At 70.0% G+C, this 54,888-nt stretch carries 47 protein-coding genes and 1 pseudogene; 29 read left to right on the top strand and 19 right to left on the bottom strand.

The features are described from left to right. The first annotated feature begins 274 nt into the window (after nucleotides 1–274). On the top strand, nucleotides 275–631 hold the full coding sequence (locus ITP53_RS18110; RefSeq protein WP_195896575.1) for an STAS domain-containing protein: 357 nt from the start codon (nucleotides 275–277) through the stop codon (nucleotides 629–631). Here ITP53_RS18110 and ITP53_RS18105 read toward each other — a convergent pair. From ITP53_RS18105 to ITP53_RS57615, 5 genes and pseudogenes are all read right to left on the bottom strand, one after another. After that, nucleotides 555–2,783 carry a terpene synthase family protein gene (locus ITP53_RS18105; RefSeq protein ID WP_195896574.1) on the bottom strand — a complete coding sequence of 743 codons (2,229 nt, stop codon included), beginning with the start codon at nucleotides 2,781–2,783 and terminating at the stop codon, nucleotides 555–557. The genes ITP53_RS18110 and ITP53_RS18105 overlap by 77 nt on opposite strands. A 147-nt stretch (nucleotides 2,784–2,930) precedes the next feature. Continuing rightward, nucleotides 2,931–4,340 carry a family 2B encapsulin nanocompartment shell protein gene (locus tag ITP53_RS18100; RefSeq protein ID WP_195896573.1) on the bottom strand — a complete coding sequence of 470 codons (1,410 nt, stop codon included), beginning with the start codon at nucleotides 4,338–4,340 and terminating at the stop codon, nucleotides 2,931–2,933. A gap of 28 nt (nucleotides 4,341–4,368) precedes the next feature. Beyond that, nucleotides 4,369–5,310 carry a 4-hydroxy-3-methylbut-2-enyl diphosphate reductase gene (locus tag ITP53_RS18095; protein ID WP_195896572.1) on the bottom strand — a complete coding sequence of 314 codons (942 nt, stop codon included), beginning with the start codon at nucleotides 5,308–5,310 and terminating at the stop codon, nucleotides 4,369–4,371. A gap of 13 nt (nucleotides 5,311–5,323) precedes the next feature. Then, nucleotides 5,324–6,367, bottom strand: coding sequence for a polyprenyl synthetase family protein (locus ITP53_RS18090; protein WP_207756085.1), 1,044 nt, complete (start codon nucleotides 6,365–6,367; stop codon nucleotides 5,324–5,326). A gap of 188 nt (nucleotides 6,368–6,555) precedes the next feature. Beyond that, nucleotides 6,556–6,735, bottom strand: a pseudogene (locus tag ITP53_RS57615) (S1 family peptidase); the annotation flags it as partial. A 174-nt stretch (nucleotides 6,736–6,909) separates the two neighbouring features. On the opposite strand from ITP53_RS57615, the gene ITP53_RS18085 reads away from it, so the two are divergent. The 5 genes from ITP53_RS18085 (at nucleotide 6,910) to ITP53_RS18065 (ending at nucleotide 11,262) form a co-directional block, all read left to right on the top strand. Next, nucleotides 6,910–8,091, top strand: coding sequence for a zinc-dependent alcohol dehydrogenase (locus tag ITP53_RS18085; RefSeq protein WP_195896570.1), 1,182 nt, complete (start codon nucleotides 6,910–6,912; stop codon nucleotides 8,089–8,091). 52 nt (nucleotides 8,092–8,143) lie between these two features. Then, entirely contained in the window at nucleotides 8,144–9,193 is a 1,050-nt protein-coding gene (locus tag ITP53_RS18080) for an NAD-dependent epimerase/dehydratase family protein (protein WP_195896569.1), read from the top strand. A gap of 105 nt (nucleotides 9,194–9,298) precedes the next feature. Further along, a complete protein-coding gene (locus tag ITP53_RS18075; RefSeq protein ID WP_195896568.1) occupies nucleotides 9,299–9,748 on the top strand; it encodes an ATP-binding protein in 450 nt (149 codons plus the stop codon). Nucleotides 9,749–9,951: 203 nt separating this feature from the next. Continuing rightward, the gene (gene folP / locus ITP53_RS18070) at nucleotides 9,952–10,851 is read left to right on the top strand and encodes a dihydropteroate synthase (RefSeq protein WP_195896567.1); all 900 of its coding nucleotides are present in this window, start codon (nucleotides 9,952–9,954) and stop codon (nucleotides 10,849–10,851) included. 12 nt (nucleotides 10,852–10,863) lie between these two features. After that, complete coding sequence (locus ITP53_RS18065) at nucleotides 10,864–11,262, top strand: DnaJ family domain-containing protein (protein WP_195896566.1); 399 nt, start codon at nucleotides 10,864–10,866, stop codon at nucleotides 11,260–11,262. Between the two features lie 271 nt (nucleotides 11,263–11,533). On the opposite strand, the gene ITP53_RS60310 is transcribed toward ITP53_RS18065, so the two are convergent. After that, the gene (locus ITP53_RS60310; RefSeq protein WP_407941256.1) at nucleotides 11,534–13,882 is read right to left on the bottom strand and encodes a glycoside hydrolase family 6 protein; all 2,349 of its coding nucleotides are present in this window, start codon (nucleotides 13,880–13,882) and stop codon (nucleotides 11,534–11,536) included. Nucleotides 13,883–14,138: 256 nt separating this feature from the next. Here ITP53_RS60310 and ITP53_RS18055 point away from each other — a divergent pair, with 256 nt between their 5' ends. Both ITP53_RS18055 and ITP53_RS18050 read left to right on the top strand, forming a co-directional pair. Beyond that, nucleotides 14,139–17,105 carry a glycoside hydrolase family 48 protein gene (locus tag ITP53_RS18055; RefSeq protein WP_195896565.1) on the top strand — a complete coding sequence of 989 codons (2,967 nt, stop codon included), beginning with the start codon at nucleotides 14,139–14,141 and terminating at the stop codon, nucleotides 17,103–17,105. Then, entirely contained in the window at nucleotides 17,048–19,600 is a 2,553-nt protein-coding gene (locus ITP53_RS18050; RefSeq protein WP_195896580.1) for a glycoside hydrolase family 9 protein, read from the top strand. The genes ITP53_RS18055 and ITP53_RS18050 overlap by 58 nt, the downstream gene beginning before the upstream one ends. Nucleotides 19,601–19,816: 216 nt before the next feature. Here ITP53_RS18050 and ITP53_RS18045 read toward each other — a convergent pair whose 3' ends face one another. Next, nucleotides 19,817–20,344 (bottom strand): hypothetical protein, encoded by a 528-nt coding sequence (locus ITP53_RS18045; protein WP_195896564.1) that lies wholly within the window; start codon nucleotides 20,342–20,344, stop codon nucleotides 19,817–19,819. Then, nucleotides 20,341–21,405, bottom strand: a complete 1,065-nt coding sequence (locus tag ITP53_RS18040; protein ID WP_195896563.1) for a lytic polysaccharide monooxygenase — start codon at nucleotides 21,403–21,405, stop codon at nucleotides 20,341–20,343. The genes ITP53_RS18045 and ITP53_RS18040 overlap by 4 nt, the downstream gene beginning before the upstream one ends. 259 nt (nucleotides 21,406–21,664) lie before the next feature. Between ITP53_RS18040 and ITP53_RS18035 the strand changes: the two genes are divergently transcribed. Continuing rightward, the gene (locus ITP53_RS18035) at nucleotides 21,665–23,026 is read left to right on the top strand and encodes a GH12 family glycosyl hydrolase domain-containing protein (protein ID WP_195896562.1); all 1,362 of its coding nucleotides are present in this window, start codon (nucleotides 21,665–21,667) and stop codon (nucleotides 23,024–23,026) included. 81 nt (nucleotides 23,027–23,107) lie between these two features. Here the strand turns inward: ITP53_RS18035 and ITP53_RS18030 are convergent, their stop codons facing one another. From ITP53_RS18030 to ITP53_RS18020, 3 genes are all read right to left on the bottom strand, one after another. Continuing rightward, a complete protein-coding gene (locus tag ITP53_RS18030; RefSeq protein WP_195896561.1) occupies nucleotides 23,108–24,376 on the bottom strand; it encodes a serine/threonine-protein kinase in 1,269 nt (422 codons plus the stop codon). Then, nucleotides 24,363–25,334 (bottom strand): LacI family DNA-binding transcriptional regulator, encoded by a 972-nt coding sequence (locus ITP53_RS18025; protein WP_195896560.1) that lies wholly within the window; start codon nucleotides 25,332–25,334, stop codon nucleotides 24,363–24,365. The genes ITP53_RS18030 and ITP53_RS18025 overlap by 14 nt, the downstream gene beginning before the upstream one ends. A gap of 259 nt (nucleotides 25,335–25,593) precedes the next feature. Further along, nucleotides 25,594–27,732, bottom strand: coding sequence for a transglycosylase domain-containing protein (locus ITP53_RS18020; RefSeq protein ID WP_195896559.1), 2,139 nt, complete (start codon nucleotides 27,730–27,732; stop codon nucleotides 25,594–25,596). Nucleotides 27,733–28,014: 282 nt separating this feature from the next. On the opposite strand from ITP53_RS18020, the gene ITP53_RS18015 reads away from it, so the two are divergent. The 4 genes from ITP53_RS18015 to ITP53_RS18000 all read left to right on the top strand — a co-directional run bounded on the left by ITP53_RS18015 (nucleotide 28,015) and on the right by ITP53_RS18000 (nucleotide 31,242). Next, nucleotides 28,015–29,223 (top strand): hypothetical protein, encoded by a 1,209-nt coding sequence (locus ITP53_RS18015; protein WP_195896558.1) that lies wholly within the window; start codon nucleotides 28,015–28,017, stop codon nucleotides 29,221–29,223. Then, nucleotides 29,220–30,221 carry a hypothetical protein gene (locus ITP53_RS18010; RefSeq protein WP_195896557.1) on the top strand — a complete coding sequence of 334 codons (1,002 nt, stop codon included), beginning with the start codon at nucleotides 29,220–29,222 and terminating at the stop codon, nucleotides 30,219–30,221. Before ITP53_RS18015 ends, ITP53_RS18010 begins: the two co-directional genes overlap by 4 nt. A 28-nt stretch (nucleotides 30,222–30,249) precedes the next feature. Further along, entirely contained in the window at nucleotides 30,250–30,732 is a 483-nt protein-coding gene (locus tag ITP53_RS18005; RefSeq protein WP_195896556.1) for a MarR family winged helix-turn-helix transcriptional regulator, read from the top strand. A 96-nt stretch (nucleotides 30,733–30,828) separates the two neighbouring features. Further along, complete coding sequence (locus ITP53_RS18000) at nucleotides 30,829–31,242, top strand: STAS domain-containing protein (protein ID WP_195896555.1); 414 nt, start codon at nucleotides 30,829–30,831, stop codon at nucleotides 31,240–31,242. Here the strand turns inward: ITP53_RS18000 and ITP53_RS17995 are convergent. Next, entirely contained in the window at nucleotides 31,208–32,053 is an 846-nt protein-coding gene (locus ITP53_RS17995) for an alpha/beta fold hydrolase (protein ID WP_236050931.1), read from the bottom strand. The two genes, ITP53_RS18000 and ITP53_RS17995, sit on opposite strands and share 35 nt — an antisense overlap. Nucleotides 32,054–32,233: 180 nt before the next feature. Then, nucleotides 32,234–33,634 carry a dihydrolipoyl dehydrogenase family protein gene (locus tag ITP53_RS17990; RefSeq protein ID WP_328814889.1) on the bottom strand — a complete coding sequence of 467 codons (1,401 nt, stop codon included), beginning with the start codon at nucleotides 33,632–33,634 and terminating at the stop codon, nucleotides 32,234–32,236. A 385-nt stretch (nucleotides 33,635–34,019) separates the two neighbouring features. On the opposite strand from ITP53_RS17990, the gene ITP53_RS17985 reads away from it, so the two are divergent. From ITP53_RS17985 to ITP53_RS17975, 3 genes are all read left to right on the top strand, one after another. After that, nucleotides 34,020–34,802 carry a hypothetical protein gene (locus tag ITP53_RS17985; protein ID WP_195896552.1) on the top strand — a complete coding sequence of 261 codons (783 nt, stop codon included), beginning with the start codon at nucleotides 34,020–34,022 and terminating at the stop codon, nucleotides 34,800–34,802. A 2-nt stretch (nucleotides 34,803–34,804) separates the two neighbouring features. Then, nucleotides 34,805–35,614, top strand: coding sequence for a class F sortase (locus ITP53_RS17980; protein WP_328814887.1), 810 nt, complete (start codon nucleotides 34,805–34,807; stop codon nucleotides 35,612–35,614). A gap of 486 nt (nucleotides 35,615–36,100) precedes the next feature. Further along, nucleotides 36,101–37,201: a sialidase family protein gene (locus tag ITP53_RS17975; RefSeq protein WP_195896551.1), complete on the top strand. Its 1,101-nt coding sequence runs from the start codon at nucleotides 36,101–36,103 to the stop codon at nucleotides 37,199–37,201. 44 nt (nucleotides 37,202–37,245) lie between these two features. On the opposite strand, the gene ITP53_RS17970 is transcribed toward ITP53_RS17975, so the two are convergent. After that, nucleotides 37,246–37,719 (bottom strand): DUF6789 family protein, encoded by a 474-nt coding sequence (locus ITP53_RS17970; RefSeq protein ID WP_195896550.1) that lies wholly within the window; start codon nucleotides 37,717–37,719, stop codon nucleotides 37,246–37,248. A gap of 81 nt (nucleotides 37,720–37,800) precedes the next feature. On the opposite strand from ITP53_RS17970, the gene ITP53_RS17965 reads away from it, so the two are divergent. Next, nucleotides 37,801–38,604, top strand: a complete 804-nt coding sequence (locus ITP53_RS17965; protein ID WP_195896549.1) for a hypothetical protein — start codon at nucleotides 37,801–37,803, stop codon at nucleotides 38,602–38,604. Nucleotides 38,605–38,621: 17 nt separating this feature from the next. Here ITP53_RS17965 and rfaE2 read toward each other — a convergent pair whose 3' ends face one another. Then, complete coding sequence (rfaE2, locus tag ITP53_RS17960) at nucleotides 38,622–40,058, bottom strand: D-glycero-beta-D-manno-heptose 1-phosphate adenylyltransferase (protein WP_195896548.1); 1,437 nt, start codon at nucleotides 40,056–40,058, stop codon at nucleotides 38,622–38,624. A gap of 94 nt (nucleotides 40,059–40,152) precedes the next feature. Between rfaE2 and ITP53_RS17955 the strand changes: the two genes are divergently transcribed. The 3 genes from ITP53_RS17955 to ITP53_RS17945 all read left to right on the top strand — a co-directional run bounded on the left by ITP53_RS17955 (nucleotide 40,153) and on the right by ITP53_RS17945 (nucleotide 41,974). After that, nucleotides 40,153–41,223 carry a glycosyltransferase family 9 protein gene (locus tag ITP53_RS17955; RefSeq protein WP_195896547.1) on the top strand — a complete coding sequence of 357 codons (1,071 nt, stop codon included), beginning with the start codon at nucleotides 40,153–40,155 and terminating at the stop codon, nucleotides 41,221–41,223. After that, on the top strand, nucleotides 41,220–41,474 hold the full coding sequence (locus tag ITP53_RS17950; RefSeq protein ID WP_195896546.1) for a hypothetical protein: 255 nt from the start codon (nucleotides 41,220–41,222) through the stop codon (nucleotides 41,472–41,474). Before ITP53_RS17955 ends, ITP53_RS17950 begins: the two co-directional genes overlap by 4 nt. 161 nt (nucleotides 41,475–41,635) lie before the next feature. Beyond that, nucleotides 41,636–41,974 carry an SDR family oxidoreductase gene (locus ITP53_RS17945; RefSeq protein ID WP_236050929.1) on the top strand — a complete coding sequence of 113 codons (339 nt, stop codon included), beginning with the start codon at nucleotides 41,636–41,638 and terminating at the stop codon, nucleotides 41,972–41,974. Between the two features lie 78 nt (nucleotides 41,975–42,052). Here the strand turns inward: ITP53_RS17945 and ITP53_RS17940 are convergent, their stop codons facing one another. Next, nucleotides 42,053–43,570 carry a golvesin C-terminal-like domain-containing protein gene (locus ITP53_RS17940; RefSeq protein WP_195896545.1) on the bottom strand — a complete coding sequence of 506 codons (1,518 nt, stop codon included), beginning with the start codon at nucleotides 43,568–43,570 and terminating at the stop codon, nucleotides 42,053–42,055. Nucleotides 43,571–43,752: 182 nt separating this feature from the next. Between ITP53_RS17940 and ITP53_RS17935 the strand changes: the two genes are divergently transcribed. The 4 genes from ITP53_RS17935 (at nucleotide 43,753) to ITP53_RS17920 (ending at nucleotide 50,166) form a co-directional block, all read left to right on the top strand. After that, the gene (locus ITP53_RS17935) at nucleotides 43,753–45,699 is read left to right on the top strand and encodes a family 10 glycosylhydrolase (RefSeq protein WP_195896544.1); all 1,947 of its coding nucleotides are present in this window, start codon (nucleotides 43,753–43,755) and stop codon (nucleotides 45,697–45,699) included. 41 nt (nucleotides 45,700–45,740) lie between these two features. Then, nucleotides 45,741–46,832, top strand: coding sequence for a sensor histidine kinase (locus tag ITP53_RS57600; protein WP_195896543.1), 1,092 nt, complete (start codon nucleotides 45,741–45,743; stop codon nucleotides 46,830–46,832). A 598-nt stretch (nucleotides 46,833–47,430) separates the two neighbouring features. Beyond that, nucleotides 47,431–48,942 (top strand): SLC13 family permease, encoded by a 1,512-nt coding sequence (locus ITP53_RS17925; protein ID WP_207756083.1) that lies wholly within the window; start codon nucleotides 47,431–47,433, stop codon nucleotides 48,940–48,942. 30 nt (nucleotides 48,943–48,972) lie between these two features. Then, the gene (locus tag ITP53_RS17920) at nucleotides 48,973–50,166 is read left to right on the top strand and encodes a glycerate kinase (protein WP_195896542.1); all 1,194 of its coding nucleotides are present in this window, start codon (nucleotides 48,973–48,975) and stop codon (nucleotides 50,164–50,166) included. A 79-nt stretch (nucleotides 50,167–50,245) separates the two neighbouring features. Here ITP53_RS17920 and ITP53_RS17915 read toward each other — a convergent pair whose 3' ends face one another. After that, nucleotides 50,246–50,695, bottom strand: a complete 450-nt coding sequence (locus tag ITP53_RS17915; RefSeq protein WP_328814879.1) for a hypothetical protein — start codon at nucleotides 50,693–50,695, stop codon at nucleotides 50,246–50,248. After that, nucleotides 50,680–50,982 carry a hypothetical protein gene (locus tag ITP53_RS17910; protein WP_195896541.1) on the bottom strand — a complete coding sequence of 101 codons (303 nt, stop codon included), beginning with the start codon at nucleotides 50,980–50,982 and terminating at the stop codon, nucleotides 50,680–50,682. The genes ITP53_RS17915 and ITP53_RS17910 overlap by 16 nt, the downstream gene beginning before the upstream one ends. Before the next feature lie 73 nt (nucleotides 50,983–51,055). On the opposite strand from ITP53_RS17910, the gene ITP53_RS17905 reads away from it, so the two are divergent. From ITP53_RS17905 to ITP53_RS17890, 5 genes are all read left to right on the top strand, one after another. Continuing rightward, nucleotides 51,056–51,232 carry a hypothetical protein gene (locus ITP53_RS17905; RefSeq protein WP_195896540.1) on the top strand — a complete coding sequence of 59 codons (177 nt, stop codon included), beginning with the start codon at nucleotides 51,056–51,058 and terminating at the stop codon, nucleotides 51,230–51,232. Nucleotides 51,233–51,369: 137 nt separating this feature from the next. Next, a complete protein-coding gene (locus ITP53_RS59310) occupies nucleotides 51,370–51,498 on the top strand; it encodes a hypothetical protein (protein WP_268961067.1) in 129 nt (42 codons plus the stop codon). A gap of 6 nt (nucleotides 51,499–51,504) precedes the next feature. Next, nucleotides 51,505–52,656: a methyltransferase domain-containing protein gene (locus ITP53_RS17900; RefSeq protein WP_328814876.1), complete on the top strand. Its 1,152-nt coding sequence runs from the start codon at nucleotides 51,505–51,507 to the stop codon at nucleotides 52,654–52,656. Between the two features lie 160 nt (nucleotides 52,657–52,816). After that, nucleotides 52,817–54,127: a serine hydrolase domain-containing protein gene (locus tag ITP53_RS17895; RefSeq protein WP_195896539.1), complete on the top strand. Its 1,311-nt coding sequence runs from the start codon at nucleotides 52,817–52,819 to the stop codon at nucleotides 54,125–54,127. 87 nt (nucleotides 54,128–54,214) lie between these two features. Continuing rightward, the gene (locus tag ITP53_RS17890; RefSeq protein ID WP_195896538.1) at nucleotides 54,215–54,445 is read left to right on the top strand and encodes a DUF433 domain-containing protein; all 231 of its coding nucleotides are present in this window, start codon (nucleotides 54,215–54,217) and stop codon (nucleotides 54,443–54,445) included. Nucleotides 54,446–54,473: 28 nt separating this feature from the next. Here ITP53_RS17890 and ITP53_RS17885 read toward each other — a convergent pair. Continuing rightward, a partial coding sequence (locus tag ITP53_RS17885) for an ABC transporter permease (RefSeq protein ID WP_195896537.1) occupies nucleotides 54,474–54,888 on the bottom strand: 415 nt, incomplete at its 5' end.

Below are 54,888 nucleotides of genomic sequence, written 5' to 3'. Positions count from 1 at the left end.
GCAGGGCGCGGGCACGACGCGGGCGCGGCACACAGCATCAGGCGTCGGCGTGACACAACACCAGGCGCGGGCGCGACACAACACCGGCTATGACAGGGTGTCAGGCGTACCCCTTCATAATTTCACCGTAATTCAGTCATTTTCCGGCGAAAATTACATATCGAATGATGCGTCGTGTAGCCTAGTTTTGGGTTAATCGCTATGGCGGTGATCCCTGTCAGTGGCAGGTCCGGCTAGAACCCCCAGAATGCGCGTGTTGGGGGGTGTGAAGGCCGTGAGTGACGTCGAAGACCGGCTCCTCTACCAGGACGAGCAGCTCAAGATCACGGTGCGCGCCGCGCTCGAAGCCCCAGCCGTCACGCTGATCGGCGAGATCGACGCCACCAACAGCCCCGCCCTGGCCAGCGCCCTGGTGAGATGCCGAGAACGCGAAGGCGAAGGCGACTACATCGTGGTCGACACCGGCAGGCTCACCTTCATCGACCTCTCCGGGCTGCGCGTGCTCGTCATGCCCACGCTGCCGCCGGCACAACGCTGGATCCGCCTGCACAACGTCACGCCGTACCAGCGGCGCTTGCTGCGCATGATGGGCTGGTACGCCGAGGCTCGTACGCACGGCCTGCCCAGATAGCCGTCGCGGCCGAGGTGCCGAGCCCCGTCGGCCCGCCGAGGCACGGGCGCGGCGGTCGCTTGTGCCGGCGCAGGGTCTCCTCGTCGTAGCGCCTGCAGTGACGATGCCAGTTGAGTATGCCGGTCACCCAGTTCCGCAGCTCGGCGACATAGCCATCGAGCTCACGCCGCCCGTCCGCGTCGAGCCCGAACTCGTCGCCCAGGATCGGCAACTCGTGCTCGACGATGTGCTCGAACTGCTTCATCCGCGACGTGAGCAGGTCATTGACGATGGTGAGGGCCGCCGGGTAGTCGCAGTCGAAGAAGTTGCGTACGACCAGGATGCAGTTGTGCACCTCGCCCTCGAACTCGATCTCCTTCTGATAGGAGAAGATGTCGTTGACGAGCACGCCGCAGTCCGTCATCGCGTTCTCCAGCGCCCGCATCGGGCCGCTGCGGTAGAGCTCCTCGGAGATGCCCTTCGTGTGCCGAAGTCGGCACATGTCCATCGTCAACTCGCCGCCGAAGGTCAGCCTGCGCATCTCCATGTAGTCCACGGGGTCGGGGACATGGTGAGCCAGCTCGTTGGCCAGCTCCCACAGCCACGCCGAGCACATCGACTCGACGTCCGCACGCAGCTTGCGCCGCGCGGCGGGCGGCATCGGCCCCGCCGTACGCGCCCACAGGTCGCCCATGGACCGCTCCAGCGCGCTCGCGGGCGGCGGCACCGGTGAGCCGTCCAGCGGCATGAACGCCGAGAGCCGGTCCACCGCGATCCTCGCCGCGGCCAGGTTGCCGGACCTGCCGAAGACGACGGGGAAGTAGTCGTCTCCGTACGTCCCCCAGGTCAGCCAGTGCGACACCAGGGCCAGCTCCTCGGGCCCGGCGTCGGGACACATGCCCGCCGCGGCGAGCGCGAAGTCGAAGTCGATCAGCTTGTCCGGGTCCCACACGGCCGCGCCCACCACCCCGGCCTCCAGCAGGCCCATCTCCGTGCCCCACGCCACGGTGTCGCGCCGCGCGCGGTCGAGGTGCGGGGAGAGTCTGAGCTCGAAGGGCACGTACAGGTCGGGGATCTGAACGGGCCCCACCCGCTGGTACGGGACGTGGGTGAAGTTGCGTACGCGCTTGGCCCCGAGCAGGTCGACGATCGACGACATGCCCAGCGGCCGGCCCGCCTTCGCCCGCTCGTTCATGTAGCGGCTGGAACGCAGGTGCCACTCGTGCCCGCCCGACTGCCAGTCCTGCAGCCCCTTGACGTAGGCCAGCACTCCCGCGGCGGAGAGCGGATCGACGGCGTGCTCCACGAACATCGGCCCGAGCTCGAAGAACACCGTGTGCTCGAACTGCTGCAACCGCGAGGTGAGCAGGTCGTTGACGGCGTTCGCGGCCTCCTGCGTGGTGGAGCCGAGGAACTTCTCCAGCACCAGCACGCCGTTGCTCAGCTCGCCCTCGTCCCGCACCTCCCGCTGGTAGGAGAACAGGTCGTTGCGCAGGTGCACCGCGTCGGAGAACGCGTCCCGCAGCACCCGCATCGGCCGCGTCCCGGCGACCCGCGCGGGCACCTCGGCCCCCACCGCGTGCTCCACGAGCCCCGCCGACCACGGCGCCCCGCCGACCTTGCGCCGCATCTCGATGTACTCGACGGGGTTGGCCACCCGGCCCCTGTTGATGTTGGCCAGCTCCCACAGCGACTCGTCGAGCAGGTTGCGGGTGCTCTCCGCGAAACGCTCACGCCAGCTCGCCGACATGCCGGGCACCGTACGCGTCCACAGGTCGGCCAGGCCCGCCTCGACCGGGTTGGCCGGCTCGGGCATGGACAGATCCGCGCCCATCGGCATGAACAGCGGCAGCCGGTCGAGGTAGGTCTTGCTGCCCGCGTAGTCGCCGGTGCGCTTGAACACCTGGAGGAAGTGGTCGTCGAAGAAGAACACCCACACGTACCACTCCGTGATCAGGCAGAGCTCCGCGGCGTCGCAGTCCGGATGGGTGTACGCGCACAACAGCGCGTAGTCGTGGGCGTCGAGGTCGGCCCGCTCCCACACGCCCGAGCCGGCCAGCATGCCCATGTCGCCCGCCCACTGTCCGGAGTGCGCGCGTGCCTCTTCGACGTGCGGGTTGAGCCGCGCGGGATACGGCACGTAGAAGTCGGGCAGTTCGAACGGCTGGGACAAGGTCACTCCTTCACTCGGGCAACGACGACCACTCCGGCAACGACGACCGGCGGGCAACGAACGACCGGCACCGCACGCCGCCCCGGGCCCCCACGAGGCGGCACGAGGCGGCACGGGGCGGCACGTGCGTGAACGGGGATCTGGGATCTAGCCGTTCCGGCCGAGCTCGACGTCCTCCAGAACTCCGAGCGCGTCGGGCACGAGCACGGCGGCCGAGTAGTAGGCGCTGACCAGGTAGGAGATGACCGCCTTCTCGTTGATGCTCATGAACCGGACGGACAGGCTCGGCTGGTACTCGTCAGGAATGCCCGTCTGGTGCAGCCCGACAACCCCTTGGTTCTCCTGTCCGGTACGCATCAGCAGGAACGACGTCGTACGCGTGCCGGACACCGGGATCTTGTTGCACGGGAAGATCGGCACCCCGCGCCAGGCCGGGACCCGCTGCCCGCCGAACTCGCTGGACTGCGGGTAGATGCCACGCTTGCTGCACTCCCTGCCGAAGGCGGCGATGGCCTTCGGGTGCGCCAGGAAGAACGCCGGGTCCTTCCACACGGTCGACAGCAGGTCGTCGAGGTCGTCAGGCGTGGGCGGTCCTGTGCGGGTGCGGATGCGCTGGCTGAAGTCGGCGTTGTGGAGCAGGCCGAACTCCCTGTTGTTGACCAGCTCGTGCTCCTGGCGCTCGCGCAGGGCCTCGACCGTGAGGCGGAGCTGCTGGTCGAGCTGGTTCATCGGCTGGTTGTACAGGTCGGAGACCCGGCTGTGCACGTGCAGGACGGTCTGGGCCACGCTCAGTTCGTACTCGCGGGGGCTCTGCTCGTAGTCGACGAACGTGCCGGGCAGGACGGCCTCGCCGACGTGGCCGGCGGACATGTCGATCGCGGCCTCGCCGTACTCGTTCTGGGCGCGGTCGCCGCTGGTGCGCCAGTTGTCCACGTGCTCGCGCAGCGCGGGGGACCGCTCGGCGATCTGCTCGAAGTCCTGCTTGGAGAGCGTGAGCACGGTGGTGGCCGTCTTGGTCCGCGCGGTGAACTCGAACGGGCCGCCGCCCGCGAGGGTCTGCTCGCCGAGGTAGTCGCCGTCGGCCAGGACCCCGAGGTTCTGCTCGTCGCCGTACGCGCCCTGACCGACCTTGCGCACCCGGCCGTGGGCGATGAGGACGAGCTGGTCGGCCGGGGCGCCCTCCGAGACGATCTTCTCGTCGGCTTCGAGCTCGCGCTGGGTGAACCGGTCGGCCAGCGCTTCGAGCACCTCCATGTCGTCGAAGCCGCGCAGCATGGGCAGCTCGGTGAGCTCGGCGGGGATGACCCGCACCGCCGAGCCCGTCGTGCTGAACGTGATGCGCCCGTCGCCCAGCGTGTAGGTCAGCCGCCGGTTGACCCGGAACACGCCGCCGGAGCACTGCACCCACGGCAGCAGCCGCAGCAGCCACCGTGAGGTGATCTCCTGCATCTGCGGCGGCGTCTTGGTCGTGGTCGCGAGCTGCCTGGCGGCATCCGTGCTGAGGCTGAGCCGGCCGTTGGCGGTCTCCGGCGCGGTCGAGTCAGTCGTTTCGGTCATTCGTGCACCACCTGTTTCCGTGTGAGGGCTATTCGGGGTTGCGAGGTGATCGCAACTCGGGGGGAAGCGAGAACGTGAGGGTCTCCTCGGTCAGCGTCACCGGCTCGACGTCGGCGTATCCGCGGGCGGCGAGCCAGCCGAGTAACTCCTCCACCGGCCACTCCGGCACGGAGGCGCCGGAGCTGATCCCGACGGTCCGCACGCCGCCGAGCCATCGCTCGTCGGCGTCGGCGGCCCGGTCGACCAGGTAGGCCGCGCCCGCCCCCGCGTTCAGCGCGACCTCGACCAGCCGCTGGGAGTTGGAGGAGTTGGCCGAGCCGACGACGATGATCAGATCGCAGCGCGGGGCGATCCTGGTGATCGCCTCCTGGCGGTTCTGGCTGGCGTAGCAGATGTCGGCGCTCGGCGGATCGGCCAGGTGCGGGAAGCGCCGGCGCAGCCCGGCGACGGCCCGCATGGTCTCGTCCACGGCCAGCGTGGTCTGCGACAGCCAGCTCACAGGACCGGCGCCGCTCGCCGTCACCTCGTCAGGCCGGGCCGGGTCGACGACGTGGATGCGGCCGGGGGCCTCGCCGAGCGTGCCCTCGACCTCCTCGTGCTCCGCGTGCCCGATGAGCACGATCTCGTAGCCCTCTTCCGCCATGCGTACGGCCTCTTTGTGGACCTTCGTGACCAGTGGGCAGGTCGCGTCGATCGTCAGCATCGCGCGCCGCTCCGCCTCCTCCTTGACCGCCGGCGCGACGCCGTGGGCAGAGAAGACCACCAGCGCGCCGTCGGGGACCTCGTCGAGCTCGTCGACGAAGACCGCGCCGCGCCTGGTGAGGTCCTCGATCACGTGGGTGTTGTGGACGATCTGCTTGCGGACGTACACGGGAGGGCCGTAACGGTCCAGCGCCTCCTCAACGGTGACGATCGCGCGGTCCACGCCCGCGCAGAAGCCGCGCGGGGCGGCGAGAAGTACCCGTCCCATCTGGGTGAACCCCCTACTTGGTGCGGTGCGCCAACTGGTCGGCCAGCACGGCGAGCGCGCTCGCGGCCGCCGGCTCGATCGGCGCCTTGTCCAGGGCCGTGACGGCCTCGTGCACGCGTTCGCTGATCATTTCCTCGACCTTGGCGAGTGCCCCGGTGTCGCGCAGGACCTGGCGCAGGTCGGCCGCGCGCTCCTCGCTCAGCTCCGGGTCGCCGTGCCAGCGACGCAGGTGCTGGAGCTGCGCCGGCGAGGCGTTGTGCGTGGCGTGGGCGAACAGCACCGTGTGCTTGCCCTCGCGCAGGTCGTCCAGCGCCGACTTGCCGGTCTCCGCCGACGAGCCGAACGTGCCGAGCACGTCGTCGCGTAACTGGAAGGCCTCACCGAGCGGCAGTCCGAAGTCGGAGTAGGACTCCAGCAGCTCCATGGAGGCGCCGGCCAGCGCCCCGCCGATCTGCAGTGGCCGTTCGACGGTGTATTTCGCCGTCTTGAAGCGGATCACGGTGAGCGCCTCCGCCACGCTCGCGCCTGAGCGGATCTGGGCGAGGACGTCGAGGTACTGGCCGCTGATGACCTCGGTGCGCATGGCGTCGAACAGGTGGTGGGCGGCCCGCAGCCGGCGCGGCTCCACGCCGCACGACGACAGCAACGTGTCGGACCAGGCCAGGCTGAGCGTGCCGAGCAGGATGCCGCCCGCCTGCCCGAACGCGTCCGCGCCCGGCCCCTCGTGCAGCCCTGCCAGGCCCTTGTGCACCGTGGCCCGGCCACGGCGCAGCTCGCTCCCGTCCATGATGTCGTCGTGGATGAGCAGGCCGGCGTGACACAGCTCCAGGGCCGCGGCGGCGCTGATGATCTCGTCGCAGTCGTCGCCGCCCGCCCCGCGCCAGCCCCAGTAGCACAGCTGCGGCCTGATGCGCTTGCCGCCGCGCAGGATGAAGTCGCCCAGCAGCTCGTACGCCGCCTCGACGTCGGGATCGGACACCGGGTTGCGCCAGGTTTCGAGGAAGGTGAACAGCCGCCGCTCGATGAGTGCACCAAGGGAGTGCTGAGTGAAGCTCACCGGCATGCGCGCGGCTCCTTCTGTCAGTCGAGTCACTACCAATAGTTAGTCATCGAATACTCAGCGTGTAAAGACTCTTCGGTAGCTCAAGACTTCTTTTGCCACAGCAGTCACGGAGAGTCATGGCACCGGACAAGGTCACGCCCAGGTGCGGCCGTGGTGGCCGTACCTGGGCGTGATGGTGTTGCTCACGGTCCGGGCCGGGGAGGGGGTGACCGGCCCGGACCCGAGACGGTCGGCGTGCTCGTCCCGCCGCCGCCCTGGGTGGCCAGCGTGAGGCCGTAGGTGGTGAGGATCTCGTTGGCCGGCTGGAAGTACGTCGTGCCGCCGGACGAGCAGTTGCCCGAGCCGCCCGACGTGACGCCCTGTCTTCCTGGGGAGCATGTGCGACTCTCCTCGTACTGGGGGGTGTCGTTACGGTACGCACCTGTCCACGAGGAGTGGTCGTGTCAAAAGACCCCTATTACGGTGGTATAGCTGGCTCGGTTTGATGCTCTATGTGGGGGTATGCGGCTTTCGTGCCCAAGCATTGAGGAGACACCATGAAGGCGGTCACCTGGCACGGCAAGCGCGACATCCGCGTCGACGAGGTCCCCGACCCGGCCATCAAGGAGCCCAACGACGCGATCATCCGGATCACCAGCACCGGCATCTGCGGCTCCGACCTGCATCTGTACGAGGTGCTCGGGCCGTTCCTGGCCGAGGGCGACATCCTCGGGCACGAGCCCATGGGCATCGTCGAGGAGGTCGGCGCCGCCATCGGCAACATCCGGCCCGGCGACCGCGTGGTCATCCCGTTCAACATCGCCTGCGGCCACTGCCACATGTGCGGGATGGAGCTCTACGCCCAGTGCGAGACCACCCAGGTACGCGAGCAGGGCACCGGCGCCGCCCTGTTCGGCTACACCAAGCTGTACGGCCAGGTGCCCGGCGGGCAGGCGGAGTACCTGCGGGTGCCCGAGGCCCAGTTCGGCCCGATCAAGGTCCCGGAGGGCCCGCCGGACGAGCGCTTCCTCTACCTGTCCGACGTGCTGCCGACCTCCTGGCAGGCCGTCGAGTACGCGGACATCCCGGAGGGCGGCAGCGTCACCGTCTTCGGCCTCGGCCCCATCGGCCAGATGTGCGCCCGTATCGCCCGCCACCTCGGCCACCGCGTGATCGGAGTGGACGGCATCAACCGCCGGCTCGACCTGGCCCGCCGCCACGGCATCGAGGTCGTCGACGCCAGCGAGGTCTCCGACGTGCCTGGAGCGATCCGCCGGCTCACGTCAGGGCGCGGCACCGACTCGGTCATCGAGGCGGTCGGCATGGAGGCCCACGGCTCACCCGCCGCGAAGATCGCCCAGGCCCTCACGGGGCTGCTGCCAGGCGCGGTGGCGGCGCCGCTGATGTCCAACGCGGGGGTCGACCGCCTGGCGGCGCTCAACCAGTCCATCGACACCGTGCGCAGGGGCGGCGTCATCTCGGTCATCGGCGTGTACGGCGGCATGACCGATCCGCTGCCGATGCTGCGCATGTTCGACAAAGGCATCACGATGCGCATGGGCCAGGCTCACGTCAGGCGGTGGATCAGCGCGCTGATGCCGTTGGTGACCGACGACGCCGATCCGCTGGGCGTGATGGACCTGACCACGCACCGGCTGCCGCTCGACCAGGCGCCGATGGCGTACGAGATGTTCCAGAAGAAGGCCGACGGCGCGGTCAAGATCCTGCTCCAGCCATGATTCGGCAGCTCAGCGGGGTTTCGCCGAGGGAAGGCCGGGCAGCGGAGCACGCATGAGAGTCGTTGTGGTCGGAGCAACCGGGAACGTCGGCACCAGCTTGGTACGCGCGCTGGCCGCCGACGACGGCGTGGCCTCGATCGTGGGGGTCGCCCGCAGGCTGCCCGGGTGGCGGGCCGACCGCACCGACTGGCGGCAGGCGGACGTCGCCACCGGGGACCTGGCACGGATCTTCGAGGGCGCGGACGCCGTCGTCCACCTGGCCTGGTTGTTCCAGCCGACGAGGGATCCCGCGACGACCTGGCGGGCCAACGTGCTCGGCAGCATGCGGGTCTTCCGCGCCGTGGCGGAGGCGGGGGTGCCCGCGCTGGTGCACGCGTCGTCCGTGGGGGCGTACTCGCCGGGGCCCAAGGACCGGCCTGTGGACGAGAGCTGGCCCACGCACGGCTGGCCGGGGGCCGCGTACGGGCGTGAGAAGGCTTACGTCGAGCGGGTGCTCGACGTGTTCGAGAACGATCACCCGAGCATCCGGGTGGTGCGGATGCGGCCGGGGTTCATCTTCCAGCGAGCGGCGGCGACCGAGCAGCGGCGGTTGTTCGCCGGGCCGTTCGTGCCGCGGCGGCTGATCCGCCCGGGGCGCGTTCCGTTCGTGCCGGACATTCCCGGGCTGCGGCTGCAGGTGCTGCACGCGCGGGACGCGGCGGAGGCGTACCGGCTGGCCGTGACCAGGCCGGTGCGCGGCGCGTTCAACCTCGCCGCCGAGCCCGTGCTCGACCCACACGACCTGGCCAAGCTGCTCGGCGCCCGTACGGTGCCGGTCTCGCAGGGACTGGCCAGGGCGGTCGTGGCGGCGGGATGGCGGCTACGGCTGCTGCCCGCCGCGCCGGGGCTGCTGGACCTGGCGCTACGGATTCCGGTCATGAAGGTGGACCGGGCCAGGGACGTGCTGGGGTGGTCGCCCAGGCACACGTCCTGGGACGCGATGCGTGAGCTGCTCGACGGGTTGCACGACGGCGCCGGCATGGACACCGCGCCGCTCGCGCCCGACGGTGGCCCGGCCGCGCGCGTACGGGAGCTCGCGACGGGCGTCGGCCAACGTCTGTGAACCTGCACGGAGGGTGATCTCCGGCCGGGGACGAGGACACCGCGCGAGGTCCTGAGGCGAGGCCGACGTGTCGAGATGACACGAAGGAGCGATATGGACCTGCTCATGAGCCAGCCTTTCACCCTCCACGACATCACGAAGCTGCGTCGTGAGGTGGCCGAGCGGGCGGAGCGTCGCGGCCTGCACGGCGTACGGTTGCGTGACTTCGTGTTGGCCGTGCACGAGAGCATCGTGAACGCCGTGGAGCACGCGGGCGGGCACGGGCACTTCAAGCTGTGGGCGGGCGGCGGGCTCGTTCGCGCGGAGACCATCGACTGCGGCTCGGGCATCCGTGACGGAGCCATCGACGGCGGGCGGCCGCCCGAGCTCGCCACCAGCGGGCGGGGCATGTACCTCATGCGCCGGCTGTGCGACGAGGCCGACTTCCGCACCGGCCCCGAGGGCACCAGGGTGGTGCTGACCATGCACTTACCGCATGGTCCTGACGCCCATAGGGGGATGCGGCGGATCAGGGTCAGGGCCGGCCACCGCCCGCAGTGCCGCTTCACCGCCTGACCTCGAGCCGCCCGAGCAAGGCCCTTCGCGCTCTCGTGGGCCGATCCCGAGCCGTCTGATCTGCCCGGTCCCGGGCCGTCTGGCCTGGGTGAGGGGCAGGTCTAGTAAGAAACCTGCTAAGTGGACTGCCGCTACGGCGTTGGCCTGGCACAACAGTAGGGCGGCAGTCCGACGAGCAGATTTCTTGCTAGTAGGCTCGCAACGTGAGCGGCGTGCAGTTTTCTCCCGGGATCGTCTCTCCCGTGCGGCGCATCGGGCGGCGGGAGTTCGATTTCGAGCGCCAGGTCGCCATCATGGCCATCGTCAACAGGACGCCCAACTCCTTCCACGACCAGGGCAGCACGTACGCGCTCGAAAGCGCCGTGGCGTCGGCCACGAAGGCCGTGGCGGACGGGGCGGACTGGGTGGACATCGGCGGGTTCGCCTTCAGCGCGGCCCAGGCGGGGATCGGCGCCGAGGAGGAGATCGAGCGCGTCGCGCCCGTCATCGCCGAGGTCAGGGCCGCCACCGACGCCGTGATCTCCGTCGACACCCACCGGGCCGAGGTGGCGCGGGCCGCCATCGAGGCCGGGGCCGACGTCATCAACGACACCAACGGCCTGCGCGAGCCCGGCATCGCGGAGGTCGCGGCGGAGACGGGCGCCGGCGTGATCGTCACGCACAGCCTCGGCGGTCCAGGCCGAAGGGTTTTCCGGCCCAGCTACGCCGACGTGGTCTCCGAGGTCGCGGACTACCTGCGGGAGCGGGTGTCGTTCGCGCTGAAGGCGGGCATCGCCGCCGACAAGATCATCATTGACCCCGGGCACGACCTGAACAAGAACACCTTCCACTCCCTCGAGCTCACGCGCCGGCTCGAGGAGATCACCTCGATCGGATACCCGACGCTGGTGGCGCTGTCCAACAAGGACTTCATCGGGGAGACCCTCGACCGGCCCCAGGGGGAGCGGAAAGAGGGCACGATCGCCGCCAACGTGATCTGCATACTCAAAGGCGCCCGCATCCTGCGCGTCCACGACGTGGCGGCGACCGTCGCGTCGGTGCGCATGACCGAGGCCGTGCTCGGGTGGCGCGGCCCGGTCGCCCCGATTCACAACCTGGCGTGAGGAGATCCGTACGTGAGCGAGCGCAAGCCGATCGGCGTCCCCTTCGAGACCTGGATCGACCGGCAGATCCGCGAGGCGGAGGAGCGCGGCGAGTTCGACGACCTGCCGGGCGCGGGCAAGCCGCTGCCTGGCATCGACCGGCCCCTCGACGAGATGTGGTGGATCAAGCAGAAGATCGAGAGTGAGGGGCTGTCGATGCCCCTGCCGCCCACGCTGGCGTTGCGCAAGGAGGCGGAGCAGGCGCTGGCCGAGGCGCGTGATGCCAGGTCCGAGACCGAGGCGCGGCAGATCGTCGAGGACATCAACCACAAGATCCGCGAGGCGATCAGGACCGGGCTGTCGGGCCCGCCGCTCAACCTGATGCCCTTCGACGTGGACCAGATCGTCTCGGAGTGGCGCCGCCGGCGATAGCAACCAGGCGGCCAGGAGGAAGCGGCCGGCGGCAGGACGGCGGCGGCACGACGGCAGTCGGCGGGAAGTCGGTGCGGGAAGACAGGCAGTGGGAAAAGGGCCCGGGCGTGGCCCGGGCCCTTTCCGTGGGCGGGGGACCCGGGGTCGGGTGAGGCCCCTCCGCTGGGCGAGAGACCCGGGTCAGGCGGGCCCCTCTGGCTGGTAGGGGCCTGGGTCAGGTCCAGGCCCCCCGGCCGGAGGCCCCTCGCGGTCCTCCGGCCGGCCAGGTCTTTCAGTTGATGGGCGGGTAGGCGTTCTGCAGCAGCTGACGGAACTGCGCCGAGAACCACTGGCCCGACAGCGGCGAGTTGGCCAGGGCGCCCGTCAGGTTGTTGCCGTTGAGGTCGTTGCCCCTGTAGGTCGGGTCGCACATCCGGTCGAACTTCTTGCCCTCGTCGTTCTCGATCTCCGTGCTTGAGCCGTCGGACTCACCAGGAGGCTTGACCCAGACGTACGCGTCCAGACCGCTCGCCGGGCTGGCGGCCGGCCGGGCGCCCATGCCCGCGCCGCTCTGGTTGCACCAGTTGCCGGCGTGGATGCGTTGGTCGATGCGCGACTCGTTGACGAACGTGTCCAGGACCGTCGAGGTGCTCGGCGCGGTCGGGCGGGCGCTGCCGCCCCAGCCGTTGCGCGAGGTGTCGATCAGCATGCCGAGCCCGTCCCTGAAGCCCCTGGACACGAGCGCGGAACGCAGGGCCTGGGCGAAGGTCAGCTCGTCCACGTAGAAGTTCCAGTCGACCCACGTGGACTGCCGGATCTGCTGGCCGTTCACGGTCGTGTTGATCGTGAAGTGCGGTTCGGTGGTGGCCGAGTAGTTGGCGGTGTTGACGATGAACCCGTCCACGCTGTCCACGCCGGCGGTGGTGCCGGTCGCCATGCTGTGGAAGAGGTTCACCGACGGGCCGAAGTTCGAGTCCCAGCCGAGCCAGCCGTGGTGGCCGGCGTCCACGTAGGTGTAGACGTTGGTGATGGCGTGGAGCTGGTTGAGCGCGTAACGCACGCCGTCGACGTAGCCGCCGGGGCCGTTCGCCTCCTGGCACTTCGGAAGGCTGAGGTTGGTGACCAGGTTCGGCAGCGAGTCGGGCTCGATGATCGTGACGATCCGCAGGTTGGAGTACGCCGGGCTGCGGAGGATGGCCGCGATCGGGTCGATGTACTCGGTCTTGTAGCGGTTGAACCCGTCCTCTGCGATCAGCAATTCGCCGTTGGAGGCCAGCGCCGCGCAGTCGCGGTTGGGCAGGTCGTAGATGACGATCTGGATGGTCAGCGGGGCGGAGCCGTTGGCCGCGTCCTGCCTGACGGCCTCGTCCATGTGGGCCCGCAGGCTCATGGCGGAGGGGGAGCCGGCGATGGCCGCGATGCGGTCCATCCACACGGCCGTGGAGGTGTTGGCCACGGCGGAGCCGCCGGGCTCTGCGGACGCCCTGGCGGACCAGTCGGGGTTCACGTAGCCGGTGGCGCCGGCGTACGGGTTCTGGACGTGGGTGGGGTTGGTCCCGCCGTCGTCGTCGGCCTCGGTGGCGGTGACCGTCCTGGACGTCAGGCCGGTGGAGGCCACGGTGAAGGTACGGCTGCCGTTGGCGGTGTCGGAGTCCTGGGCGGCGGCCAGGGTCACCGTCTGGGCGGTGTTCCAGTTGTTCTGTGTGAAGGTGAGGCTGCCGCCGGAGGAGACCGTGAGGTTGGCGTCGCCGCTGCCGGCCGTCGAGGTGACGGTCACGTTCGACGAGGGACGCGCGGCCAGGCTCACGGCGTAGGTGCCGGTGGAGCCCTCGGGGACGGTCACGGCGGTGGGCGTCACGACGATCGACTGCGTGACGGTCGCGTCGTCGTCCACCTCGCTCGCGTTGACCGTGGCGCCGGTGACCCCGGTGCCGCCGACGCTGAAGGCGGCCGTGCCCGAGGTGTTGTCGGAGTCCTGGGCGGCGGCCAGGGTCACCGTCTGCGGCGTGTTCCAGTTGGAGGTGGTGAAGGTGAGCGAGCCGCCCGAGCTGACGGACAGGTCGGTGTCACCGCTGGTCCGCGTGGTGTTGACGGTCACGTTGGAGCTCGGCGCCGCGGAGAGCCTGGCGGTGAAGGTCGCCGTGCCGCCCTCGTTCACCGGGATCGCGCTGGCCGAGGTGACCACGGACGGCGTGGTGGGGGTCGTGCCACCGCACGTGGTGCCGTTGACGCTGAACGACGTCGGGGCCGGGTTGGTGCCGGACCAGGTGCCGTTGTAGCCGATGGAGATGGAGGCGCCGGTGGCCACGCTGCCGTTGTACGGCATGTTGGTGGCCGTGACGCGGGTGCCCGACTGGCTAAAGTTCGCACCCCAGCCGGTCGGCGTGTATTTCTGGCCGGTGGTCGCGTAGTCGAAGGCCAGCGTCCACGACGTGAGCGGGTCGCCGGTGTTCCTCAACGTGATGTTCGCGGTGAAGCCGCCTTGATTGTTGCCGCTCGTCCACTGGTTGGCGGCGTAGGTCACGTCGCAGGCGACCGCGGCGTTCGCGGCCGTGCTCTGGCCGACGACGAGCCCGAAAGCCGCGACACTCGCGGCGGTCATGGTCACGGCCCATTTGCGGAGGCCGCGTTGGAGTCTCACGAGCGATCATCTCCAGTATTAGGTGGCTGGGAGCGCTCCCATGGTCTGTCGGACACGGATCCATGTACAGCGGGCGGCCGGCGCAGATGTGTCCGCTGCCCCGCATGCTCGCTGAATGCCCCGGAATGAGGATGAAACTTTCATCAACGGCAGCCTGGTGAGAGGAAACACGGGGGTTACCGGGACGCCATTCCGTTGACATACGCCGGAGTGCACCCACAATCCATTTTGGGAGCGCTCCCACACCTCTACTCCCATGGAGACCCCCGTGAAGTACAGACCACCCTCCCTTCTGACGCGCTTATCGAGGCGGCTCGCCGTGGCCACGACCCTCGTCCTCGTCGCAGGCGCGACCTCTGCCGTGGCGGCCCTTCCCGCCCAGGCGGCAGTGGCGTGCGACGTGACGTACGCGGCCAACCAGTGGACGAGCGGCAACAATCAAGGCGGCTTCACCGCGAACATCACGTTGAGGAACACCGGCGACCCGCTCACGTCGTGGACGCTGGCCTTCGACTACGCGACCACCGGCCAGAAATACACGCCGACCGGCTGGGGTGCGAACTGGAGCCAGTCGGGCACCCGTGTCACGGCCACGAACATGCCGTGGAACGGCAGCATGGCCACCGGCGCCTCGACCAGCATCGGCTTCAACGGCACGTGGACGGGCAGCAACCCGGCCCCGACGTCGTTCAGCGTCAACGGCACCACGTGCGGTGAAGAGGACGAGAACGCCGCGCCCACGGTGTCGCTGACCTCGCCGACCGCCGGCCAGACGTTCACCGCCCCGGCCACCGTGGCGATCGCGGCGAACGCGGCCGACTCGGACGGCACGGTCTCCAAGGTCGACTTCTACCAGGGCTCCACGCTGCTGGGCACCGACACGTCGGCGCCGTACGCCTACAACTGGCAGAACGTGGCGGCGGGCAGCTACTCCATCACCGCCAGGGCCACCGACAACGGGGGCGCGACGACGACCTCCGCGCCGGTCGGGATCACGGTCTCGCCGCAGAGCACGTCGCCCACACTCCTGGTGAGCCAGACGAGCCTGTCCGTGCCCGAGGCGGGAGACGCGAGCTTCGAGGTGAGGCTTTCGCGGGCGCCGTCGGCGAACGTGACCGTCTCCACCGCCCGCACCAGCGGTGACACCGACCTGACCGTCTCCAGCGGCGCGAGCAGGACCTTCACGCCGTCCAACTGGAACACCGCGCAGACGGTGACCCTGGCCGCGGCCAACGATACCGACACGACCAGCGGCACGGCCGTGTTCAGGGTGAGCGCGACCGGATACCCGGCGGTCGAGGTCAACGCCAGCGAGGCGGACGACGACTCGGGCGGCGGCGACAACGCGTACGTCGAGCGCTTCGTCGAGCTCTACAACGAGCTGCACGACCCGGCCAACGGGTACTTCTCGCCCGAGGGCGTGCCGTACCACTCGGTCGAGACGTTCATGGTCGAGGCGCCTGACCACGGGCACGAGACCACGTCCGAGGCCTACAGCTACTACCTGTGGCTGGAGGCGACCTACGGGCAGGTGACCGGCGACTGGACGAAGTTCAACAACGCGTGGGCCTCGATGGAGAAGTACATCATCCCGGCCACCGCCGACCAGCCGACGAACTCCTTCTACGACGCGTCGAAGCCGGCCACGTACGCGGCCGAGTCGAACACCATCTCCGACTACCCGTCGCAGATCGACTCGAGCGTCTCGGTGGGCCGCGACCCGCTGGCCGCCGAACTGCAGAGCGCGTACGGCACTCGCGACATCTACGGCATGCACTGGCTGCTCGACGTCGACAACACCTACGGCTTCGGCCGCTGCGGCGACGGCACGACCAAGCCCGCCTACATCAACACCTACCAGCGCGGCCCTGAGGAGTCGGTCTTCGAGACGATCCCGCAGCCGTCCTGCGACACCTTCGCCCACGGCGGCACGAACGGCTACCTGGACCTGTTCATCAAGGACGCCTCATACGCCAAGCAGTGGAAGTACACCAACGCCCCCGACGCGGACGCCCGCGCGGTGCAGGTGGCGTACTGGGCGCAGACCTGGGCCAAGGCGCAGGGCAAGGAGTCGCAGATCTCCTCGACGGTGGCCAAGGCCGCCAAGATGGGCGACTACCTGCGCTACTCGATGTACGACAAGTACTTCAAGCGGCCCAACTGCACGAACCCGTCGTGCGCGGCCGGCACCGGCAAGGACGCGTCCACCTACCTGCTGTCGTGGTACTACGCCTGGGGCGGGGCGACCGACGCCAGCGCCGGGTGGGCCTGGCGCATCGGCTCCAGCCACAACCACTCCGGTTACCAGAACCCGTTCGCGGCCTGGGCGATGGCCAACGTGGCCGAGCTCAAGCCCAAGAGCGCGACCGGCTCGGCCGACTGGAACACCAGCCTGACCCGCCAGTTGCAGTTCTACACCTGGCTGCAGTCGGCTGAGGGCGCCATCGCCGGTGGCGCGACCAACAGCTGGGAGGGTCACTACGCCACGCCGCCGAGCGGCCTGCCGAAGTTCCACGGCATGACCTACGACTGGCAGCCGGTCTACCACGACCCGCCGTCGAACCAGTGGTTCGGCTTCCAGGCGTGGACGATGGAGCGGGTCGCCGAGCTCTACAACGTCACCGGCAACGCCGACGCCAAGGCGCTGCTCGACAAGTGGGTGGCGTGGGCGCTCGACAACACCACCGTCTCCGGTGACAGCTACCAGATCCCGTCCACGCTGCGCTGGACGGGCCAGCCGGTGGGCAGCTTCTCCGCCACCGGTGGCATGCCGCCGCCCAACCCGGGCCTGCACGTCGAGGTCGTCGACCACACCCAGGACGTGGGCGTCGCCGGCTCCTACGCCAAGGTGCTCATGTACTACGCCGCCAGGGCGAACCACGCCGAGGCGCGTGACACGGCCAAGGCGCTGCTCGACGCCGTGTGGGAGAACCGCGACGCCAAGGGTGTCTCGGTGCCGGAGACCAAGGCCGACTACCGCCGGATCGACGACCCGGTGTACGTGCCCCCAGGCTGGAGCGGCGAGATGCCGAACGGCGACCCGATCAACCCCGACTCGACGTTCCTGTCGATCAGGTCGTTCTACGAGGACGACCCCGACTGGCCGAAGGTCGAGGCGTTCCTGGACGGCACCGGTCCCGCGCCGGTCTTCAACTACCACCGGTTCTGGGCCCAGGTGGACGTGGCCGTCGCGCTCGCCGAGTTCGGACGGCTCTTCCCGTGAGAAAGGCGACACTGATCGCCGTGGCGTCGCTGGTCCTGCCCCTGGTGACAGGGGTGGGGCCGGCGGCCCACGCCGCCGCGCCGGCCTTCGCCTACGGTGAGGCGCTGCAGAAGTCGCTGTTCTTCTACGAGGCCCAGCAGTCGGGCGCGCTGCCCGACTGGAACCGCGTCTCCTGGCGCGGCGACTCGGCCATGGACGACGGCGACGACGTCGGGGTGGACCTCACGGGCGGCTGGTACGACGCGGGCGACCACGTCAAGTTCGGCTTCCCGATGGCGTTCTCCGCCACCATGCTGGCCTGGGGCGCGGTCGAGTATCGCGACGCCTACGTCTCCTCCGGTCAGCTCACCCACCTGCTCAACAACCTCAAGTTCGTCAACGACTACTTCATCAAGGCCCACCCGTCGCCGAACGTGCTCTACGGCCAGGTCGGCAACGGCGGCAGGGACCACGCCTGGTGGGGTCCGGCGGAGGCCATGCAGATGGAGCGGCCCGCGTACAAGATCGACGCGTCGTGTGGCGGGTCGGAGCTGGCGGGGGAGACGGCGGCGGCGATGGCGGCCTCCTCGATCGTCTTCCGCCCGACAAATCCGTCTTATGCCGACACGCTGGTGACGCACGCCAAGCAGCTCTACTCCTTCGCCGACACGGTCAGAAAGAAGTACACCGACTGCATCAGCGACGCCCAGGGCTACTACAACTCCCACAGCGGCTTCAACGACGAGCTGGTCTGGGGCGCGATCTGGCTCCACCGGGCCACGAACGAGGCCGCCTACCTCGCCAAGGCCGAGTCGTACTACGACAACCTGAGCAACGAGCCGCAGACCACGATCAAGTCGTACAAGTGGACGATCGCCTGGGACGACAAGTCCTACGGCGCGTACGTGCTGCTGCACAAGCTGACCGGCAAGCAGCGCTACCTCGACGACGCCAACCGCTGGCTCGACTGGTGGACGGTCGGCGTGGACGGCGCCAAGGTGCGGTATTCGCCCGGCGGCCAGGCCGTGCTGGACCGGTGGGGCTCGCTGCGCTACGCGGCCAACACCTCGTTCGCGGCGCTCGTGCACAGCGACTCCATCACCGACGCCGCGCGCAAGGCCCGCTACCACGACTTCGCGGTACGGCAGATCGACTACGCGCTCGGCGACAACCCGCGCAACTCATCGTACGTGGTCGGCTTCGGCGCCAACCCGCCGAAGAACCCGCACCACCGGACGGCGCACGGGTCGTACACGGATCAGCTCTCCTTCCCGGAGCAGACCCGCCACACCCTGTACGGCGCGCTCGTCGGCGGCCCGCCCGACCCGAACGACGCCTACACCGACAAACGCGACGACTACGTCATGAACGAGGTCGCCACCGACTACAACGCCGGCTTCACCAGCGCGCTGGCCAGGCTCTACAAGGAGTACGGCGGCGCCCCGGCGACGGGCTTCCCCGCGGCGGAGACGCCGGACGGACCCGAGATCTTCGTCGAGGCGGGTGTGAACGCCTCGGGCGGCAACTTCACGGAGATCAAGGCCATCGTCCGCAACCAGTCGGCCTGGCCCGCCAGGGTGCTGTCCGACGGCTCGTTCCGCTACTACTTCACGCTCGACGGCACGACGACCGCCTCGCAGCTCAGCGTGTCGTCGGCCTACACGCAGTGCGCGGCGCCGACGCTGCACCAGGCGGGCGGCAGCACGTACTACGCGGAGATCGACTGTTCGGGCCAGGAGATCGCACCGGCCGGACAGTCGCAGCACCGCAGGGAGGTGCAGTTCAGAATCGCCAGCGCGGGCACGTGGGACCCGGCCAACGACTGGTCGTACCAGGGCATCCCGACGACCCCGGGCACGACGCCGGCGAGGACCGAGAACATCACCCTCTACAGCGGCGCCACCAAGATCTGGGGTGACCCGCCGGGTCCCGGGGAAGAGGACGACACTGCGCCCAGCAAGCCGGGCAGGCCCGCGGTCTCCGCGATCACGGGCTCGACCGCCAGGCTGACCTGGACGTCCTCGACCGACGACGTGGGAGTGGCCGGTTATGACGTCTACCTGGGGTCCACCAAGGCAGGCACGGCCACGACCACGTCGTTCGACCTGAGCGGGCTCACCCCTGCCTCGGACTACACGGTCAGCGTGGTGGCGAGGGACGCGGCGGGCAACAGCTCGGCGCGGTCCGACGGCACCGCGTTCACGACGGCGGACGCGCCCGCCGCCGGCTGCGTGGTCACGTACAAGGCGGTCAACTCCTGGGGCGGCGCGTACCAGGCCGAGGTGACGGTGAAGAACGCCGGCGCCGCGGCGATCAACGGCTGGACGGTCGGCTGGACGTCCCAGGCCGCGATCACCCAGCTCTGGGGCGGCAGGCACACCGTGTCCGGCTCCGCCGTCAGCGTGCGGAACGAGGCGTGGAACGGCGCGCTCGCGCCGGGCGGCACGACCACGTTCGGCTTCATCGCGAACGGCACTCCCTCCACCCCCGACCCGATCACCTGCATCCCCGCCTGAGTGAAGGCCCCGCCCCCGCCGCAGGCGCGGCGGGGGCGGTTCCACCGGGCACCCACCTGGGCCCACTGATCCAGCCGAACTCATCGGACGTCGGCTGAGTAGAAGGAGGTGAGGCGAAGCAGCAACCCTGCCCCACGACACCATCCCGCCCGGATGGGACGGATGCGGCCGGCTCTTCCAGCCGGTCGCATCCGTTTGTCCTGCGGGGAGGTTGTCCTATCGGGCGGTGTTCGACGTGACTTGGGCGAACCTCTGGCGGGCCGCCTCGATCGGCGTGTCGTCCTCGAACTCGGCGAACGCCTCGTCGTGGTAACGCGCGGGGATGAGCTGCCTGACCCGCTCCGGATAGCCCGTTCCCGGCTCGGGGACCTTCACCTGGGGAGGAATGCCGAGGCGGACGGCGATCGGCCCGGAAGCGCGTACGGAGACCGACCAGTCGGTGCTCTCACCGGTGATCGCGCACATGTGACGCGCGTAGACCCACGTGACCTCCACCAGCGACGCGGCGTCGGCGGGCTCGGTGCCGAACGGCTCCACCGCGCACACCACGGCGGACTCGAACTCGTGGCCGTGCGCGTGGTGCTGTTCGGGTGAGGACCGCTCGAGGATCAGCGTCACCTGGGCGGCGAGGTCCTCGTTCAGCTGTGACGACGGCTGCCTGGCGGCGAGGAACGTCACCCCGGCCAGGGTCAGGCAGGCCAGGGTGACGATCGACGCGATCAGCCCGCGACGCGTTTTGATCACGGGCTGGTGCAGGTCAGTGCCGGTGCGGGGCTCGGTATGGAGCCCGTGGCGTTGAAGCCGAACGTAGCTGACGCGTTCGGCGCGAGCTGTCCGTTGTGAGTGGCGTTCTTGACGGTCACATTGGGCGCCTGCCCGGAGAGCACGCCGTTCCACGGTGAGCCGTCGAAGCCCTGGCCGCCGCTGTAGGTCCACTTGACCGTCCAGCCGTTCAGCGTGCTGGAGCCCGTGTTCCGCACGGTCACCTCACCCTGGAAGTGGCCGGCCCAGCCGGTGTCGGTGGCCTTCCACGTGGCGGAGCAGCCGCCCGTGGGCGGGTCGGTCGGCGGCACCGTCGGGTCAGGGCTGGGGCCGGGCGTGCTGCCGCCCGGGCCGACCCCGGTGACCTGGCCGTTGCCGCCGTCGAAGACGACGTCGGAGCAGCTGTAGAAGTTCTCGTTGCTGTCCGAGCGGATCCAGTGCGTGAAGATGATGTGCCGGCCGGACTTGCCGGACGGGAGCTGGGCGTTCCAGTAGTAGTAGCCGAGCCCGCCGGGACCGCCGCTCTTGGCCGGGTTCGTGACGCTGCCGAACGGCTCGAGGTCGGACCACTTCAGCGGCCCGTTCGGGTTCCAGCCGTTCTTGGTGATGTAGTAGTCGAAGTCGCCGGGGTGCTCGGCCCAGTTGCTGTGGCGCATCTGGATGTTGGCGCCCGAGGTCAAGTGGGTCAGCGGCCAGTCGTTGCGTACCGCGTTGTAGGCCGAGAAATTGTATGGTCCGCCGGTGCCGCCGCTGCAGATCTGGCCGTCCGGGATGAATCCGCTGGTCCGGCCGGCGCCGTCGGAGCGCAGCACCGCGAACCAGTTGTACAGGGGGGTCGTGCCGCCCTGCGACACAGCGGCCGCGCAGGCGGGGTTGTAGGGCAGGATCTGGCCGTTGTCCCGCAACCCGTCCTGCCAGCACAGGAACGTCCGGCTGCCGGGGAACATCGACACGCCGTGCGCCTGTGCCTGCGTGGGCACCATCAAGACGCTCGTGATGAGAACCATGACGGCGGTGATCGCCGCCGACTTGAACAATTTCATGGGGATTCCCTTGCGCTGACGACAGAGGAAACCTGCCCACGAACAGCCCGCCCGGCCAGCGCATTGAATCATGTTCGGCGACTCTTCGACAACGCTCGGTGAAACTTTCAGCCGATCTTGGTCATGGTTTCCCCTGGTGGCCCGGATGCGACCGGCCGGGCGGGGGCGTACCGGCTTGCCAGGTTCCGTCAGTGGCCGCGAGTCTGACGCTGGGAGCGCTCCCAGCCCTCCCTCTACAGAGAAGCGGGAGCAACACGCCATGAGGCACCTGCACACCCTGATCATCGGGGCGTTACTCGCCACCGGCCTGTTCGCCGCGCCGGCGCAGGCCGCCCCGGTGCTCTGCGAGAAGTACGGCTCGGCGAGCATCCAGAACAACCGCTACATCGTGCAGAACAACGTCTGGGGCGCGAGCACGGCCCAGTGCATCGACGTCAACCAGAGCGGCGGCTTCACCGTCACCCAGTCGGCGCACAACAACGGCACCGGCGGCGCGCCCGCCGGCTACCCGTCGATCTACGCCGGCTGCCACTACGCCGCCTGCACCACCGGCAGCAACCTGCCCATGCAGGCGAGCGCGAGCGGCTTCGGCGGCCTGCGGAGCAGCGTCAGCATGACGTATCCGGGCTCGGGGACGTACAACGCCTCCTACGACCTGTGGTTCGATCCCACGCCGCGCACCGACGGCCAGAACACCGGCGCCGAGGTGATGATCTGGCTCAACAGGCAGGGCTCCATCCAGCCGATCGGCTCCCAGGTCGGCACCGCGAACCTGGCAGGGAGCACCTGGCAGGTCTGGTACGGCAACATCGGCTGGAACGTGATCTCCTACGTGCGCAGCTCGACCACGACCTCGCTCGACTTCTCCATCAACACGTTCTACTCCGACGTGGTCAGCCGGGGCTACGGCGAGCGCTCGTGGTACCTCACCAGCGTCCAGGCCGGCTTCGAGCCCTGGATCGGCGGCGCCGGTCTCGCGGTCAACTCCTTCTCGTTCGGCTCGGGCGGCAGCGGCACCGACACCTCGCCGCCGAGCACGCCGGGCACGCCCACCGCCTCGGGCACCACCTCCACGGGCACGACCCTGCGATGGGGCGCCTCCTCGGACACCGGCGGCAGCGGCCTGGCCGGCTACGACGTGCTGCGCGCGACCGGTGACGCCTTCACCAGGGTCGGCACCAGCACCACGACGTCGTTCACCGACACGGGCCTGAGCCCGGCGACCACGTACCGCTACCGGGTGCAGGCCAGGGACGGCGCGAACAACCTCTCGCCGCAGTCGGCCGTCGTCACCGTCACCACCCTGTCCGGCGGCGGGCCTGGCGGCGGCTGCGCGGCCACCGCCACCACCCAGACCACGTGGAACAACGGTTACGTCATCCAGCCGGTGACCGTCACCAACCGGGGCACCTCCACGCTCAGCGGCTGGACCGTCACCTTCCCGCTCCCGTCAGGACACACGATCACCGGCATGTGGAACGCGTCCTACACGGTGAGCGGCGGAACCGTCACGGCCAGGAGCAACGGCAGCCTGGGACCGAACGCCTCCACCAGCTTCGGCTACCAGGCGACCAGGCCGAACGGGAACACGCAGGTGCCCAGCGGCTACACCTGCGGCTGAGCTCGTCCGCGGGCGTGCTTTGCGAGGGGCACGACGCGGGCGATCCGAGGGGTACGGCTGGTGCGGCCGTACCCCTCGATATCACTTCCTCTTGATCGCGGCGTCGATGACGTCGAGCCTGGCCTCCAGCTCGCTCAGGCAGGCGGGCGAGAGCCGGCCCTCCCGCAGCCGGTCGGAGAGCTTGCGGCGGACGTTGTCCGTACTGGATTCATACGGTCCCAGCGGCGTCACGGTGGCGTGCAGGACCTGTTTGAGATCGAGCACGACGTCGGCGTCGGTCGCGCCGCACGGCGTCCTCGCCTCCAGCGTGCTCGTGAAGCCGGTCACGGCCTGGTCGATCGTGACCGTCGCCGACGGCGAGCTCTCGATCATTTTGGCCGTGGCCGTCTCCGTGGGTGCGACCGTGGCCGAGGGCGTCGGCACCGGTGCCTTCTCCCGTTGCTGCGGGACCTCCGCCTGCTGGAACCACAGCAGCGCGGAGAGCGCGATCACCGCCGATCCCGTGACCGTGAGGCCGCGCCTGACGTTGCGGCTCAGGGTCGCCGTGCTCAGCGCGGCGGTCAGGGCCGTGACGATCTCCGCCGCGGTGGGCCGTTCCTCCGGCAGGTGCGCCAGGCAGCTCTGGCAGAGCGAGGCGACCGAGTGCGGCACGCCGGCCGCCCTCGGTGGCGGTGACGTCCGCCTGGCCACCTCGATCTCCTCCCACGTGGTTTCCGGGTACGGAGTCCGCCCCGTCAGCATGGTGTGCAGCAGCACGCCCAGGGCGTAGACGTCGACCGCGGGATGGGTGGGCACCCGCAGCAGGCGTTCAGGGGCGACGTAGGGAGGGGTGCCGCGGTCGTCCTCGGGATCGCCGGCCCAGGCCGCGATGCCGAAGTCGAGCAGCTTGGGTCCGTCGGCGGTGAGCAGCACGTTCTCGGCCGTGACGTCCCGGTGGACCAGGCCGCGGGCGTGCCCGGCCATCAGGACCCGCGCCAGCCGCAGCGCGATGGCCGCCGCCTCCGTCCACGGCAGCGGGCCCGCCTCGACGCGCTCGGCCAGCGGCGTGCCGTCGAGCAGCGGCATCACCACGTAGGCCGCGACGCCGCCGCTCGTGGTGACGGTCTCGCCGTAGTCGTAGATCTCGATGGTGTCGGGGTGGATGAACCTGGCGGCGGCGCGGGCCTCGCTGCGTACGCTGATGCGTTCGCCGTGGTCCATGTGGAGGGACGCGGTGAGCACCTTGACGGCGATCATCCGGTGCAGGGACTGGTCGAAGGCACGCCAGATGACCGACATGCCCCCGCGGGCCAGCGGATCCAGCAGCAGATACCGGCGGGCCAGGACGTCCCCAGGTTCAAGCCGACTCACGGACGACCAATTCCGTGGGGAGGACGGGATCGATCCCCGCGGCCCCCGACAGGAGCAGCCGGGTGGCGACCGTGGCGAGCTCCTCGACGGGCTGGCGGATCGTGGTCAGGGCGGGAACGGTGTGCCTGGCGACCGGGGCGTCGTCGAACCCGATCACCGCGACGTCCGTCGGCACCTTGCGCCCGGCCCGGCGCAGGGCCTGGATCGCGCCCGCCGCCATCAGGTCGGAGGCGACGAAGACGGCGTCAAGGCCTGGAGCGTGGCGTAACAACCATTGCATGGCGTGGGTGCCTGAGGCGGCGGTGAAGTCGCCGTACGCCACCGGCACGTCGGGGGCGCCTGCCGCCTGCAGGGTGCGTACGAGCCCCTCCAGCCGGTCACGGGCGGCCGGTAACGAGGGCGGACCGCCGATGGCCGCCACGTTACGGCGGCCCGTCAGCAGGAAGTGCTCCGCCGCCTGTCTGCCGCCGTCGAGGTTGTCGACGTCGGCGTACGGCAGTTTGAGGTCGTGGGGCGGCCGGCCGATGTTGCGTACCGGGATGCCCGAGGTGGATAACTTGATCGCCAAGGGGTGGCGTTCTCTGGCGCCGACGATGAGCACGGCGCCGGATAACGCTGGGAGGGTGGATGAAGTGGGCGTTACGGTCGTCACCATGAGGTGGGTGCCGTGCTCGTTGATCACGGCGCCCGCTGCTGACAGGAGCCTGGCGTAGTAGGGTTCGGAGAACAGACGGGGCAGATGGTCACATATCACCGCCGTTACGCCGTCGGCGAGGGTTTTGGCGGCCGTTCCCCGTGGCGCGCGCTGTCGTACGTATCCCATACGGGACACGGCGTCATAGACTTGGCGGCGGGTTGAAGTGCTGACCCGCACCGAGCCCGTGAGGACTCGGGATGCGGTCGCGGGGGAAACCCCTGCAGCGGCCGCCACCTGTGCCAGTGTGGGCTGCTCGGTCATGGAGCACCTCGCGGAAAGAGCCTGGGAGCGCTCCCACGTTACCAATGTTTCGCCGCTGTTAATAGGGGCTTTGCAGGGAGTGCGTCCCATTGTGCGGACGCACTCCGAATTTGCTCAGCTAGGGGCGTTGGTAACCGGTAGAGGTTTTTGTGCCGGGCGTTGATCACGCCATATTTTTATGCCCGATTTGTCATATCCGACGGCGTGGAATCCCTTCAGATCCGTGGCAGTCATGTTGGTGACCAGATTGTCCGCGTTGTCAGCCGATCTCCGCCAGGTCCGCGTCCTCGATCTCGCTGTCGTCGCCCTCCTCGGGCTCCTCGGGCCGCACCTGCTCGACGGGCTGGCAGCTACTGCCGCAGCCGCCGAAACGGGCGGAGTTGATCGGGGTGAAGTCCGTCGGCGGCACGTCCTCGAGCGCGGCGATCATGGTGTCCTTCCAGATCGGCCCGGGAACGGAGGAGCCGAAGACGTTGGCGTAGTAGTTCCCGCCGATGGTGACGCCGTTGAGCTTGTGCTGCTGCGCGCCCCTCGGGTCGCCGATGCTGACCGCGCCCGCCAGGTCCGGAGTGAACCCGGCGAACCAGGCGGTGGCCTGATCGTCCGTGGTGCCGGTCTTGCCGGCGGCCGGGCGGCCGATGCCGCCGACGCCGCTCATGGTGCCCTTGGTGAACACGCCGGACAGGATGTCCGCCGCGGCGTCCGCGACCTCGGCGTCCAGCGCCTGCTTGCACTTCGGCTGGTAGTCCTTCTCCTTGCCGTCACGGTCGACGATCTTGGTGACCACCATGGGGGCGCAGTACTTGCCGTGTCCGGCGATGGCCGCGTACGCGTTGGCGACGGTCACCGGATCCATCTCGTTGGTCCCGAGTGTGAAGGTGGAGAACTCCGTCAGCTTCAGGCCGTCGGACCGCTTGATCCCCAGTGACTTGGCCGTGTTGATCACGTTGCACAGGCCCACCTTCTGCTCCAGTTGCATGAAGAAGGTGTTGACCGAGCCCCAGGTGCCGGTGGCCAGCGACTTGAAGCCGCCGCCGCCCTCGTCGTTGGTGACGGTGTGGGAGGGGTCGGCGATGTTCTCGCCCTTGCAGTTCTTGAACGTGGAGTAGTAGGGGGCGCGGTAGCCGCTGCCGACGGTGAAGCCCTCGTTGATCTTCATGCCCTGCTTGAGCGCGGTGACCAGGGTGAACGTCTTGAACGTCGATCCGGCCTGGAATCCGACGCCGCCGCCGTGCGCCGCGTCCGCCACCACGTTGTACGACATTTCCTTCTTGCGCTTGTTCTGGCCGTACTTGCGGCTGGCGGCCATGGCCTTGATCTGACCCGTGCCCGGCTCCACCAGCGCCTCGGAGGCGACCGGGTCGTCCGAGGCGTACACGTGCTTCTTGATGGCCTGCTCGGCCGCCTTCTGCATCCCCGGGTCGATCGTGGTGTGGATCGTCAGGCCACCCCGGTTGAGGAACTGGCTCCTGGCCGTGGCCGACTTTCCGAACACCCGGTTGCTCAGGATCTCGTTGCGCACGTACACGCAGAAGTACGGATACTTGCTGTCCCCGCATCCGCCCGGCAGCGGGGTGCCCTTGAAGCCGAGCTTCTCGGCCTTGGCGTCGGCGGCCTGCTGGGGCGTGATCTTGCCCAGCTTGGCCATGGTGTCGAGCACGAGGTTGCGCCGGCTCAGCAGCCGCTCCCGGTGCTTCTTGCTCACGTTGGGGTCCGTCGAGTTGGGGTCCTGCACGGCGCCGGCCAGGGTCGCGGCCTGCGCCAGGCTCAGGTGGGCGGCGTCCACCCCGAAGAAGCGCTTGGCCGCCGCCTCCACCCCGTAGGCGCTGGCGCCGAAGTAGGCGATGTTGAGGTACTTCTCCAGGATCTGGTCCTTGGTGTACTTCTCCTCGACCGCCATCGCGTAACGCAGCTCCCTGAGCTTGCGCGCGTAGCTGGCCTCCAGCGCCGCGTTCTTCTCCTTCTCGGTGGTCGCCGAGTTGAGCAGGACCTGCTTGACGTACTGCTGGGTGATGGAGGAGCCGCCCTGGGCGGTGCGGCCCGAGGTCAGGTTCTTGGCCAGGGCGCGGATGGTGCCCTCGATGTCGATCGGGCCGTGCTCGTAGAAGCGGAAGTCCTCGATGGAGATGATGGCCGTCTTCATGACGTCGGCCACGTCTTCGAGCTTGACGTTCTCGCGGTACTCCTCGTAGAACTGCGCGATCTGGTTGCCCTCGGCGTCGAGCACCGTCGTCTTCTCCGCCAGCGGGGGTTCCTTGAGCTCCTCGGCTTTGATGCCGAGATCCTCCGATGCCGAGACGAACATCGCTCCCGTGCCTCCGACCGCGGGCAGCGCGATGCCCGCGGCCACCACGCCGGCCGCCACCGCCGCCGCGGTGAGGCGCGCGAGACTCGACATAGGGGAACTCATGTGGTAGTACCTCTCCCTTTGGCAATAGGGTGCATCCTAAACCCCGCCATGACGTGCTCCATGTAAAAACTTGGACACCACCGGGCGCCGGATGGTTCGGATGTACACGGTGATTTCCGGCACAGTTTCGATCGTGCCGCTCCCGTCTCTTCTGCGCGGGCTGAGTTTCGGCCAGCCTCCGGCAAAGAAGCGTGTCGACGGCCAAGCGGGCCCGAGCCGGTCTGGCAACCTCTAGCAGGGCATTTATTCCTGGACTTGGTGGAGGGGCTTATGTGTCGAGTCGGGGATGGCGAGCACGTCGAGCGCCTGCTCACCGCGGCCCGGACATATTGGGGCGAAGACTCGGGCGGTGACGGGTGTGTCGTGGCGGAGGCGTACGGCGAGGACATCAGGCTCGTCGCTCGCACGCTGATGGTCGCGAAGGCGATCTGCCGGGTGGTCTCGGCGCGACTCGTCGTACTCGGGGATCCTGAGTGGCTTCGGCTGGGCGAGGCGTTCGGGGCGGTGGAGGACTTCCGGCCGGAGGTCCCGCCCGCGGCGCTGGTCACTGGGCGGGCCGAGCGCGAGCCGGCCAGGGAGGTCCCGGTCGTGCACGTCCAGGGAGGAGGGGCGCTGCGTGCGTACGCGCTGTTCCCCGACCACGGGCCGTGCTCCATCGGCGACGAGTTGCCCGCGCGGGTCGCCGCGTTCTTCGAACGTCACGTCTGGCCGCGCCGGGAGACGATCGCGCCGAGCGCCGAGCGGGTGGCCTGGCGGGCGAAGAGCGGCTACGAGGTCCGTACCGCCACCGAGCGCCGCCAGCTGCGCTACTACGGCTGCGCCCGCCTGGGCCTGGACCCCGACCGCCCCACGATCACGGTGTACGGCCACACGCCTGGACACGACAAGGAGCTGTTCGACGCGACGGTGCGGTTCGCCGCCGGGGACGAGTCGGCCAACTGGTTGTTCCACGACCCCGTGCCCGACCCGCATTCCCGGATGAGGCGCGTGCCAGGCGACCTGTCCCCGAACCTGCTCTGGAGCATGACCGACGTGGGCGTCGCGTTCGGCGACAGCGATCTACCCGCCTTCGGCATCCCCGTCATCCAGGCCGGCTGGTCGGAGGGCGGCGCCTGCGGCGCCACGCACGTGGTGCGCACCCCGTCCGAGCACCGCTCGCTGCTCGCCGCGGCCATCGCCGAGCACGCCAAGGGCGAGACGATTCTCGGCCCCGACCAGCGCGAGCGCGCCAGGCTGTGGCTCTGGCTGCGCCGCTGCGGCGCCGACGTGCCCACCCACCTGCTGCCGCACTGGGAGCACGACACCGACTACGCGAACGCGTTCGCCGTCAACCTGGAGCACGCCGAGCGCGACGGCGATCCCCTCTTCGAGGCCGTACGCCGCATGTGGGATCGGCGCGAGCCCGTACTCACCCGATTCGACTTCCACGACCCGGCCGGACTGGCCACCACACTCACCCCCGCGAGGAGCGTCCGATGAGCAGCGCAGGATCCGGTACCGACCTGGACCAGGTGATCCTTCCCGCGATCCCGCCCGCGCACCTGAACAGCGGCCGGATCGCCGCCCTGCAGGTGGCCGACCGGCTGCGAAGGGGCAGCCAGATCGTGGGCAGGTTCGAGACGTCAGCGCTGCTCGGGTTCAAGGTGTCCGCGCAGGGGCGGGCGCTGCGGGTGCACATGTCGCTGTCGGTGGACGACCTGTCGGTGAGCGGCTGGCACACCGGCAACACCGAGCCCCAGAGCACCCTGCCGCGTCTCATCCAGATCCGCTCGCAGGGCCGGCTGCGCCAGTGCGTGCTGCTGAAGGGCCGCAGGTCACACGCGAGGGTGGCCTTCGACCTGGCGCCGGAGGAGATCCCCGACGACGGCCTGATCTGCGTCGAGGCGCTCGACATCAGGGAGGGCGACGGCATCTCCTCCGAGCTGCGCGACGCCGTGTCGGACCGGGTCGCGCCCGACGGCGTGGCCGGGGTACGGCTGGACAAGGTCGTGCTCGAGGAGCCGCCGGCCGTGGACTTCGACCCCGACACGCTCGACGCCGGGCGCTGCGAGTTCTACACGCTGATCAGCAGCGGCGGGCTGGTGAACCTCAACCGGCGCGGCGTACGCCCCCTGCGCACCGGCATGTTCGTGCTCAACCCCGTGATGCGCGACCGGTTCGGGTCGGCCGGGCGGATCACGTTCACGCTGGCGACCAGGGCCGAGGCGCCCGCCATGATCCCGGCGACGTGGCGGCGGCTGAACAGCGAGCTGCGCTGGCTGCGCCACGCCGGCAAGAAGCTCGTACGTTCGGCGGCGCCGTCCGTGGAGTGCGTACTCAGCATCAGGGACGGGGACCTGGGCGAGCCCGAGCAGACCGCGCGCGGGAACGTCACCGAACTGGTGCTGCCCAGTGCCGACCGATCGCCGCTGCTCGTGATGGTCGCGAGGAGCCAGGGCGTCCTGCCGATCCTGGAGTCCGGCAGGTCGCACGACTAGGCCGGGCACCTGAATAGGATCTGGTGCCATGAGCGACGCTATTGACGGGATTCTCGAGCAGTGGCGGCGCGAGCGGCCCGACCTCGACCTGACCGCCATGGGCGTCTTCGGGCGGCTGGCCCAGGTGATGCGGGTCATGGAGCCCCGGGTCGAGCAGGTCTTCACCAGGCACGGGCTGCGGCAGGGCGAGTTCGACGTGCTGGCCGCGCTGCGCAGGTCGGGGCCGCCGTACACGCTGATTCCCTCGGAGCTGTCGGCCGTGCTGATGATGTCGCGGGCCGGGATGACCAACCGGCTCGACCGGCTGGAGGCGGCCGGGCTGGTCGAGCGCAGCCTCGACCCCGCCGACCGGCGCAGCTTCCGCGTCCGCCTGACCGGCGAGGGCCTGCGGATCGTCGACGAGGTGCTCACCGAGCACGCCGCCAACCTGGCCCGCCTGGTCGCGCCGCTCACCGCGGAGGACACGGAGACGCTCGCGTCGATCCTGCGCAAGCTGCTCTCCCCTGAGTAAGGCGCGGGTCCAGAAAATCTCATGGGCGGGGAAAATCCGCGATCACCTGTGATATCGCCGCTCAGCGGGCAGTTTGTCGGGGTGGGCAGGAGCGGTTTGCGAATCGAGACGATCCGATATCTCCCGTGCACGGTCGTCCGCGCCAGCGGCGAGCTCGACCACGCGGGCCGGGTCCGGTTCAGCGCCTGTATCAACGAGATCTGGGACTGGTCGGACGGCCCGGTTCTCGTGTTCGACCTCGGCGACCTCGACTTCTTCGACTCCTCGATCATCGGTGTGCTGGGGATGGCGATGCAGCGGATGGAGGAGCAGGGCGGCGGCCGGATCATCGTGGTCCGGCCTTCCGAGCACCTGCTGTCGGTGTTGCGGCTGACGGACCTGCTGTCGCACGTGGAGCTGCGCGACAGCGTCGAGGAGACGGTCGCGGAGTTGATGACGCAGACGGAGCGGCCCCCCAGGCCCGTCGCACGTCTCGTCATGCGTGGCTGCGGGCGAGAAAGTCACGGCTGAGGGCGACGATCTCCGCCAGGTTGGTCTCCAGCGCCCAGTGGCCGCCATCGAGCAGGTGCAGCTCGGCGCGGGGCAGATCCCTCAGGTACGCGCGCGCCGCGCCCTCCGGCATGTAGCCGTCATGCGGTCCCCAGACGATCAGGGTCTGGGGCTGGTGCGTCCGCAAATAGCCCTGATATTTCGGGAACCAGGCGAGATTGTCCCGCAGACCCTCCATCAAGCCGACCATGATCTCGCGGCGGAGCGGGTCCGAGAGCTGGGGCCAGGCCAGCTTCCACAGGTCCGGGCTGATGAGCTCGGCCTGCTCCGGGGAGACGTCGTTCACGAACTCCTCGCGGAAACCCTCCTCGCTCACCGCCGCCGCCAGCTCTGCCCGTCCCTCACTGGTGGGATGGGACCAGTACGCCTGGAGGGGCGCGTACTTCGGGCCCAGCTCCTGCTCGTAGATGTCGCCGTTCTGGATGATGAGGGCGGCGATCCGCTCCGGCGTTCTGATGGCCAGGCGCAGGCCGATCTGGGAGCCGTAGTCGTGCAGGTAGAGGGCGAAGCGGCGGAGCTCGAGAGCGTTCGCGAACCGTTCCAGGAAACCGGCGTAGCCGTCGAAGGTGTAGGAGAAACGCGCCGGGTCGGGGGTGCCGCTGTAGCCGAAACCGGGGAAGTCGGGCGCGAGCAGCCGCCATCGGTCGGCCAGCGCCGGCATGTAGTGGCGGTACTGGTAGGACGAGCAGGGATAGCCGTGCGGCAGCAGCAGGGCCGGCGCGTCGGCGGGGCCCGCCTCCCGGTAGAAGATCTCGACCCCGTCGAGTCGCATGCGCCGGTGCCTCACAGCCGATGTGACATCCATGGACGCACACCTAGCCACGTGCGTGGGTCACAAACCGTCCTTCCGCCAGAGACCTGGGCTGCCGCCGTCGGGGGCGCTGTCGGAGACCTGTGCTGCCCGCCGTCGGGGGCGCTGCCAGAGACCTGTAGCCCGCCGTCGGGGGTGCTGTCAGAGGCCGTACGTTTCCAGGAGGCGCAGCCAAACCTCGCTGACCGTGGGATACGAAGGGACGGCGTGCCAGAGCCGGTCGAGCGGCACCTCGGCGGTGACCGCGATCGTGGCCGCGTGCAGCAGCTCCGCCGCGCCAGGGCCGACGAACGTGACCCCGAGCAGCACCTTCCTGTCCTCGTCGACGATCGCCCTGGCCCGGCCGCGATAGCCCTCGCCCAGCAGGTAGGCCCCCGTGACGTTGCCCATGTCGTAGTCCACCACGCGCACCCGGAAGCCGGCCTCGCGAGCCACCCGCTCGGTGCGGCCGACGGCGCAGATCTGCGGATCGGTGAAGATTACCTGCGGCGCGCCGTAGCCGTCGGCGAGGTCGCGCATCGCGGGCAACTCGTCGCCGCGGGCCCGCGCCGCGATCACGTCGCCGCAGATCCTGGCCTGGTATTTGCCCATGTGGGTGAGGAGGGCGCGGCCGTTGAGATCGCCCACGGCGTACAGCCAGCCCCCGGGCACGCCGGTCGCCCGCATGCTGTCGTCCACCTCGACGATGCCGTCGGGCAGGCCGACCGTCCCGAGCCCCAGGTCACTGGTCGCGGCCCGGCGGCCAGTCGCCACCAGCAGTTCGTCGGCCTCCAGCGGCGGCTCCGCGCCCAGGTGCACCGTCACCTTCCCGCCTGGCTCGGGGCGCTCGATCCTGTCGGCCTCGGCGTGGAAGCGTACGTCGATCCCGGCGTCCGCGAACGACTCGGCCAGCATCTCTCCCGCGAACGGCTCCATCCTGTTCAGCAGGCCGTCACCGCGCACCAGCACCGTGGTCTGCCGGGCGCCGAGGCCGTGCATGGCCTGCGCCATCTCACAGGCGACCACGCCGCCGCCGATCACAACCAGGCGCTCGGGGATCGAGGCTGTCGCGGTCACCTCGTGGTTGGTCCACGGATTCGCCTCGGCCATCCCCGGTACCCGTGGCACCACCGGTGTGCTGCCCGTGGCCAGGACGACCGCCTGTCGCGCCGTCAGCACCCGCTCGCCGTCCTCCGTGGTGACGCGTACGGTCTTGGTGCCGTCGATGCGGCCGTGCCCGCGTACGAACTCGGCCGGCACGCCCTCGATCCACCCCACCTGACCGCTGTCGTCGAAGTGCTTGACCGCCTCGTCGCGCCTGGCCAGCACGGCGGCCACGTCGATCTCTCCGAGGGACAGCCCGGGGACCCGCGCCACCTCGCCCGCCAGGTCGACCGGTCGCAGCAGCGCCTTGCTCGGCACACACGCCCAGTAGGAGCACTCGCCACCGGCCAGCCGCTCCTCGACGATGGCCGCGGTCAGGCCACCCCGCACGGCCCGGTCCACGACGTTCTCACCGGCGGGACCCCCGCCGATCACGATGACGTCGAACTCGTCAGCCACCACAGCCTCCAGAAGGACTCGTCTATGCATGAAACTCTCTCACGCCCGGATTCGCGTTCTGCGCCGGGTCTGCGCTTGGTCTGCGCTGGGCCTGCGCCGGGTCTGCGCTTGGTCTGCGCCGGTTCTGCGCTGGTTCTGCGCTGGGTCTTCGCTTGGTCTGCGCTGGGTCTCCGCCCGGTCTGCGCCTGGTCGCCGGGATGACGCCTGGCTTGCGTGAGACCTTTCATTGCGCTCGGTGGCCGGGCTTGCGTGAGACCTTCATTGGGCCCTGTCGCCGGGCTTTGCGTGAGAGACCTTTCATCTCGTGCTCATGGTGGCCCAACGGCCGCCCGAGAACCTGAGGTCAGCCGCGGAGAGACCGCGGAGGACATCGGGAGGCATTCAGATGGCTCAGACGTTAAAACGGCTCGTGCTCACGATCGCGGTCGCACTCGGGCTGGGCACGACAGGCACACTCGTCCTGACCACGACCGCCCAGGCATCCGCCGCCCCCCACATCGCCACGGCCATCGCCGACGACGATGACGACGGCCCTCGCGGTGGTGTCGACGCGGGCGTGGGCGGCGCAGCGCGTGACGACGATGACGACGACGACGCTCCCAGGGGTGGAGTCGACACAGGCGCGGGTGGCGCCGCCGCCCGTGACGACGATGACGATGACGCTCCGAGGGGTGGGGTCGACACAGGTGTGGGTGGCGCCGCCGTCCGCGACGACGACGATGACGACGGGCCGCGAGGTGGTGTCGACGCCGGCATGGGTGGCGCCGCCCGCGACGACGATGACGACGACGACAACCCGCGCGGGGGCGTGGACACCGGCGTGGGCGGTGCGTCGCACGATGACGACGACGGCGCGCCTCGTGGCGGTGTCGACACGGGTCTGGGCGGTGCCGCCCACGACGACGATGACGACGACGCTCCCAGGGGCGGAGTCGACACCGGGAAGGGCGGAACCGCCAACGGCGCGGCCGGCGAAACCGGGACGACCGTGACTGGGACGGCCGGAAGCGGCACCGCCGAGAGCGGGCCTGCGGATGGTGCCGCCGCCGGGCAGGTGGCTGCTGAATCCCGCGGCGCGGTGCCGTTGGTGCCGCTGAGCCTGGCGATCGCGGGGCTGTTCGCCGTGGGCGCGTACTGGCTGCGGCGCGCGTTCTTCTCGGGCCGCTGATCATGCGAGCACACGTGGCGGCCGCCACCTTCGCGCTGGTCACGGTGGCAGGCTGCGCCACCGTGCCGGCCACCACCCCACCCCCGCCCAAGGCCATGAGCGGGGTTGCGTCCGCAGTCCCGGTCCCGTCCGGGGCCATGAGCGGGGTCGTGCCCGAGTCTGTGGCTCCGGTCCCGTCCGGGGACATGAGCGGGGTTGCGTCCGAGTCTGTGGCGCCGGTCCCGCATGGGGTGGGGTCTCCGGTCCCGCTCGGGGGCACACCCCTGGGTAAGGGGGCGCGATCGGCGCCGGTCTCCGAAAGTCCTTCGGATACGAGGGCCGGATCGGGTACTGGGAGCGGATCGGGTACCGGGAGCGGGACGGGTGTGGCGGCTGATGTGGCCAATCCTGTGCGGTTGCGCGTTCCGGCCATCGGAGTCTCGACCCGGGTGACCCCGCTGCGGCTCGACGCGAAGGGGCGGCTGGTCGCGCCCGAGCGGTTCGACCGGGTGGGCTGGAACAAGGCCGGTCCCGAGCCGGGCGAGCAGGGCGTGGCGGTGATCGCCGGCCACGTCGACTCGGCCACCGGGCCCGCGGTCTTCTACCGCCTGCGCCAGTTGCGGAAGGGCGACCGGGTCCACGTCGACCGGGCCGACGGCAGCACCGCCACGTTCGTGGTCGGGCGCCTGGCCCGCTATCCGAAGAGCCGCATCCCGAACAAGGAGGTCTACGGATCGGGACGAGGCGCCGAGCTACGGCTGATCACCTGCGGCGGAACCTTCGACCGGACCCGCCGCAGCTACCGAGACAACCTGATCGTGTTCGCCCGCTGAACCACCAACCCCCTGTGCTGCTGAGGAGCTGACTTCCTCCTCCTCAGCACCCCTCCGGTGCTGGTGGGAGGAGGAGATGGCTTCCTCCTTCCCAGCACCTCGCCGGTGCTGATGGAGAAGATGACCCCCACTTCTCGTCAGCGCCACAAGTGCTGTCGAGAGAATGTCCCCGTCTCGTCAGCACATCCCCGGGTTGTCGGGGAACCGGACTCGCTCCCCGACAACAACCCTGTGCCGCTGAGGAGCAGGCTCCTCCTCAGCGGCACAGCCATGTCTCCATTCCCAACCCCTGTGCGGACTCGATGTCCAACGTCCAGATCTTGCTGATGGTGACACGACTCTTGTACACCGCCTTTCGCATCTCTCCGGCGTGGACACGGAGTGTCTCTTCTGTCGCGTCGGTCCCTGGTCCATCGATCGGCGCATTCGTCTTCGTGTAGGGCTGACGTCGGACGGTGTTCACGCGGGAGCCGTAGCGTGCCGCGCATGGCGGATCGTTATCCCACGTCGGTTCCGTACCGGCAGGCGATGGATGGCTATCACACGTACCGGATTCCCGCGGTGGTGATGACGGGGGCGGGGACGGTGCTGGCGTTCGCGGAGGGGCGGCGAGCCTCGGCAGGTGACTCCGGGCACATCGACCTGGTGCTCAAGCGGTCCACGGACGGCGGCGCGACGTGGGGCGACCTGGTGGTGGTCGCCACGGAGCCGCGCCGTGGCACCGCGGGCAACCCGGCGCCGGTGGTGCTGGCCGACGGCAGGATCGTGCTGGTCTTCGTCCGGCAGGGCCCGTCGGCGACCGAGGACAAGATCCGACGCGGTCAGGTGGCGGCGGCCGACGGGCGGCGGGTGTTCGTACAGGTGAGCTCCGACGACGGGGTGAGCTGGTCGGCGCCGCGCGAGATCACCGGCACTGTGAAGCGGCCCGAGTGGCGCTGGTACGCGACCACCCCCGGGCATGCGATCGAGCTGCGGGAGGGCCCGCACGCGGGCCGGATCCTGGTCCCCGGCAACCACTCGGCCCCACCGCAGGGCTCGGACAACGGGACCGAGGGCAAGTACAACGGCGGTCACTGCCTGCTGAGCGACGACGGCGGCGAGACCTGGCGCATCGGGTACGTCGACGACAACCCCGACGGCTACGTCAACGTCAACGAGACCACGGCCACCGAGCTGCCCGGCGGGCGCGTCTACCTCAACACCCGCACCGACTCCACCGCCCCTGGCACCAGGGCCGACGCCTACTCGGCCGACGGCGGCGAGACGCTGGAGCTGCCGTTCCGTCCTCAGGCCGGGCTGACAGGGCCGGTGGTGGAGGGCAGCGTGCTGTGGTGCGGCTCGCCGGACACATTGCTGTTCTCGGGTCCGGCGGCGCCCGACGCGCGGGCGTTGCTGACGGTACGCGCCAGCGGCGACCTCGGCGTCACGTGGCGCCCTGTGCACACGGTCTCCGGACTGCCGGCCGCCTACTCCGACCTGGTCAGGGTGGAGGGGGACACGGTGGGGCTGCTGTTCGAGACGGGGAGCTTCGGCCCGTACGAGAGCATCGCCTTCCGCCGCATCCCCATCGCCGAGCTGGTCCCGTAGCGGACGAAAGCGTCAGCGGACGAAAGCGTCAGCGGACGAAAGCGTCAGCGGTCGTGGTGCGGCCAGGGGGAGGCGGCCACAACGGCGCCGTAGAGCAGGTGGTCGGCGAGCAGGGCGAGGCGTTCCTTGGCGGTGTTCGGCTGACGTGGCAGGCCCAGTGCGGGGGCGATGGCCAGCTCGAACCCCGCCCAGAACAGCACGCCGTATACCGGCCCCGCCCACGGTCGCCCACGCACCGCGCGCGGCAGGACGCCGAAGAACGCGCCGCCGGCCGTCCCGTACAGACAGTGCACGGCCTCGACCACGGCGGCGCGGCGCTCGGCCGGGATACGGTGGAAGGCGCCCGGCGCGGTCCGCTCGATGACCGACTCCGGCGGCGTGCTGGCGACGAGCCCCAGCGCGGTCGTCATCTGGCGCAGACCGGACATCGACATGGACGCGATCGTTCCCCGCGCCGCCGCCCGGACGATGGGCCTGCTCCATCCGCCTTCACGCTGGTCGGTGCGGGTCTGGGTCATGGTTTGCCACCTTCGCTGGCGCGGTATGTCCGTTACGTAGAGGTACCGGTCGCCTGCCAAAAGTCACAAGGACTAAACCTCATGTCGCTGAACCAACTCATCGGCCGGATCGCGCGGACCGTGCTGTACGAGGGCTACCCGCCCTACCACCAGGCCGGGAGCGAGCGGCGGTGGACGTTCGGCGGCGTGCACCCGGAGGCGTACGGCCGGGCCAACGAGGGCTGCCCGTGGTGGACCAGGAGCCAGTGCCTGATCGAGGCGGACCAGGACGACACGGTCGACGTACATGTCCGGTTCCTGCACCTCGTCAGTCGCGAGGTGGCCGTCCGGCGCGGCGGCGAGGTGACGCCGGTGGCCGAGCTGACCGTGGACGGCGTTCGGCACGTCGCCGGCGAGGAGGCCGTGGAGCGCGAGGTGGCGGCGACCGGGCTGCGGCTGGGCGAGCTGGCCGGGATCCCGGAGATCATGGAGATCGCCGTCCCCGCCGGCCAGCGGGCGGAGTGGCTGGACGGGGACGGGGTGCTGCTGCGCGGCTGGGAGGCGCTCAGCGGCCGGGTCGAGGTCCTGGCCGAGCCGGTGCGGCAGGGGGTCTTCAGGCTCACCCTGAGCGTGGTCAACACCTCCCCGTGGCCGGGCGGCCCGCGCGCGGAGGCCATGCGGCACACGCTGGTCTCGGCGCACTCCGTGCTGCGTTCCGACGCGGGGCGGTTCGTCTCGCTCATGGACCCGCCCGCGCACCTGCGGCGGCTCGCGGCCGGGTGCCGCAACATCGGGACCTGGCCGGTGCTGGTCGGCGCGGAGGGCGAGCGGCACGCGATGCTGTCCTCACCGGTCATCCTCTGCGACTACCCGGTCGAACTCAGCGAGCGACTGCTCACCTCCTGAGCCCTTCAAGCGAGGCGTCAGCCGAGTGAGGCGCCCGGGAGGGATCGCATGCGGCCGATGATGGCCGTGGTGGAGCGGTCGGGCAGGTAGGAGAGCACTCGCACCTCGCCGCCCAGCGAGCGGACCAGCGGCGCCTCAGCCAGCATCTCCGGGGTGTAGTCGCCGCCTTTGACGTAGACCTCCGGCCGGATCATCCTGATCAGGCGTTCGGGTGTGTCCTCGTCGAACTCGGTCACGTAGTCCACGTCGTTCAGCGCGGCCAGCACGGACATGCGGTCCTCGCAAGGGATGACCGGCCGTCCAGGGCCCTTCAGCCGGGCCACGCCGGCGTCGCTGTTGACCGCCACCACCAGCACGTCGCCGAGCCGGCCCGCCTGTTCCAGGTACGTCACGTGCCCCCGGTGCAGCACGTCGAAGCAGCCGTTGGTGAACACGACCCGCTCACCCCTGCGCCGGTGCTCGTCGAGGAGCTGGGCCAGGCGCTCGGGCGGCTGCACCGTGCCCTCGTGGCGGCGCAGGGCGCGCAGCAGCTCGTACCGGGTGCAGACGGCCGTGCCCTGGCGGCGTACGACGACTCCGGCGGCGGCCTGACCCGCCTCCGCGGCCTCTTCGGGCGACGCGCCGCCGGCCAGCCACAGCGCGAACGCGGCGGTGTAGGTGTCGCCCGCCCCGGTGGCCATGTGGTGCGGCGCGGGGTGCGCGTACGTACGGTACGGCGGATGGCCGTTCCTGTGCAGCAGCGTGCCCTCGCCGTCCAGTGTGGTCACCACGATCCCGGCCCCGGTCAGCTCCAGCAGCCGATCCGAGCGGCCCATCAGGTACGACAGGCGGTCGGCCGGTTCGTCCGCCCCGTCGCCGAGCAGGCGTACGACCTCGGCGTAGTTGGGCAGCACCGCCGCGGGCGCCGACTCGCGCCAGGCCGCGATCGCGTGCGCGTCCACCACCAGCAGCGGGAGCCCGGCGAGCGCCCGGCGCACGGCCGGGGTGAACACGCCCCCGCCGTAGTCGCACGCCACGACCACGCTCGCGCCCGGCAGGGCCGTGGCCAGCCGGCGCAGCAGCTCCCGCTCGGCCTGCTCCGGGATGACGTCCAGGTCCTCCTCGTCGTAGCGGGCGGTGAGCTGGCCGCCGGCGACCAGGCGCCGCTTGTGCGCGGTACGCCGTCCAGGCACCGTCACCAGATCCGTGCCGACACCGAGCAGGCGCAGCGCCTGCACGAGGTCGTCCCCGCATTCGTCGTCGCCCACGACGCCGAGGAGCCGGACGCGACCGCCGAGTGCCACGAGGTTGGCCGCGGTGTTGGCGGCCCCGCCGGGCGCCTTCTCGATCGTCTCCAGGCTCATGACGGGCACCGGCGCCTCCTGCGCCAGGCGTTTGGCCGAGCCGCGCAGCCACGAGTCCAGCATGACGTCGCCGATGACCACGGCGCTGACCGTCTCGTCCAGGCTGCCCATGACATTCGAGCTACCTGCGAAAGGGCTGCTCAAACCCGGGCCGTCGGCGTTCGCGCAGGTTAGGAGCGGTGCGTACCCGGGTAGCCGGGCGGCTATGCGGGGCTCTTCGGTGGTCGAGGGTGTAGCGCGGATCGCCGTGCTGCGGGCGAACGCCGTCGGCGACTACCTGATGGCCGTCCCGGCGCTGGAGGCGCTCAAGGGCGCCTATCCGGACGCCCGTCTCACCCTGCTCGGCACGTCGTGGCACGCCGAGTTCCTCACCGGCCGTCCGGGGCCCGTGGACGACGTGGTGGCGCTGCCGCCCATCTCGGGCGTGTCCACGCAGGAAGCCGGGCATCCGCCGTCGGAGGAGTTGTGCGAGGAGTTGCGTGAGCGCCGGTTCGACCTCGTGGTGCAGATCCACGGGGGAGGGCGCTTCTCCAACCCGTTCGTGCGGCGGCTGGGGGCCCGGGTGACGGCCGGGCTGCGCGCTCCGGGGGCGGCGAGCCTGGACCGATGGGTGCCGTACACGTCCTACCACCACGAGACCCTGCGCTTCCTGCAGGTCGCCGCGCTGGTCGGCGGGGCCGGTGACGGGCTGGAGGAAGCGCCCGTGGCGGTCACCGCCGCGGATCGCGCCGAGTTGGCCGCCGTTCTGGGCGAGCCACCGCGTGGTCTGGTGGCCGTGCATCCGGGCGCGAACGATCCCCGGCGCCGGTGGCCCGTCGAGCGCTTCGCCGAGGTGGCCGACGGGATCGACCGCCCGATCGCCGTCACCGGCACCCGGGCGGAGAAGGACCTGGTGATGGGGGTGGTCACGGCGATGAGCCGGCCCGCGACCCCCGTCGTCGGCACGCTCGGCCTCGGCGGCCTGGCCGCGCTCTATGAGCGCTGCGACCTGGTGGTCGCCAACGACACGGGCCCGCGCCACCTGGCCGCCGCCGTCGGAACCCCCACGGTGGCGGTGTACTGGTGCGGCAACCTGATCAACGCAGGACCGCTCACCAGGACCCGGCACCGGCCGCTGATCTCCTGGACCACGGCGTGCCCGGTGTGCGGCGCCAGCGGCGTGGACCCGGACGTCGCGCGCTGCCCGCACGACCCGTCGTGGGTGACGGACGTGCCGGTCGGCCTGGTGATGGAGCAGATCACGGACTTGCTTACCGCGAAGGGGATGCTGACATGACCGACCACGCCGTGCTCGACGAGTTGCAGCAGGCGATCGACGAGGTCTTCCAGGGACGGGACCGGGTCGCGATCCGGGAGGTGTACGGGCAGGTGTCCGAGCACGTACGCGTGCCCGCCGACGTGCTGGCGCTGCTCAACGAGGTGCCCGAGGGCGCCTACAGCAAGCGGGACGTGACGGAGGCGATCAACGAGGTCATCCGGCGCCGCGGCGACCAGGACAGCCTGGGGCTGCTGCGGGCACCGAAGTAGCCGCCAGCCGATAATTCTTGACCGATCGCGGCCGGCGTCTTCGGCATGGTCGCGCCGCTGGCCGACTACGACGAGGACACCTGGGACGACGTGGTCGCGGTGAACCTCAAGGGTGTGTTCCTGCCGATCGCGCGCACGGCGGCGGCGCCGTCGTCGTCAACATGGCCTCCAACCTCGGCGCGCACTGGCGGCTGCCGGGCGCGGCCGCGTACGCCGCCTCCAAGGCCGGGGTGGGCTTCCTGACCCGCACCGCCGCCCGCGACCACATCGCCGACGGCGTACGCGTCAACGCCGTGAGCCCCGGTCCCATCGACTCGCCCATGTCGACGCGGCCGGGAGAGACCACCGAGGAGCGGGACGCGCGCATGAAGGACGGGCTGCCGATCGGCCGCGTCGCCACGCCCGGGGAGGTCGCGGCCGCGGTGCTGTGGCTGTCGTCACCTGAGTCGAGCTTCGTCGTGGGCCAGGACCACGTGGTCGACGGCGGCGCCACGGCCTGACCGCCGCTTCGGCGATCGCATGCCGTCCATGGGTACGGCCCGCGCCGGGTCGGGGCGCGGGCCGTACGGAAGGGATCTCTACCGGCTGATGCGGACGGCGTCGGCGATGACGAGCCCGACGCCGGACGTCCAGCGGCTCACACCGACCACGTTGTACGTGCCGGCGTTGAGTGCGAACGTGCCCAGGCTGCGCCAGGCGCCTCCGCCCGAGCGTTGGTCGACGTAGACGGTCTGGTTGCCGCTCGACGTCGCCACGATGTACGGCGCCGAACTGCTGTATCCCGGATCAGCCGGATGATAGACCTCCACCCGGTACGTCCCGGCGGCCGGAATCGTCGCCGAGTACCACGCCGGGTCGCTGGAAGCGACGGGGTCCGCGAAGCGGTAGTCGGCGCCGATGCGCTGGGTGGAGTAGGTGGAGGTGCCCCAGTTGGCGCTGGCGGTGAACTGACCGGCCGTGGCGTTGTCCACGGTCGTCGTGAACGTCGGCGGAGTGGTGCCGCCGCCGGTCACGTAGTTCATGAACGTGGTCCAGTTCCAGTTACGGCCCGGGTCGGTGTGGGTCGCCCCGGGGACCTCGCTGTGACCGACGATGCCAGTCCTGGTCTTGGGGATGCCGTACTTGTCACAGAGGTGCTTGACCAGCGCCGCGGAGGACCGGTACATCGCGTCGGTGAACCACGAGGCGTCGGCGACGAAGCCCTCGTGCTCGATGCCGATGGAACGGTTGTTGTAGGTCCCCGCGTGCCAGGCGACGTCCTTGTCCCGCACCATCTGGGTGACGGCGCCGTTGGACGACTTGATCACGTAGTGCGAGGAGACGTTGGCGCTGGGGTTCTGGAACCAGGAGATGGTGCCCGCGTACGAGCCCTGGGCGACGTGGATGACCACCCGGTCGATGTTGTAGCTCGTCTCGCGGCTGGACACCCGGTAGTTACCGGAGTTGGCCGGCACCCAGGCCGCAGGCCCGTAGTCGGTGCTGAGGATCCCGGCGTCGGCTCTGGAGTTCAGGTCGCGGGTTTCCGCGTACTCGCCGCGGTCCGCGGTGACCTCCTGGGGCTTGACCTGCACGCCCCGGGCGTTGACGCCGAGACCGAGGTTCTCGTACACGGCGTCGGCGTAGAGGCGGGCCAGTTCGGGCGAGGAGGCGTTGCCGTACTTGGCGACCGCCTCGTACCAGCGGCCGACGTCCTTCCTGGCCGTCTCGTCGAGGCCGATGCCGTCCGCGTGGGCGCGCAGCACGGCCGCGCCGCCGAGGATGTTGGCCGCGTCGTCGGTCCGCAGCTGGTCGGCGGAGAGGCCGGTCAGCTCGGCGGCCTTCTCGAGCGAGTGGTTGGTGGGGTTGCTGACCAGGTGCATCACGCCGTAGCCGTTGCTGCCGCTGGGCTCGCCGTTGTGGCCGTCGAGATGGGTCTCGGCGTAGGCGAGGGCCACGAGCAGGTCACGGGGTACGTCGTGGGCGGCCGCCGCCTTGGCGAACGCCGCCGGCAGCGCGGGCTCCTTGGCCGTGGCCAGTGCGGGTTGACCTGCGACGATCAGGAAAACCGCGAGGATCGAGGTGGCGAGGGCGGCTAATCGCGTGCGGGCGAGAGTCATGGGTGCTCCTCGTTTTGGGTATCGGCAGCACCGTACGGCACCTTCTGACTCAATGTCGACAATTGACATCAGTTCGGTGTTAGGTGAAACTTTTCTCCTGGAAATGCGATAGGGAGTGGCCGCTGAGATTGGGCCCGTGAAAACTATTGCGCTTTGGTCCGATCGCACTGAAACTTCCTTTCGTGACCGCGCTCCTGCGTACCGTCCTGGCGGCGCTCACCGCCGCACTCCTCAGCATCGTGGCCCCCACCTCCTCCGCCGCCGCGGCGGCCTGCGCGATCGATCCCGCGACCCCGAAGCGGCAGCTCAGGGCCATGTGGATCTCCTCGGTCGCGAACATCGACTGGCCCAGTCGCACCGGGCTGAGCGTGTCGGCGCAGCAGGCCGAATTCCGCGCCTGGCTGGACTTCGCCGTGCAGAAAAGGATGAACGCCGTCGTCGTGCAGGTCAGGCCGACGGCCGACGCGTTCTGGCCCTCGTCGTACGAGCCCTGGTCCCAGTGGCTGACCGGCACCCAGGGCCGCAACCCCGGCTACGACCCGCTGGCCTTCATGGTCAGCGAGGCCCACGCCCGCAACCTGGAGTTCCACGCCTGGTTCAACCCGTACCGGGTCGCCAACCACGACGACGTCAGCAGGCTCGTGTCCACGCACCCGGCGCGGCAGCACCCGGACTGGCGCTTCGCGTACGGTGGCAAGCTGTACTACAACCCGGGCATCCCCGAGGTCCGCGCCTTCATCGAGGACGCGATCATGGACGCCGTCTCCCGGTACGACGTGGACGGCGTACACCTCGACGACTACTTCTACCCGTATCCGGTGAGCGGGCAGAGCATCCCGGACTCCGCCACCTTCACCCGGTACGGCGGCTCGTTCGGCAACATCGCGGACTGGCGGCGCGACAACGTCAACCGGCTCGTACGCGAGCTCGACCAGCGCATCCACGCGGCCAAGCCGCACGCCACGTTCGGCATCAGCCCGTTCGGCATCTGGCGCAACTCCGGCACCGACCCGCTCGGCTCACGCACCTCGGGGCTGCAGTCGTACGACTCGATCTACGCCGACACCCGGCAGTGGGTGAAGCAGGGCTGGGTGGACTACATCTCGCCGCAGATCTACTGGCACATCGGGTTCTCCACGGCCGCCTACGAGGTGCTCACCGCCTGGTGGTCCGACGTGGTACGGGGCACCGGCGTGCAACTCGTCGTCGGCCAGGCCGCCTACCGCCAGGGCGCCTCCGGTGAGGACGCCGCCTGGCAGGACCCGAACGAGCTCAGCGACCACCTGACCGACAACAGGAAGCATCCCGAGGTGGTCGGCGACGTGTTCTTCAGCGCCAAGGACGTCAAGGCGGACCGGATCGGGTCCTTCACCAGGCTGATGAACGCCCACTACACCCGCCCCGCGCTGCTGCCCGCCCGCGGCTCCGCCGCCGCGCCGGCCGTGCCCTCGATCACCTCGGCGACCAGGGGCTCGAACGGCGTCCAGCTCTCCTGGACCGGCTCTGGCACCGCGTACGCCGTCTACCGCGTCGACGGCTCCCCCTCCGCCGCCGACCCGTGCTTCTTCGCCGACGCCAGGAACCTGATCGGCACCACCCGCCAGAAGTCGTTCACCGACGCCTCAGGCGCCGGGACGCAGACCTACTACGTGAGCGCGCTCAACAGGACGCACCAGGAGAGCTCGCCGAGCGCGGGCAGGGTTCCCGGCGGGTCGGGCGGCACGTTCAGCGTGGTGATCGACAACGTCGGCGCCGGCTTCACCGCCAGTGCGAACTGGGGCACCTCCACGTATTCTGCGCAGCTCCACGGCACCGACTACCGTTTCGCCGACCCGGTCGCGGCCAGCGATCCCGCCTGGTTCCGTGCGGCCATTCCGAGTGCGGGCAGTCATCGGGTCGAGGTGTGGTATCCGGGCAACGCCGGGTACAACAGCGCGACGCCGTACATCGTCGCGGCTTCCGGCGGGAACCAGACGGTCGTGGTGGACCAGCGCTCGGGTGGTGGGCAGTGGCGGGTGCTGGGGACGTACTCGCTGGCGGCGGGGACGTACAACGTGGTCGGGGTGAGCCGCTGGACCTCGACGACCGGTTACGTCATCGCCGACGCGGTTCGCATCACCAGGGTCTGATCGGGCTGGGCACGACAGGCCCGTGATCGTACGATGAGCCGGTGGACGGTGCCCGCCCCCGACCTGTCGACGCGGTCGCGGTCCTGGTCGCGGCAGGTTTGACGGTCGCGAGCGGTTTCGCGGCGCCGGTCCTCGTGATCCTGCTCGCGGCGGCGGTGCCGCTGTTGTGGATGCGGCGGGCGCCGCTGACCGTGGCCTGGATCGGCGCGGGCACCGCGGTCATGCTGCCCGTGCTGGCCGTGCTCGCGCCGTCCGTCGTGCCGTCCTTGGCAGGCGTGCCGGTGTGGCCGCCCGCGTCCGGATTCGCCGTGTACGGAGCGATGGCGTTCGCGGCCGACCGGCATCGCGGGCCGCTCCAGTGGATGCCGGTGGTGACGCTCGCCCTCGCGGTGCTGCTCCTCGCCGAGTGGCCGGGCACGGGCCCGGTCGTGCTCCGCACCGAGACGGTGATCGCCCTGGCCGCCCTGTACGGGAAGTACGTGGCGGCCGGCAGGCGGCTGCGCGCGGCGCTGGCGGAGCGGACCGAGCGGGTGGAGCGCGAGCGGCTGGCCGGTGAGATGCACGACGTGGTCACCCACCGGGTGAGCCGGATGGTGTTGAGGGCCGGATCGCTGGCGCGGGAGTCGGGGGACGAGCGTACGCGGGCGGCGGCCGAGGAGTTGCGCGCGACGGGATGCGCGGCGCTGGACGAGTTGCGGCACATGGTGGCGCTGTTGCGGCGCGGCACCGGGGAGGGGTTCGACCTGGGGCTGCCGCTGCCCGACCTGCGCCCGTTGGTCACCGAGTTCGCCTGCGCCGGGGTTCCTGTGGAGCTGGTGGTGACCGGTACCCCCACGCCCACCTCGGGTGCTGTGGGGCGGACGGCGTACCGGGTGGTGCAGGAGGCGCTGACGAACGTCAGCGAGCACGCGCCCGGGGCGGACGCGCGGGTCCTGATCCACTACCTGCCCGGCGCCGTCCAGGTCACCGTCAGCAACACCGCCACCCCCGCCGTCGTACGCCCCGCCGCCGACCCGGGAACGGGCCTTCTCGAACTGCGGCAGTGGGTGGAACTGGCCGGCGGCACCCTGGACGCCGGCAAGGACGAGAACGGCGGCTTCCGCGTCGAGGCCACCCTCCCCACCAGCTCCTGACCCGCCGGGCTCAGCCCCTTCCGTACCTGGGTGAAGATGAGAGCCTTTTCATCTGTGACTCATCGTTTGGGCGGTATCCGACCCGAACACTAAGAAGCATGAGCCTTCTGCGACGCATGGCAGTTCTGGGGGGAATCGTCGCGTTCCCTTTGGGGGTTGCCGCAATGAGCCACGCTCTGTCCGGTTCCGCCGGCCGCCCGGAGACCCCGGCGAGCGTGCAGGTCACCAGTGAGCCCGCCACCCCAGTCGGCACGCCTGCGAACCCCCGCCCCACGCAGAGCACATCGCCCTCAACCACCGCATCGCCGCCCGTCACGCCGGCATCCAGTGCGGCGCCCTCAGCCACGCCCGCGCCGCAGCGACCGGTCGCGCCCGTGTCGCCCTCGGCCCATGAGGACGACGACGGCGACTCCGACGATGACTCCGGTGACTTCCATGACTCGGGTGACGACTGACGACGCGCGCCGCTCCAGGCGTCGCCAGGGCCGCGCGGTCCCGAAGATGAAGACCCTCTCATAGACGGTTCATCTGCGCCTAACCGCCCGTCCCCACGCTGGACCAATCGGGCAATCAGTGCGTTACGGCAGATGGGGGTTCCGTGGCAGAGGCGACGACGGCGGCAGGGTCCACCTCTCCGGGCGATCGGTCATCCACGGCCGGCGGGCCGGAAGGCAAGGACCGATCGGCGGCCAGACGTACGAGGCGGCGGATTCTCGTCGGCGGCGTTGCCATCGCGGCCTGCGCCGCCATCGGGTTCGGCGCCACCGACCTGGCCACAGGCGGACGCATCACCCTGGCGGTCTTCGTTGTCGCGACGCTGTTGTGGATGTTCACCTCGGTCGATGACACGTTCGTCGCGCTGGGCGCCGGTCTCGTCCTGGTCGTCACCGGGGTCCTGGAGGTCGAGGTGCTCTTCGGCAGCCTGGGCGATCCGACGATCTGGCTGCTCATCTTCGCCTTCGTGATCGCGGCGGGGGTCTCCAGCTCCGGGCTCGCCACCCGGGCCGGCGCGTTCCTCGTGGCCGGCGCCAGGAGCGTTCGGCAACTCGCCCACCTCACGACCGCCGCGCTGGTGGTGAGCGCGTTCGCGATCCCGGCGACCTCCGGGCGGGCGGCGCTGGCGTTGCCGATCTTCCTCGCCCTCGCGCGAGCGCTCGGGGAGCGCCGCCGGGTCGTCCTCGCGCTGGCCCTGATCTTTCCCACGGTGATCCTGCTGTCCGCCGTCGCCACACTGATCGGGGCCGGCGCGCACCTCATCTCGATCGAGATGCTGGCCCACACCACCGGGCAGCGGATCGACTTCGTTCAGTGGCTGCTGCTGGGGGTGCCGCTCGCCATCGTCTCCTCGCACCTCGCGGCCGAGTTGGTGTTGCTGCTCACCACGCGGCGCGCGGACCGGAAGGGGCCGGTGCGCATCACCGCCGAATCGATCGGCGAGGCCACGAAAACGCCGGTCACCGGGCGGCTGAGCGAGGCCCAGACGCGCTCGGCCACGCTGCTCGCCGTGATCGTCGTACTGTGGTGCAGCGAGCCCCTGCACGGTGTCCCCCCGGCCGTGGTCGCCTGCGTCGGCGCGCTCGTCACCGCTTCTCCGGGGCTCGGGACCGTCCGGCTGCGCGACTCCTTCGCCACGGTTCCCTGGCCGATGCTGCTCTTCATGGCGGCCACGATGGCGATGGGCGCCGCGCTGACCACGTCCGGTGCGGCGGCCTGGATCACTGACGGCCTGTTCGAACCGGGTCGGGGAGCCGCGCTGCCGGCCTGGATGTTCCTCGGCGTCGTCATCGCCTTGAGCACCGCCGCCCATCTGGTCCTGCAGTCACGTTCGGCCCGGTCGAGCGTGCTCGTCCCGCTGGTGATCGCCGCCGCGTCCGGAGCGGGGGTCTCTCCGGCCGCTGCGGCGTTCGCCTCCACCGCTGCCGCCGGCTTCTGCCAGACGCTCCCGTCGTCGGCCAAGCCGGTGGCGCTCTTCCACCAGGTCGACGGCGTCACGACCTACACCCCTCGTGACCTGCTGGGCGTGGCTGCCCTGCTGGCGCCGCTCACGGCCGGACTCGTCCTCCTCTTCGCCCTCATGGTGTGGCCGCACCTCGGCCTGCCGATCCACTGATCTTCCGCAACTTCCCTCTGAAGGAGAATCATGCTGCGCATCGTCGTCGCCCCGAGCGGCTTCAAGGAGTCGCTGACGGCCGAGGAGGTCGCGGAGGCCATCGCCCGCGGGGTACGCCGGGTCGTGCCGGACGCGGCGATCGACATGGTCCCGCTCATTGACGGCGGCGAGGGCACGGCGGCCGCTCTTGCCCAGGCCACCGGCGGGCATCTCGTCAAGCGTGTCACCACCGGCCCCACGGGGGAGCGGGTGCGGTCGCACTTCGCGATCATGGGCGGCCCGGGGCCGCGAACGGCCGTGGTCGAGATGGCGGCCACCGCCGGGCTGCGTCTGGTACCGGGTGACGAGCGCGACCCGGGCCGTACGACCACGTACGGGGTGGGTGAGCTCATCACGGCGGCGCTGGACGCGGGCGCCCGCCGGATCCTCGTGGGCTGTGGGGACTCGGGCACGTCCGATGGCGGCGCGGGGGCCCTGCAGGCGCTCGGGGCGCGGCTCCAGGACGCCGGCGGGGCGGAGATCGGTCGCGGTGGCGCCGCGCTGGCCCGGCTGCACCGTATCGACCCCGCCGGGCTCGACCCGCGTCTGTCGCGGACGGAGCTCCTCGTCGCCTGCAACCCCTGGAACCTGTTGTGCGGGGAGAGCGGGGTGGCCCGGGTGTTCGGGCCGCAGAAGGGTGCCACGCCCGAGCAGGCCGAACTGCTCGACAAGGCACTGTGCCGGTGGGCCGACGTGCTGGAGCGCGACGTGGGCCACGGGGGCGTCGACCTCCGTACCGGCCCGGGGACCGGCGCGTCGGGCGGGCTCGGAGCGGGCCTCGCCGCGCTCGGCGCCCGCCTCCTTCCCCGATTCGACGTGCTCCTCGACTACGTCGACCTCGACCGGCTGCTCGCCCGTTCCGACCTGGTGTTCACAGCTGAGGGCGCGATCGACTTCCAGACGTCGCGCGGCAAGATTCCCGCCGAGGTGGCCCGGCGCGCCAAGCGCTATGACAAGCCGGTGCTCGCGCTGGCCGGCACCATCGGCACGGACGCTCACCTCGCCTATGGATGTGGCATCGACGCCTTCACGAGCATCCTGCCCGCCCCGGTGGGACTCGCCGAGGCGATGTCCCGTGGCGCGGAGTTCCTCAGCGACGGCGCCGAACGAGCCCTGCGCGTGCTCCTCCTCGGCACCTACCTGACCTCCGTCGCCCGCCGCCGCCTCGCCCAGGCGTACGGCTAGCCGCCCCGCCGCTCCACGCCGGCCATATGGCGGGCCGCACAACTTCCGCCTCGGCGTGTCACCGGCCCGGTGGCCCCTCCTATACCTTCAGCCACTGGATCTGCCGCGACCCGAGCTCGACAGCGGCCTTGCACAGGGCCGGAACATGGGAGCCGTCGGCGGTGAGCAGGCGGCCCGGTGCGTTGGTGGAGGCCGCCGTGGCGGTCACGAGCGCGTCGATGACGTTGCTGTGACCGTCGAGCCCGGCACATTCCAGGAGCCCTGCCGCCAGGTCGGCCAGTTGCTCGCTGACGGGCACGATCACCAGCCGGGAGCGGAGCCAGCGCATGCGGGCCGCCGCCTGTCCGGTCCTTCGTTGCTCAGCGAGGGTAGCGACACTGATGGTCGCGGCATATCCATCCTCACGGGACACTTCCGCCAGGTCCACGGTGTCGGCATGGTTATCGGCCAGCAGCGAGAGGGCTTGGGCGTCGAGCACCAGCAGCGGCCCGGCAGCCGCGAACTGGGCGCGCCTCAGGCGTCGTGCCACCGACGCCTCGCTTGCTCCAATCGCTCATCACTGATGGGACCGTGCTGCCTCTCGTACTCATCCACGATCTCGCCCGTCTTCATCAGGGCCAGCCAGTGTTGGGCGGCTCTGGCCATGAAGGCGGAGAACTCACCGCGGCCGACGTGCGTGTCGATCTCGGCGGCAAGCTGCTCCGGCATGGTGATGGCTTTCTTGACCTTCGGGCCTGGCTCGTCGTGAGCGACGTACAGCGCGGCTCGGGAAGGCTCCTCGCGGTCGGGCATGGCACTGGCGGCTGCAGCGTTCATGACCTCATCATACTATTAGTATGACGATCAGCGAGGGCTGGTCCAGTAGTAGGCCCACGATGAGGAGGTCGCCGTGAGCGGGAGCCCTGCCCACCCCAGGACCTCTCCCGAGGAGTTGGTCAGGGCCAAGCGTGCCCGCCCGAGCGAGCCCCTGGATGATCTCGCCGCGCCGGACATCTTCGAGAACGACGAAGAGATGGAGGAGTTCTTGGCCTTCGCCTACGCCGAGCGCCACGCGCACTTGGGTTAGCCCGAACAGCAAATGAACAAGCGTCGCTGTGGTCTGGGGGTCGGGGAACGTCGATGTCGCCGGGAAGCTTCTTCCACGATCCGAACTGTAATTGTACGGTTACGTTATGCATCCAGGCGGAGCAAAGGAGATCGCGGGTGGGCAGCCACGAAGACCCCGAGAGCCCCAAGGATACGCCGCTCGACCCCAAACAGGGCGGCCAGGGCAGCAACGACGACGAGAACAAGACAGGCTCCGGCAAGCACGGCGACGACAAGGGGCGGTAAGAAGTAGTGGACGTCACCGCGCGGATGGATCGCCTGATCGCCGACCTCGACCCTGCCGGGGATATCAGGGACGTCGTCAAGCAGGCGGTCCGCGCGGTGCCCCGGCACCTTTTCATACCTGACGTCGGCCTCGTCTCGCCGCGCAAGACCGGCACCGCGTTCCTGATCGACCGTGACGCCGGCCCCGCCCTCTGGGGGGACACGGTCTACTCCGACACCACCGTCGTCACCCAACTCGACGACGGTGGCACCGACCTGAGCGAGATGGCCGGCGACTACACCTCTTCGGCGTCCGCTCCGAGCACGGTCGCCGACCTGCTGAACCTGCTGGATCCCGACCCCGGCCACGGGGTGCTGGAGGTCGGCACAGGCACCGGCTGGACCGCCGCCCTGCTGTCTCGGCTGGTCGGCGAGCACGGCGAGGTCACTTCGATGGAGGTGGATGCAGCCGTCGCCGAGCAGGCCGCCAAGAATCTCGCCGCCGCCGGCGTCCACCCGCATCTGGTGGTCGGTGACGGAGCGGCGGGATGCTCGCGGCGAGCACCGTTCGACCGGGTGCATGTCACGTGTGGCATCCGGACAGTGCCCTATGCCTGGGTCGCGCAGTCCCGGCCCGGCGCGGTGATCGTGCTGCCGTACTGTCCCGGGTTCGGCACCAACCACGCGTTGCGGCTCGTGGTCATGCCGGACGGGACCGCGGTCGGTCGCTTCCCGGGCTTCGCCTCGTACATGATGATGCGCTCGCAGCGCGGCACGCCCGACCGCCCGCCGCGCGGGCCCGACGACAAGCACCACCTCACCACCCGCGTCGATCCGCGCACGATCGCCTACGCTCCGGCCGGCGCGGACCTGGCCATTTCGGCGCTGACCGGCCTCACCTCCAACGGCAGTGCGGAACCTGACGAGGACGGCGACCTGTATCGGCTGTGGGTGTCCGACCCCGGCGACCCGTACTCGTGGGCGGCGGTGGACTGGAGGCCGGGCACCGTGGATTACAAGCTGTACCAGGTGGGCACCCGGCCCCTGTGGGACGAGGTCGTGGATGCCTATTTCCGGTGGGTGAGTTGGGGCGAGCCCGGTCGCGACCGGTTCGGTATGACGGTGACGCCCGAAGGGCAGCGCATTTGGCTGGATTTCCCCGACCGGATTGTGGAGTAGCCCGTCCTGTGTGCGGGCACCAGCAGGTCGCCGCCGCTCGACCAGACCCTTGGACAGCAACCTTGGACGATCGCGCCGAACGGGCGGTCGCGGTGGGGCAGGAGGGGCAATACCGGTGAATCCGGTTCGTCGAGGCCAATGATCCACTAGACATCTGGTCATGACGATAAACGAGGCGCATCTGTCCAGGACGAACGGCCTCAGCAGGCGGCGGCTGCTGGTGGCGGGTGCCACATTACCCGCCCTCGCTCTGGGAGCCTCCCGACCTGCGTTCGCCGCGACGGTCCAGACCGCGGGGGTGGCGCCGGCCGCGCTCGTCGGCTTCGACAACGTGCTGAAGACCTACATCGTGGAGCGCGGGATCTCCTGTGCGCAGCTGGCCATCACCAAGAACGGCAAGCTCGTGCTGGCCAGGGCCTACCGCTACAGTGACGACCCCTCCGTGCCGAAGTTCACGCCTACCTCGCTGTTCCGCATCGCGAGCCTCAGCAAGCACATCACCGCGGTGGCGATCATGCGGCTGGCGCAGGACGGCAAGCTGAGCCTGGGGACGTCCGTCGCCACGCTGCTCGGGCTTTCGACCACGGCCGACGCCCGGCTGGCGAACGTGACGGTGTGGCGGCTCCTGCAGCACACGGGCGGGTGGGACCGCGACATCTCGGGCGACTACCTGTACAACATGGACCACACCATCTCCAGATCGCTCGGCGTCTCTCTGCCGATCACGCGCGACCACATCATCCAGTACGCCTGCGGCCGCCCGCTCGACTTCGCCCCCGGCAGCATGTACGCCTACAGCAACTACGGCTACATGCTGCTCGGCATGATCGTCGAGAAGGCGTCGGGCATGGCCTACGAGTCGTACGTCCAGCAGAAGATCCTGGCGCCCGTCGGCATCACCCGCCTGCGGCTCGGCCGTACCCTCAAGGCGCAGGCCGCGCCCGGCGAGGTCGTCTACGAGTCGGCGCAGACAAGCAAAACCGTCACAGACGCGTCCGGCACGATAGTGCCGGCGCCGTACGGTGGCTTCAGCATGGAGAACCGCGGGCCGGGCGGCGGCTGGCTGGCCTCCGCGGTGGATCTGGTGCGCTTCGCGCGCATCCTCGACGCCCCCGGCACGGTGCTGAACGCGACGTCCATCGGCAGGATGGTGGCCAAACCCGAGATCGGCGTCACGGAGAGCGGCTCATGGTATGGCGCCGGTCTGTGGGTCCGCCAGGTGACGGGGCACCTCAACACCTGGCACAGTGGGGGGTTGCCGGGGACCTACACCTACACCGCCCGGCTCCAGAACGGCTTCACCTACGCCGCCCTGTTCAACCGGAATCAGGAGAGCGGGTCGCTGGACTTCGACGTGCTCAGCCCGCGGCTCGCGGACCTTGGCCTTGGCGTCGGACCACTTCACGAACTCGCTCATCGCCGTTCCTCCTTCTCCTTCTCGGCGCGGTACGAGCATGTGACCATGAGCTAGCGTTCAACGGTGAGTCACGGGCATCGCGGGTGTCCAGGTCGCTGGCGCGGGTGCGAGCTGACAGTATCGGGAGTGAGGGGCGGCACCATGAACTTCGATCGGATCACTGTCGAGCTCGACAAGCTCGAAGGCAAACCGACCATCCGAGGGCTGCGCATCACCGTGGAGACGGTAGTTCGGCTCGTCGCAGCCGGACGGACCTTCGATGAGATCTTGTCGGACTACCCCGATCTCGAACGCGAGGACATCAAACAGGGGCTTGAGTACGCGGCGGCCTCCACGAACGTTCACTTCTACCGCCTCCGCGAGCCGGCGTGAACTCCTTGGAAGTACGGGAGCCGAAGGCTCACCTCAAGGCGTCCGCCGGTTCCATCCTGGCGGCACGTAGCGCCGGGTAGAGGCCGGCCAGCAGGCCCACCACGGCGCCCGCGACCGGTGCGGCGACCGCGAGGCGTACGTCGAGCAGGGGCGTCCACTGGCGGGCCGCGGACACGGCGACGACCGTGATCACCCCCAGGGCGGCCCCGATCACGCCCCCGGTCAGCCCGATCAGCGTCGACTCCAGCAGGAACTGGCCCGCGATGTGCCGCCTGGCCGCCCCGAGCGAGCGGCGCAGGCCGATCTCGGGGACGCGTTCCATGACGGTGACGAGGGTGACGTTCGCGATGCCGATGGCGCCGACGACGAGCGAGACCAGGCCGAGGATCAGGAACAGCGCGTTGACGTCGTCCTGCGCCTGGTCGCGCGCCCGGGTCTGTCTC

This window comes from Nonomuraea cypriaca, assembly GCF_015645445.1.
GTDB lineage: Bacteria > Actinomycetota > Actinomycetes > Streptosporangiales > Streptosporangiaceae > Nonomuraea > Nonomuraea cypriaca.
Note: the sequence above shows the minus strand (reverse complement) of the source record. Positions and strands in the feature narration are given on the sequence as shown.

What these genes read in the sequence shown, in the direction of transcription:
- rfaE2 (WP_195896548.1), bottom strand. Translation starts at nt 40,058, where the DNA reads ATGGGCAGCCTGGACGAGACGGTCAGCGCCGTGGTCATCGGCGACGTC.
- ITP53_RS18095 (WP_195896572.1), bottom strand. Translation starts at nt 5,310, where the DNA reads ATGGGACGGGTACTTCTCGCCGCCCCGCGCGGCTTCTGCGCGGGCGTG.
- ITP53_RS17940 (WP_195896545.1), bottom strand. Translation starts at nt 43,570, where the DNA reads ATGACTCTCGCCCGCACGCGATTAGCCGCCCTCGCCACCTCGATCCTC.
- ITP53_RS18005 (WP_195896556.1), top strand. Translation starts at nt 30,250, where the DNA reads ATGAGCGACGCTATTGACGGGATTCTCGAGCAGTGGCGGCGCGAGCGG.
- ITP53_RS17955 (WP_195896547.1), top strand. Translation starts at nt 40,153, where the DNA reads ATGCGGGGCTCTTCGGTGGTCGAGGGTGTAGCGCGGATCGCCGTGCTG.
- ITP53_RS17995 (WP_236050931.1), bottom strand. Translation starts at nt 32,053, where the DNA reads ATGCGACTCGACGGGGTCGAGATCTTCTACCGGGAGGCGGGCCCCGCC.
- ITP53_RS18055 (WP_195896565.1), top strand. Translation starts at nt 14,139, where the DNA reads ATGGAGACCCCCGTGAAGTACAGACCACCCTCCCTTCTGACGCGCTTA.
- ITP53_RS18035 (WP_195896562.1), top strand. Translation starts at nt 21,665, where the DNA reads ATGAGGCACCTGCACACCCTGATCATCGGGGCGTTACTCGCCACCGGC.
- ITP53_RS18085 (WP_195896570.1), top strand. Translation starts at nt 6,910, where the DNA reads ATGAAGGCGGTCACCTGGCACGGCAAGCGCGACATCCGCGTCGACGAG.
- ITP53_RS17980 (WP_328814887.1), top strand. Translation starts at nt 34,805, where the DNA reads ATGCGAGCACACGTGGCGGCCGCCACCTTCGCGCTGGTCACGGTGGCA.
- ITP53_RS17965 (WP_195896549.1), top strand. Translation starts at nt 37,801, where the DNA reads ATGTCGCTGAACCAACTCATCGGCCGGATCGCGCGGACCGTGCTGTAC.
- ITP53_RS17895 (WP_195896539.1), top strand. Translation starts at nt 52,817, where the DNA reads ATGACGATAAACGAGGCGCATCTGTCCAGGACGAACGGCCTCAGCAGG.
- ITP53_RS17975 (WP_195896551.1), top strand. Translation starts at nt 36,101, where the DNA reads ATGGCGGATCGTTATCCCACGTCGGTTCCGTACCGGCAGGCGATGGAT.
- ITP53_RS18020 (WP_195896559.1), bottom strand. Translation starts at nt 27,732, where the DNA reads ATGTCGAGTCTCGCGCGCCTCACCGCGGCGGCGGTGGCGGCCGGCGTG.
- ITP53_RS17985 (WP_195896552.1), top strand. Translation starts at nt 34,020, where the DNA reads ATGGCTCAGACGTTAAAACGGCTCGTGCTCACGATCGCGGTCGCACTC.
- ITP53_RS17950 (WP_195896546.1), top strand. Translation starts at nt 41,220, where the DNA reads ATGACCGACCACGCCGTGCTCGACGAGTTGCAGCAGGCGATCGACGAG.
- ITP53_RS17945 (WP_236050929.1), top strand. Translation starts at nt 41,636, where the DNA reads ATGGCCTCCAACCTCGGCGCGCACTGGCGGCTGCCGGGCGCGGCCGCG.
- ITP53_RS17920 (WP_195896542.1), top strand. Translation starts at nt 48,973, where the DNA reads ATGCTGCGCATCGTCGTCGCCCCGAGCGGCTTCAAGGAGTCGCTGACG.
- ITP53_RS18080 (WP_195896569.1), top strand. Translation starts at nt 8,144, where the DNA reads ATGAGAGTCGTTGTGGTCGGAGCAACCGGGAACGTCGGCACCAGCTTG.
- ITP53_RS18040 (WP_195896563.1), bottom strand. Translation starts at nt 21,405, where the DNA reads ATGAAATTGTTCAAGTCGGCGGCGATCACCGCCGTCATGGTTCTCATC.
- ITP53_RS17890 (WP_195896538.1), top strand. Translation starts at nt 54,215, where the DNA reads ATGAACTTCGATCGGATCACTGTCGAGCTCGACAAGCTCGAAGGCAAA.
- ITP53_RS18025 (WP_195896560.1), bottom strand. Translation starts at nt 25,334, where the DNA reads ATGACCGAGCAGCCCACACTGGCACAGGTGGCGGCCGCTGCAGGGGTT.
- ITP53_RS18015 (WP_195896558.1), top strand. Translation starts at nt 28,015, where the DNA reads ATGTGTCGAGTCGGGGATGGCGAGCACGTCGAGCGCCTGCTCACCGCG.
- ITP53_RS18075 (WP_195896568.1), top strand. Translation starts at nt 9,299, where the DNA reads ATGAGCCAGCCTTTCACCCTCCACGACATCACGAAGCTGCGTCGTGAG.
- ITP53_RS18010 (WP_195896557.1), top strand. Translation starts at nt 29,220, where the DNA reads ATGAGCAGCGCAGGATCCGGTACCGACCTGGACCAGGTGATCCTTCCC.
- ITP53_RS17970 (WP_195896550.1), bottom strand. Translation starts at nt 37,719, where the DNA reads ATGACCCAGACCCGCACCGACCAGCGTGAAGGCGGATGGAGCAGGCCC.
- ITP53_RS18100 (WP_195896573.1), bottom strand. Translation starts at nt 4,340, where the DNA reads ATGACCGAAACGACTGACTCGACCGCGCCGGAGACCGCCAACGGCCGG.
- ITP53_RS17910 (WP_195896541.1), bottom strand. Translation starts at nt 50,982, where the DNA reads ATGAACGCTGCAGCCGCCAGTGCCATGCCCGACCGCGAGGAGCCTTCC.